Annotated in this window: 51 protein-coding genes and 1 other annotated feature; of the genes, 12 read left to right on the top strand and 39 right to left on the bottom strand. The window is 33.6% G+C overall.

The window, feature by feature from the left end:
• Positions 1-231 precede the first annotated feature (231 nt).
• The 4 genes from rplL to rplK form a co-directional block, all read right to left on the bottom strand.
• Positions 232-600: a 50S ribosomal protein L7/L12 gene (rplL, locus tag ACODH8_RS12335; protein ID WP_332525961.1), complete on the bottom strand. Its 369-nt coding sequence runs from the start codon at positions 598-600 to the stop codon at positions 232-234.
• 75 nt (positions 601-675) lie between these two features.
• The gene (gene rplJ, locus ACODH8_RS12330; protein WP_332467158.1) at positions 676-1179 is read right to left on the bottom strand and encodes a 50S ribosomal protein L10; all 504 of its coding nucleotides are present in this window, start codon (positions 1177-1179) and stop codon (positions 676-678) included.
• 35 nt (positions 1180-1214) lie between these two features.
• Positions 1215-1339: a sequence feature (ribosomal protein L10 leader region), on the bottom strand.
• Positions 1340-1390: 51 nt separating this feature from the next.
• The gene (rplA, locus tag ACODH8_RS12325; protein WP_332467157.1) at positions 1391-2080 is read right to left on the bottom strand and encodes a 50S ribosomal protein L1; all 690 of its coding nucleotides are present in this window, start codon (positions 2078-2080) and stop codon (positions 1391-1393) included.
• Positions 2081-2188: 108 nt separating this feature from the next.
• Entirely contained in the window at positions 2189-2611 is a 423-nt protein-coding gene (rplK, locus tag ACODH8_RS12320; RefSeq protein WP_332467156.1) for a 50S ribosomal protein L11, read from the bottom strand.
• 216 nt (positions 2612-2827) lie between these two features.
• Here rplK and ACODH8_RS12315 point away from each other — a divergent pair, with 216 nt between their 5' ends.
• Positions 2828-3403 carry a GNAT family N-acetyltransferase gene (locus ACODH8_RS12315; protein WP_332467155.1) on the top strand — a complete coding sequence of 192 codons (576 nt, stop codon included), beginning with the start codon at positions 2828-2830 and terminating at the stop codon, positions 3401-3403.
• Between the two features lie 174 nt (positions 3404-3577).
• Positions 3578-5530: a heavy metal translocating P-type ATPase gene (locus ACODH8_RS12310; RefSeq protein WP_332467154.1), complete on the top strand. Its 1953-nt coding sequence runs from the start codon at positions 3578-3580 to the stop codon at positions 5528-5530.
• 59 nt (positions 5531-5589) lie between these two features.
• On the opposite strand, the gene ACODH8_RS12305 is transcribed toward ACODH8_RS12310, so the two are convergent.
• From ACODH8_RS12305 to ACODH8_RS12255, 11 genes are all read right to left on the bottom strand, one after another.
• On the bottom strand, positions 5590-14769 hold the full coding sequence (locus tag ACODH8_RS12305) for a Cna B-type domain-containing protein (RefSeq protein ID WP_332467153.1): 9180 nt from the start codon (positions 14767-14769) through the stop codon (positions 5590-5592).
• 117 nt (positions 14770-14886) lie between these two features.
• Positions 14887-15939 carry a Gfo/Idh/MocA family oxidoreductase gene (locus ACODH8_RS12300; RefSeq protein WP_332467152.1) on the bottom strand — a complete coding sequence of 351 codons (1053 nt, stop codon included), beginning with the start codon at positions 15937-15939 and terminating at the stop codon, positions 14887-14889.
• Between the two features lie 17 nt (positions 15940-15956).
• Complete coding sequence (locus tag ACODH8_RS12295; RefSeq protein WP_332467151.1) at positions 15957-16925, bottom strand: sugar phosphate isomerase/epimerase; 969 nt, start codon at positions 16923-16925, stop codon at positions 15957-15959.
• 14 nt (positions 16926-16939) lie between these two features.
• Positions 16940-17680 carry a sugar phosphate isomerase/epimerase gene (locus tag ACODH8_RS12290; RefSeq protein ID WP_332467150.1) on the bottom strand — a complete coding sequence of 247 codons (741 nt, stop codon included), beginning with the start codon at positions 17678-17680 and terminating at the stop codon, positions 16940-16942.
• A 3-nt stretch (positions 17681-17683) separates the two neighbouring features.
• Complete coding sequence (locus ACODH8_RS12285) at positions 17684-18409, bottom strand: ThuA domain-containing protein (protein WP_332467149.1); 726 nt, start codon at positions 18407-18409, stop codon at positions 17684-17686.
• A 66-nt stretch (positions 18410-18475) separates the two neighbouring features.
• A complete protein-coding gene (locus ACODH8_RS12280; protein ID WP_332467148.1) occupies positions 18476-19555 on the bottom strand; it encodes a Gfo/Idh/MocA family oxidoreductase in 1080 nt (359 codons plus the stop codon).
• A gap of 80 nt (positions 19556-19635) precedes the next feature.
• Positions 19636-20511, bottom strand: coding sequence for an AraC family transcriptional regulator (locus ACODH8_RS12275; protein WP_332467147.1), 876 nt, complete (start codon positions 20509-20511; stop codon positions 19636-19638).
• Positions 20512-20571: 60 nt separating this feature from the next.
• Positions 20572-21012, bottom strand: coding sequence for a GyrI-like domain-containing protein (locus ACODH8_RS12270; RefSeq protein WP_332467146.1), 441 nt, complete (start codon positions 21010-21012; stop codon positions 20572-20574).
• 143 nt (positions 21013-21155) lie between these two features.
• Complete coding sequence (rny, locus tag ACODH8_RS12265; protein ID WP_332467113.1) at positions 21156-22709, bottom strand: ribonuclease Y; 1554 nt, start codon at positions 22707-22709, stop codon at positions 21156-21158.
• Between the two features lie 217 nt (positions 22710-22926).
• The gene (gene recA / locus ACODH8_RS12260; protein WP_332467114.1) at positions 22927-23976 is read right to left on the bottom strand and encodes a recombinase RecA; all 1050 of its coding nucleotides are present in this window, start codon (positions 23974-23976) and stop codon (positions 22927-22929) included.
• A gap of 90 nt (positions 23977-24066) precedes the next feature.
• On the bottom strand, positions 24067-25299 hold the full coding sequence (locus ACODH8_RS12255; RefSeq protein ID WP_332467115.1) for a competence/damage-inducible protein A: 1233 nt from the start codon (positions 25297-25299) through the stop codon (positions 24067-24069).
• A 171-nt stretch (positions 25300-25470) separates the two neighbouring features.
• On the opposite strand from ACODH8_RS12255, the gene sdaAB reads away from it, so the two are divergent.
• The 3 genes from sdaAB to ACODH8_RS12240 all read left to right on the top strand — a co-directional run bounded on the left by sdaAB (position 25471) and on the right by ACODH8_RS12240 (position 29329).
• Positions 25471-26130 carry an L-serine ammonia-lyase, iron-sulfur-dependent subunit beta gene (sdaAB, locus tag ACODH8_RS12250; protein WP_332467116.1) on the top strand — a complete coding sequence of 220 codons (660 nt, stop codon included), beginning with the start codon at positions 25471-25473 and terminating at the stop codon, positions 26128-26130.
• 12 nt (positions 26131-26142) lie between these two features.
• The gene (gene sdaAA / locus ACODH8_RS12245) at positions 26143-27012 is read left to right on the top strand and encodes an L-serine ammonia-lyase, iron-sulfur-dependent, subunit alpha (RefSeq protein WP_332467117.1); all 870 of its coding nucleotides are present in this window, start codon (positions 26143-26145) and stop codon (positions 27010-27012) included.
• A 223-nt stretch (positions 27013-27235) separates the two neighbouring features.
• A complete protein-coding gene (locus ACODH8_RS12240; RefSeq protein ID WP_332467118.1) occupies positions 27236-29329 on the top strand; it encodes a DUF5054 domain-containing protein in 2094 nt (697 codons plus the stop codon).
• A gap of 87 nt (positions 29330-29416) precedes the next feature.
• On the opposite strand, the gene ACODH8_RS12235 is transcribed toward ACODH8_RS12240, so the two are convergent.
• From ACODH8_RS12235 to rpmG, 6 genes are all read right to left on the bottom strand, one after another.
• Positions 29417-29629 carry a hypothetical protein gene (locus ACODH8_RS12235; protein WP_332467119.1) on the bottom strand — a complete coding sequence of 71 codons (213 nt, stop codon included), beginning with the start codon at positions 29627-29629 and terminating at the stop codon, positions 29417-29419.
• Positions 29630-29653: 24 nt separating this feature from the next.
• A complete protein-coding gene (nhaC, locus tag ACODH8_RS12230; protein ID WP_332467120.1) occupies positions 29654-31045 on the bottom strand; it encodes a Na+/H+ antiporter NhaC in 1392 nt (463 codons plus the stop codon).
• Positions 31046-31417: 372 nt separating this feature from the next.
• The gene (locus ACODH8_RS12225; RefSeq protein ID WP_332467121.1) at positions 31418-32263 is read right to left on the bottom strand and encodes an alpha/beta fold hydrolase; all 846 of its coding nucleotides are present in this window, start codon (positions 32261-32263) and stop codon (positions 31418-31420) included.
• Between the two features lie 67 nt (positions 32264-32330).
• A complete protein-coding gene (gene nusG / locus ACODH8_RS12220) occupies positions 32331-32873 on the bottom strand; it encodes a transcription termination/antitermination protein NusG (RefSeq protein ID WP_332467122.1) in 543 nt (180 codons plus the stop codon).
• Positions 32874-32986: 113 nt separating this feature from the next.
• Complete coding sequence (gene secE / locus ACODH8_RS12215; RefSeq protein ID WP_332467123.1) at positions 32987-33154, bottom strand: preprotein translocase subunit SecE; 168 nt, start codon at positions 33152-33154, stop codon at positions 32987-32989.
• Between the two features lie 153 nt (positions 33155-33307).
• Complete coding sequence (gene rpmG / locus ACODH8_RS12210; RefSeq protein ID WP_086341202.1) at positions 33308-33460, bottom strand: 50S ribosomal protein L33; 153 nt, start codon at positions 33458-33460, stop codon at positions 33308-33310.
• A 173-nt stretch (positions 33461-33633) separates the two neighbouring features.
• Here rpmG and cbpA point away from each other — a divergent pair, with 173 nt between their 5' ends.
• Complete coding sequence (gene cbpA / locus ACODH8_RS12205; RefSeq protein WP_332467124.1) at positions 33634-34272, top strand: cyclic di-AMP binding protein CbpA; 639 nt, start codon at positions 33634-33636, stop codon at positions 34270-34272.
• Positions 34273-34326: 54 nt separating this feature from the next.
• On the opposite strand, the gene ACODH8_RS12200 is transcribed toward cbpA, so the two are convergent.
• On the bottom strand, positions 34327-34845 hold the full coding sequence (locus ACODH8_RS12200; protein ID WP_332467125.1) for a QueT transporter family protein: 519 nt from the start codon (positions 34843-34845) through the stop codon (positions 34327-34329).
• A 166-nt stretch (positions 34846-35011) separates the two neighbouring features.
• On the opposite strand from ACODH8_RS12200, the gene ACODH8_RS12195 reads away from it, so the two are divergent.
• Positions 35012-35473, top strand: coding sequence for a GNAT family N-acetyltransferase (locus ACODH8_RS12195; RefSeq protein WP_332467126.1), 462 nt, complete (start codon positions 35012-35014; stop codon positions 35471-35473).
• 44 nt (positions 35474-35517) lie between these two features.
• On the opposite strand, the gene ACODH8_RS12190 is transcribed toward ACODH8_RS12195, so the two are convergent.
• Positions 35518-36072 (bottom strand): NAD(P)H-dependent oxidoreductase, encoded by a 555-nt coding sequence (locus tag ACODH8_RS12190; protein ID WP_332467143.1) that lies wholly within the window; start codon positions 36070-36072, stop codon positions 35518-35520.
• A 158-nt stretch (positions 36073-36230) separates the two neighbouring features.
• Here ACODH8_RS12190 and ACODH8_RS12185 point away from each other — a divergent pair, with 158 nt between their 5' ends.
• Positions 36231-37184 (top strand): diacylglycerol/lipid kinase family protein, encoded by a 954-nt coding sequence (locus ACODH8_RS12185; protein ID WP_332467127.1) that lies wholly within the window; start codon positions 36231-36233, stop codon positions 37182-37184.
• Positions 37185-37212: 28 nt separating this feature from the next.
• Here the strand turns inward: ACODH8_RS12185 and ACODH8_RS12180 are convergent, their stop codons facing one another.
• The 4 genes from ACODH8_RS12180 to ACODH8_RS12165 all read right to left on the bottom strand — a co-directional run bounded on the left by ACODH8_RS12180 (position 37213) and on the right by ACODH8_RS12165 (position 42024).
• Entirely contained in the window at positions 37213-39711 is a 2499-nt protein-coding gene (locus ACODH8_RS12180) for an ATP-dependent RecD-like DNA helicase (protein WP_332467128.1), read from the bottom strand.
• Between the two features lie 23 nt (positions 39712-39734).
• Complete coding sequence (locus ACODH8_RS12175; RefSeq protein WP_332467129.1) at positions 39735-40358, bottom strand: histidine phosphatase family protein; 624 nt, start codon at positions 40356-40358, stop codon at positions 39735-39737.
• A gap of 13 nt (positions 40359-40371) precedes the next feature.
• Complete coding sequence (trmL, locus tag ACODH8_RS12170; RefSeq protein ID WP_332467130.1) at positions 40372-40875, bottom strand: tRNA (uridine(34)/cytosine(34)/5-carboxymethylaminomethyluridine(34)-2'-O)-methyltransferase TrmL; 504 nt, start codon at positions 40873-40875, stop codon at positions 40372-40374.
• A gap of 219 nt (positions 40876-41094) precedes the next feature.
• On the bottom strand, positions 41095-42024 hold the full coding sequence (locus ACODH8_RS12165) for a methyltransferase domain-containing protein (protein WP_332467131.1): 930 nt from the start codon (positions 42022-42024) through the stop codon (positions 41095-41097).
• A gap of 62 nt (positions 42025-42086) precedes the next feature.
• On the opposite strand from ACODH8_RS12165, the gene ACODH8_RS12160 reads away from it, so the two are divergent.
• On the top strand, positions 42087-42728 hold the full coding sequence (locus tag ACODH8_RS12160; protein ID WP_332467144.1) for a copper homeostasis protein CutC: 642 nt from the start codon (positions 42087-42089) through the stop codon (positions 42726-42728).
• Between the two features lie 53 nt (positions 42729-42781).
• Here ACODH8_RS12160 and ACODH8_RS12155 read toward each other — a convergent pair whose 3' ends face one another.
• From ACODH8_RS12155 to ACODH8_RS12110, 10 genes are all read right to left on the bottom strand, one after another.
• Positions 42782-42898, bottom strand: coding sequence for a putative metal homeostasis protein (locus ACODH8_RS12155; protein WP_332467132.1), 117 nt, complete (start codon positions 42896-42898; stop codon positions 42782-42784).
• Between the two features lie 21 nt (positions 42899-42919).
• Complete coding sequence (rpsN, locus tag ACODH8_RS12150; RefSeq protein ID WP_332467133.1) at positions 42920-43189, bottom strand: 30S ribosomal protein S14; 270 nt, start codon at positions 43187-43189, stop codon at positions 42920-42922.
• Positions 43190-43224: 35 nt separating this feature from the next.
• Positions 43225-44760 carry a zinc ABC transporter substrate-binding protein AdcA gene (locus ACODH8_RS12145; protein WP_420517751.1) on the bottom strand — a complete coding sequence of 512 codons (1536 nt, stop codon included), beginning with the start codon at positions 44758-44760 and terminating at the stop codon, positions 43225-43227.
• A 155-nt stretch (positions 44761-44915) separates the two neighbouring features.
• Positions 44916-45686, bottom strand: a complete 771-nt coding sequence (locus tag ACODH8_RS12140; RefSeq protein ID WP_332467135.1) for an ABC transporter permease — start codon at positions 45684-45686, stop codon at positions 44916-44918.
• Positions 45679-46614 carry an ABC transporter ATP-binding protein gene (locus ACODH8_RS12135; RefSeq protein ID WP_332467136.1) on the bottom strand — a complete coding sequence of 312 codons (936 nt, stop codon included), beginning with the start codon at positions 46612-46614 and terminating at the stop codon, positions 45679-45681. Before ACODH8_RS12135 ends, ACODH8_RS12140 begins: the two co-directional genes overlap by 8 nt.
• A 1-nt stretch (position 46615) precedes the next feature.
• A complete protein-coding gene (locus ACODH8_RS12130; RefSeq protein WP_332467137.1) occupies positions 46616-46906 on the bottom strand; it encodes a metalloregulator ArsR/SmtB family transcription factor in 291 nt (96 codons plus the stop codon).
• 131 nt (positions 46907-47037) lie between these two features.
• Positions 47038-48405: a magnesium transporter gene (gene mgtE / locus ACODH8_RS12125; protein ID WP_332467138.1), complete on the bottom strand. Its 1368-nt coding sequence runs from the start codon at positions 48403-48405 to the stop codon at positions 47038-47040.
• A 13-nt stretch (positions 48406-48418) separates the two neighbouring features.
• Positions 48419-49306 (bottom strand): RluA family pseudouridine synthase, encoded by an 888-nt coding sequence (locus tag ACODH8_RS12120; RefSeq protein WP_332467139.1) that lies wholly within the window; start codon positions 49304-49306, stop codon positions 48419-48421.
• Between the two features lie 3 nt (positions 49307-49309).
• Positions 49310-50119 (bottom strand): NAD kinase, encoded by an 810-nt coding sequence (locus ACODH8_RS12115; protein WP_332467140.1) that lies wholly within the window; start codon positions 50117-50119, stop codon positions 49310-49312.
• Positions 50119-50787, bottom strand: coding sequence for a GTP pyrophosphokinase (locus ACODH8_RS12110; RefSeq protein WP_420505066.1), 669 nt, complete (start codon positions 50785-50787; stop codon positions 50119-50121). The genes ACODH8_RS12115 and ACODH8_RS12110 overlap by 1 nt, the downstream gene beginning before the upstream one ends.
• A 154-nt stretch (positions 50788-50941) precedes the next feature.
• Here ACODH8_RS12110 and ACODH8_RS12105 point away from each other — a divergent pair, with 154 nt between their 5' ends.
• Positions 50942-51538 carry a CYTH domain-containing protein gene (locus ACODH8_RS12105; RefSeq protein WP_332467141.1) on the top strand — a complete coding sequence of 199 codons (597 nt, stop codon included), beginning with the start codon at positions 50942-50944 and terminating at the stop codon, positions 51536-51538.
• A 92-nt stretch (positions 51539-51630) separates the two neighbouring features.
• A complete protein-coding gene (locus ACODH8_RS12100; RefSeq protein WP_332467142.1) occupies positions 51631-52242 on the top strand; it encodes a DsbA family protein in 612 nt (203 codons plus the stop codon).
• A gap of 52 nt (positions 52243-52294) precedes the next feature.
• Here the strand turns inward: ACODH8_RS12100 and pepF are convergent, their stop codons facing one another.
• A complete protein-coding gene (gene pepF / locus ACODH8_RS12095; RefSeq protein ID WP_332525886.1) occupies positions 52295-54106 on the bottom strand; it encodes an oligoendopeptidase F in 1812 nt (603 codons plus the stop codon).
• A 25-nt stretch (positions 54107-54131) separates the two neighbouring features.
• Positions 54132-55271: a competence protein CoiA gene (locus ACODH8_RS12090; RefSeq protein WP_332525887.1), complete on the bottom strand. Its 1140-nt coding sequence runs from the start codon at positions 55269-55271 to the stop codon at positions 54132-54134.
• Between the two features lie 106 nt (positions 55272-55377).
• On the opposite strand from ACODH8_RS12090, the gene queG reads away from it, so the two are divergent.
• On the top strand, positions 55378-56526 hold the full coding sequence (gene queG, locus ACODH8_RS12085; RefSeq protein ID WP_332525888.1) for a tRNA epoxyqueuosine(34) reductase QueG: 1149 nt from the start codon (positions 55378-55380) through the stop codon (positions 56524-56526).
• The last annotated feature ends 131 nt before the right edge of the window (positions 56527-56657 follow it).

The raw sequence follows: 56657 nt of genomic DNA, 5'->3' as shown, positions 1-56657 counted from the left end.
AAACTACGTATCACTATTTGTCTCAAAGGAAATGCTTTTAAAACACCAAAAAAGATCTAGAAAACTTTTGTTTTCTAGATCCTCATTCTTACTATTTACTCTCACCAACACTAGTTGACAAAGAGCCTATTATCACAAACTTAATCATCACAACATTAGCTTTAATAATCCTTTAAACACAAAAAAAGAGTGAGACAATTGTCTCACTCTTTAAGCTTTTTACTATAAAAATTATTTTACAGTTACTGAAGCTCCAACTTCTTCTAAAGCAGCTTTTAATGCTTCAGCGTCGTCTTTAGAAACGCCTTCTTTGATTGGTGCAGGAGCGCCATCAACTAAAGCTTTAGCTTCTTTAAGACCTAATCCAGTTGCTTCACGAACAGCTTTGATAACTTTAACTTTAGAGTCACCAGCTGAAGTTAATTCTACAGTGAATTCTGTTTGTTCTGCAGCAGCAGAAGCTTCACCAGCACCAGCAGCAGCTACAGGAGCAGCAGCAGATACACCAAATTCTTCTTCGATAGCTTTTACTAAGTCATTTAATTCTAAGATTGTTGAAACTTTTAAGTCAGCAATAATTTGCTCAATGTTTAATGCCATTATGTTTTCCTCCATTGTAATCTTTTATAAGATTAATTTTTAGTTTTTTTATTTTAGTTTAAGACTAAATTGCAATTAAGCAACTTCTTCTTCTTTAGCTTCTGATACAGCTTTAACTGCGTATGCAACGTTTCTGACAGGAGCTTGTAATACTGAAAGTAACATAGAAAGTAAACCTTCACGGCTTGGTAATTTAGCAAGAGCAACGATTTCTTCAACAGAAGATACGTTTCCTTCGATAATACCACCTTTAATTTCTAATTTATCAGCAGTTTTAGCAAAATCATTCATGATTTTAGCTGGAGCAACCACGTCTTCGTTACTAAATGCTACGGCAGTAGGTCCAACGAATACGTCTTCCATTCCTTCTAAACCAGCAGCTTCAGCAGCACGACGTAAGATACCATTTTTGATAACTTTCATCTCAATGTTTGCATCACGTAATTGTTTACGTAAATCTGTTACTTGTTCAACTGTTAAACCACGGTAATCAACTACGACTACTGATGCAGCTTCTTTTAATTTAGCAGTAACAACTTCAACTTCTTGAGCTTTTTTAGCGATTGATGCTTCACTCATTTGTTTCACCTCCGTAAATATTAGATGGTGGAATTTTTTACATAAAAAAACTCCATGCCACCGTTGACATAGAGGGACCATTGATTTCATTCAATATCGTCCTCGGTAGGAAATTAAGACTTACGTCACCTACTGTCTTCGGTACAGTTATTATTAACCTAGACAACTATAACACAGATAGTTGCCTAGGACAAGTTTTTTTATTAAAAAATTATAGAGATAAGTTATCCACTTTAACACCAGGACCAAATGTTGTAGTCACTGTTAAGTTTTTAATGTAAGCACCTTTAGTTGCAGCAGGTTTAGCTTTCATAATAACTTCGTGTAAAGCTTTGAAGTTTTCGATTAATTTATCGTCTTCAAAAGATACTTTTCCGATTGGCACATGAATGTTACCTTGTTTGTCAACGCGGTAAGTTACTTTACCAGCTTTAACTTCTTCAACAGCTTTAGTTACATCCATAGTAACTGTTCCTGTTTTAGGGTTAGGCATTAATCCTTTAGGTCCTAATACACGTCCTAATTGACCAACTTGTGCCATCATGTCTGGAGTAGCTACAACTACGTCAAAGCCAAACCATCCACCTTTAATTTTTTCAACCATGTCAGCATCACCAACAAAGTCAGCTCCAGCAGCTTCTGCTTCTTTAGCTTTTTCACCTTTAGCGAAAACTAAAACAGATTGTGTTTTACCAGTTCCGTTAGGTAATACCATAGCGCCACGGATTTGTTGATCCGCTTTTTTAGGGTCAACGTTTAAGTTGTAAGCAACCTCTACAGTTGCGTCAAATTTTGCAATATTAGTTTCTTTAGCTAAAGCAACTGCTTCTGCTGCAGAATAATGTTTCATTGTATCTACTTTTTTTAATGCATCTTGCATTTTTTTACTCTTTTTAGCCATTTTGTGTTTCCTCCTTGATTGTGGTTATAACGGTTGAACCTCCCACGGAATTTATATCTTTCAATATAAACCGACTGAGAAGCTACTTCTGATATCAATAGAATAAAATTATCCTACAGTGATACCCATGCTTCGTGCAGTACCTTCTACCATGCGCATTGCTGCTTCAACGTCAGCTGCGTTTAGGTCTTGCATTTTTAATTCAGCAATTTCTTTTACTTGTTCTGGAGTTACGTTAGCAACTTTTTTAGAATTTGGTTCACCAGAACCTTTATCGATTTTAGCAGCTTTTTTTAATAATACTGCAGCTGGTGGTGTTTTTGTAATGAATGTAAATGAACGGTCTTCATATACAGAGATTACTACAGGAATGATTAATCCTGCTTGATCAGCAGTACGAGCGTTGAATTCTTTTGTGAATCCCATAATATTAATACCCGCTTGTCCTAATGCTGGTCCTACTGGTGGTGCTGGAGTTGCTTTCCCTGCTGGGATTTGTAACTTAACTAATTTTTCTACTTTTTTTGCCACGAGACATACCTCCTTAAGTCCGTGATGTGGTTTAATGGGGATGAAAATTTCCCCTCCCACGATGACACCTATATACATCATCAAAATGCATACTTTGATATTATATCTCTTTTCAATTAAATTAGCAAGCATATTTTAATAATCCAAGTCCCCTTCTTGCATGACTTTCTCACCCATGTTAGAGTGATGACATATTAATGAAGGAAGTGTATATATATGATACGACTTGCTGAACCAACAGACGCAAGTGAAGCTATAGACTTAGTGATGATTGTCTTAAAAGATATGGAACTTGAAGTCTTTAATAAATTATCTGAAGAAAAAATAAAAGAACTCCTAATAACAGCTTTTAAAGAAAAGCCAACCTATCGTTACGGTTTTAAAAACGCTCTTGTCAAAGAAGTTGATAATAAAATAGCTGGAGTTGTTTTTGGTTATCCTGATCATTTTGAAGCGACTATTGATAACGACTTTATTGATTTATTACTAGAGAATAACTTATCTGAAGACTATCAGTTTTTCAATAAAGAGGAAGTTGAAACTTTTAAAAATGAATGGTACTTGGATACTCTTGTAACTTCTCCACAATTTAGAGGCAAAGGTATTGCAAGAGAACTGCTTGATGCTTTACCAACTATCGCAAAAGAAAAAAATTGTCCAACCATTGGATTAAATGTTGATAAAGTTAATAGCAACGCCCGCCGTATTTATTTGAATAACGGTTTCGAAAAAACTGGTGAATTAGATATTTCAAATCATAGATACGATCATCTCCAAAAGAGCGTTGGCTAATTTTACCTACTATTATAGAAGAAACACCAAAAGAAAATATATTTTCTTTTGGTGTTTCTTTTTTTATTATTTTAACCAGTTATCACTTGCTATTCCCAATCATCTGTTTTATACTATATATGAACAAACATTCATATGATGAATCAGGCATATATTAAAAAGGAGGCGTTTTTTATGGCGCAACATAAACATTCTCATCAAGAACATAATCATAATCACGAACCACATGACCACAACGGACACAATCACAATCACGATCATGATCATGGAAAACTACCAGTCGTTCTTTTCTTCATTGGTTTAGCAACTTTTGCTGCTAGTTTTATTGTTAGCGAAGGATTTTGGCAAAATGTTTTAGGGACACTAACAATTTTTCTATCTGGGTACCACATTATTGTTGAAGGTATCGAAGACACTGTTAACCAAACTAAGAGTAACAAAAAATTTACACCTAACGTTCATATTCTAATGACTTTAGCAGCTATCGGTGCAGCTATTATTGGTGATTTTAGAGAAGGTGCTTTGCTAATTGTTATTTTCGCAGGAGCTCACTTCTTAGAAGATTACGCTGAAGGTAAGAGTAAACGAGAAATCACTAACTTAATGAATATGAACCCAACTGAAGCTCGCTTAATCAAAGCAGATGGTTCAACTGAAATAGTGGATGTTTCAACTTTAAAAGTTGGTGATCAACTTCAAGTTCTAAACGGTGATCAAATCCCGACAGACGGACGTATTATTTCTGGTGTTACTTCTATTGATGAATCTTCTATTAACGGAGAAAGTATTCCAGCTGAAAAAACAGTTGGTGATGATGTTTACGGAAGTACGATTAACGGTAACAGTGCTATTACTATTGAGGTTACTAAAGAAAGTTCTGAAACAGTGTTTGCTAAAATTTTAGAACTTGTTAACCAATCTCAAAGTAATCTTTCTAAAAAAGCAACAAAAATTAAAAAATTAGAACCTAAATATGTTAATGCTGTTATTATCTTAGTAACACTTTACATTGTTACAATGCCTCTTGTATTTGGTGCAACTTGGTACGATAGTTTCTATAAAGGAATGGTGTTCTTAACAGTCGCTTCACCTTGTGCTTTAGCTGCTAGTGATGTTCCTGCAACTCTTTCAGGTATTTCAAATCTTGCTAAACGAGGTGTTTTATTCAAAGGTGGTTCTTTCCTTTCAAATTTAGAAGGCATTAAAGCTATCGCATTTGATAAAACAGGAACTTTAACTGAAGGTAAACCAGAAGTAACTGATGTGTTCTTTATTCAAGAAAACCAAGAACAAACTCAATACTACTCTAATATCATCGCTGCTATGGAAAAACAAGCAAATCATCCTTTAGCAGAAGCTATCTTAAGACATTTAACAGTTACTGAAGAAATTTCTTTAAACATTGATAATCAAATTGGTAAAGGGTTAGTTTCAACTTACAAGGGTAAAGATTACCGAATTGGAAAACCATCTCAATTCAGTAATGTCTCAAATAAACTGGAAGAGTTAAACCACTTATACGCCGAACAAGGTAAAACAGTTGTTTATTTCGCTGAAAATAATGCGGTTATTGGTTTAATCGCCATGATGGACTTGCCTAATGAAAATGCTAAACAAGTTATTAGTTACTTGCAAGGACAAGGTATTCACACAACAATGATTACAGGTGACGCTGAAAAAACAGGTCAGGCAGTTGCTAAAGAATTGGGAATGGATGAGGTTGTTGGTAACGTGTTACCTGAAAACAAATCAATGATTATTGAAGAACTTGAGAAAAAATATGGTTCAACAGCAATGGTTGGAGACGGCGTTAATGACGCTCCAGCACTAGTTAAAGCTGACATTGGTATTGCAATGGGTGAAGGAACTGACATCGCTATTGATGTGGCTGACGTTGTTTTAATGAAAAATGATTTAACCAAATTAAGCTACGCTCATAAAATTTCAAAACGATTAGATAAAGTTGTTATGCAAAACATTGTTTTCTCAATGTTAGTTGTTGCAATTCTAGTTGTCTTAAACAGTATTGGTAAGATGAATTTACCATTTGGTATTTTAATCCATGAAGGAAGTACTTTAGTTGTATTATTTAATGGCTTACGACTTCTAAAACCTTTAAAAGAATAAAATAAAAAGCCTTGAAATCAATTGATTTCAAGGCTTTTCTTATGCTCTAATGTTAAAACTTAATTTACTTTTTTTCTTCTGTGCGCATAAACATAGCTTGTTGCTACAATCGTTAATAACCCTAAACTTAACAACCAAGTTGACTCTTTTTCACCTGATTGCGGTAATTTGGTTGATGGGTTTTTAGGTGTTACTTTGCCATTACCTCCCACTTCTTTTCCAACATAGGTATTCGTGATAATAATATTCCCTATGTCTTCATTGTTTACCGTCTCCTTGTAATTAGGTACTTTGGTTACTTCTTTGACTTCATATACATTTCTTTTACCTTCTTCGCTTAAAGGTAAGTCTTGCCATGTATTATGCCAATCATTATCTCCTGACAGTTGAACTGTCTCACCAAATTTTTGACCATTTTTATACAATTGAACAGTAATTTGTTTAGGTCTTGTTCCCAATTTATTTTGTTTATCTTCCCAATGTTTTGTAGCTGTTACATTGGTTATTCCTGGTGTATAAGTGTTTAAAACATCAAATCCTGATACTTTTGTGCTATAACCTTCAACGGCATTTTCTGTTATTGTGTAGACAACTTGCTTACCATTTTCGTATTTAGGCATATCAGTAAATTCATATACCCATTCATTCGATTGATCCCCTATTACTTTTTTCGATTCTAAAACTTGACCGTTTCTTAATAGATTTAATGTAATACTATCTGGGCGTTTACCTGCTTTATTATTATCGTCTGCCCACGTTTTAACTCCTGAAATAGTTATTTTTTCTGGAACATAAGAGTTAGTGATGATAACATTACCTAAGTCCGTATCATCAATATCTACCTGATAACCTGGGATTTCAGTTATTTCTTTTACTTCATAGTGAATCGCTTTTCCGTTTTGATTTTTATCTAAATCAACCCATTGATGTTGCCAGTTATTTGTGTCATTTAACTGAATCTCTTCTCCTGCCGACTCACCATTAGCATATAACTGAATAGATACAGAGTCTGGACGTTTACCATCTTGATTGTCGTTATCGTTCCATGCTTTAGACACATGAATGCCCATCTTATCTGGTGTACGGCTATTCACAATATCCTTTTCCTTGTAAGTAGCGGTATAACCATCTACATTGTCTTCTGTAATAGAATAGTTAACTTCAACACCATTTTGATAACGTGGTAACTCATTAAATGAGTAGCTCCATTCACCATTCGAATCTGGTTTGACACTCTGAGACATTACTTTTTGGTTATTTTGTAATAAATTAACTACAATTGATGCCGGTCGTTTACCATCTTGGTCCTCTTTATCTGACCACGATTTAGTTCCTGCAATAGTTATATGTTCTGGCTCATGTTGATTGGTGATAATTACATGTTGTGGGTTAGAATCATCGATCGTTGTTACATATTCTGAGACTTCTGTTTCTTCAACTACGGTGTATTCAATTTTTTGACCATAAGATTTTTCATCTAAGTCGGTCCAATTGAATCGCCAGTCATTCCCACTATGTAACTCTACTGATTCCCCTTGTTTTTTACCATTTGCATACAATTGAACATTAATTGCATTTGGTCGTTTACCATCTTGATCGTTGTTATCGTCCCAAACTTTAGACACCATCATATTCGTTTTACCCGGTGTGTGGCTGTTAATAATCGTTGTGCCTTTTATTTCTGTGGTATAGTCTTCTACCTTGTCTTCTGAAATAGTATAAACATTTTCTTTTCCTTCACTGTATTTAGGAAGATTATTAAAGCTATATTTCCACTCACCTTCTTGATTCTCTGTTACGTCTGTTGATAAGTAAGGCTGATTATTTTTTTGTAGATTCACTTTAATAGCCGCCGGTCTGACACCGTCTTGATTATTGTTATCTTCCCATAATTTCTGTCCAGATACATTAATTGTTTCTGGTGTATGGGCATTCGTAATAATCACGTTACCTAAATCAAGGTCATTGACTGTTGAAATATATTCAGAGTTAACGCCTACTTCTTTCACTTCATAGTTTATTTCTTGACCGTTTTGGTTGATATCTAAATCAGTCCAACTATTTTGCCAATTGTTTCCTTGTCTTAGTTCAATAGCTTGACCTATTTCTTGACCATTTCCATATAACTGAGCCCTGACAAGATTATCTCGTTTGCCATCTTGATTGTTATTATCGTCCCATGATTTAGAAACATGAATATCTCGTTTTCCTGGCGTATGTTGATTTGTTATGTCGTAACCTGTGTAAATTGGTATGTAATGCTCCACATTATTTTCTCTAATAGAATATGTTACTTCTTGACCTTTACTGTATTTAGGAACATCTTTAAACTCGTATAACCATTTATTATCGCTATTTTGTTTTACCTTCATAGCAAGATACTCTTGGTTATCTTGTAATAAATTAACTACAATCGAATTTGGTCTAACACCATCTTGATTATTATGGTCATCCCATGTTTTTTCACCTGATATCGTTATCACTTCTGGTGTGTGAGTGTTAGTAATAATACTGTTTCCTGGATTGTTATTGTTAATAGTTGTTGTGTAATCAGAAACTTCAGTCACCTCTTCAACACTGTACTTAATTTCTTGACCTTTAACTTTTTCATCTAAATCTGTCCATCGATATTGCCAATTGTTACCTTCACTTAAAGTGATTAATTCACCCTGTTTTTTACCATCAGCATATAGCTGAACAGCAACTGAATCACTTCGTTTGCCGTCTTGATTATTATCATCATTCCAGTTTTTCGAAACAAAGAAACTTGTTTTACCTGGCGTATGATTATTTTCAATGTCATAACCTGTTACTTTTGGTGTATACCCAGTAACGTTATTTTCTGTTACTGAATAGCGAATGATTTCGCCATTTTTATACTTCGGTAAGTCTTTGAATTCGTATTGCCACAAACCTTCATTAGTTGGTTTTACTTTTTTAGAAACAAATTCTTGACCATCTTGTAGAACATTAACAACAATTGAATCTGGACGGATACCATCTTGATTCCCCTTGTCATTCCATGTTTTTTCACCACTCACTACTACTGTTTCTGGTGTGTGAATATTAGTTATAATCACGTTTCCAGGATTATTAGTATTCACAATAGTTGAATAACCTTCAATTTCTGTTATTTCTTTTACTTCATACTGAATTACTTTTCCAGCTGATTTTTCATCTAAATCAGTCCATCGATACTGCCAATTATTACTTGCATTCAAGTGAACTAGCTCACCTTGTTTTTCGCCATTTGCGTAAAGTTGAACATCAATTGTCGGCACTCGTTTACCATCTTGATTGTTTTCATCATCCCAAGACTTAGAAACAAATAAACTTGTTTTACCTGGTGTGTGTGTATTTTCAATGTCAAAGCCAGTTACTTTTGGCGTGTATCCTTCAATATTATTTTCTGTTACTGAATAGTTTATTTCTTTTCCATTTTGATATTTTGGTAAATCTTTAAATTCATATTGCCAATTACCCTCTTGATGTGGTTTTACTTTTTTAGAAACAAACTCTTGGCCATCTTGTAGAACATTAACAACAATACTCTCTGGTCTTAAACCATCTTGATTATTCTTGTCATCCCATGTTTTTTCTCCTGAGACAGTGGTCACTTCTGGTGTATGGGTATTCGTAATAATCACATTACCAGGATTTTTAGTATTGATTGTTGTGGTGTAACCAGGAATTTGCGTTATTTCTTTAACCTCATAATCAATTACTTTTCCAGCTGATTTTTCATCTAAATCAGTCCATTGGTATTGCCAATTATTCCCTTCATTTAACTCAATTTCTTTACCCTGTTTTTTATCATTTCCATACAATTGTACCCAAACTGATTTAGCCCGTTTACCATCTTGGTTATTAGCATCATCCCAATTTTTAGAAACAAATAAACTTGTTTTACCTGGCGTATGACTATTTTCGATATTATATCCTGACACATTAGGCGTATATTCAGCCACGTCGTTTTCTGTTATTGTATATTTTATTTCTTTTCCTTGATGGTATTTTGGTAAGTTCTTAAATTCATATAACCATTTCCCATCTTTGTTTGGTTTTACTTTCTTCGCTGCAAATTCTTGACCATTTTGTAATACATTAACAACAATTGACTCTGGGCGAACACCATCTTGGTTATCCTTATCATTCCATGTCTTTTCACCAAAAATAGTTACAGTTTCTGGTACATGAGTATTGGTAATCAAAGAATTACCTGGAAGATCATTATTAATATCTGTTTCATAACCAGATACTTGAGTCACTTCTTTTGCTTGATAAGTTATCTTTTCTCCTGATTCATTTAACTCTAAATCTGCCCATTGGTATTGCCAATTATTTCCTTCACTTAATTCAATTTCTTTCCCTTGCTTTTTATCATTAGCATACAGTTGAACCCATACTGATTTAGCTCGTTTGCCATCTTGATTGTTCTCATCATCCCATGATTTTGAAACGAAAAAGCTTGTTTTATCAGGTGTATGACTATTTTCAATATCATATCCTTTCACACTTGGTGTATAACCTTCAACACTATTTTCAGTAACCGTATAGGTTATTTCTCTTCCTTGATGATATTTTGGTAAGTCAGTAAACTCATAATGCCACTTGCCATCATTATCAGCTTTAACTTTTTTAGCCATAAATCCTTGGCCGTCTCGCAACACATTTACCACTATTGATTCTGGTCGAATACCATCTTGGTTGTTTTTATCATTCCACGTTTTAGTTCCAGATACTGTTACAGTTTCTGGCTCATGCTTATTCGTAATAATCACATTACCTGGATGATCTGTATTGATTGTTGTTGTATAACCTGATACTTGAGTGATTTCTTTAACTTCATATTTAACCACTTTTCCTAATTGTTTCTCATCTAAATCTACCCATTGATGTTGCCAATTATTGCTTTCATTTAACTCAACAGCTGCCCCTATTTTTTCACCATTTCCATATAACTGAGCTGATACAGAATTTTCTCGTTTACCATCTTGGTCATTAGCGTCATCCCACGCTTTAGAAACAAATAAACTTGTTTTATTTGGCGTATGAGTATTTTCAATATTATATCCTGTAACAGAAGGAGTATAACCTGGGACTTCATTTTCAGTCACAGAATACTTGATTTCTTTTCCTTTATCATACTTAGGTAAATCTTTAAACGTATATTCCCATTTATCTGCTGAATCAGGCATCACTTTTTTAGAGAGAAATTCCTGTCCGTTTTGTAGAACATTAATCACAACACTACCTGGTCTTAAACCGTCCTGATTGTTTTTATCATTCCATGTTTTCTCACCAGAAAGGCTAATGACTTCTGGAGTATGCTGATTAGTAAATTCAAAATTCCCTTTATTATCAGTTGTTTCAGAAACTAATTCGTACTCAGGAATTTTTGTTACTTCTTTTACTGAATAAGTTACTTCCTTGCCTTTTTCAGTTTTATCTAGATTATTCCATTCGTAGAACCATTTATTTCCTGAATGTAATTTAACAGGAGTTCCTTCTTTTTTGTCATTTCGATAAAGTTGAACTTCGACATTATTTGGCCTAATCCCATCTTGATCGTTTTGGTCATCCCAATTTTTCTTCGCTGTTACTTTTGTTTTTTCGATGATTTTTTCATTGGTAAATGTTAATTTGTCCATACCAGTCGATGTCAGACGAGTTACTGTCACTGGAATACCTTTAGCTAGCTCTTCTGAAATTTGATACCCTTCACTTGGTTGTATTTCTTTTAGGATATAGTCTCCCAATGGTAACTTGTTAAAAACGGCTTGGCCATCCTTATCTGTTTTTGCTGTTCCAAAAGATCGTTTACCCGTTTTATCAAAAATCTCAAAAATAGTTCCTACTAACGGTTTTGGCGTATCTTCTCCATATTCTTCTGACTGCTTAAGGACATATAATTTCCCTTGTTTTCCACTAGCAGTTCCACTTCCTGAAGACATTTTTACAGATATTTTTTTAGATTTTTCTTGAGAAAGTATCTCTTGGTTATTTCCTTTGATTTCAACTTTGTTCGTTACAAACTCACCTGTATTTTTTTCTAAAAATAACGTTGATTTATATTCTAACAAGTAAGCTCGATCAATTTTTTCCTCTTTAAATGAAATCTTTAATGCCTGTTCAAACGTTTCCTCGTTAGTATCTAAAGCCACTGAATAGTCATTAGTATCAACTGCTTTTCCTTTTTTCAAGTTTCCTCGTTCATCTGTATCTAACTCATATAGAATGATGGAATCCTTTATAATGGATTGATTAGATGAAGGCTTATCTGTGATGACCGGATTGTAAATAGTTGATTGACTTGGATTAATAGTCACCTTCCACTGTACAAAACCTTCCGTGTCTTGAAATCCACTCTTTTCTACAAAGGTATCTCCATTAGCTACTGAAACGTCACCTTCAATTTTAAAACTCTCTGGTCCAACTTCACTTGCTTGAATTAAAGCAGTGTTGTGATACTTGCTACTTTCATGAATAACCTGATCGACTAGTGAGGTATTAAAAATCATTAAATATTGATCATCTTTATTAACCTCTTTTAACTTAATGGTTAATTCATTTTGAGTTAGTAAATCCGTTGGAGAAAATAAACCTGAATTTTTAGTTGGTTCTATCACAGTTAGTAACTCTTCTAGTTCTTGTCCTACTATTCTTTTACCAGGTATTACTTCTCCTGAGTTAGAAATCGTGTATCGATACAATTTTAAACTTCCAGGAACATAGACTTGATTAGACGTTAGCGCATCGCGAATAACTACGTCGCCTAATTTTTGACTGTTATAATTAATACCTAATTGCCATTCAATCTCTTTTGTTTTAGCATTATAATTTCCATGCTTAAAACCATCTGACTGGTCCTCTGGCCTTGGCTCAAAACTACTACCACTCGAGTTGGTTACAACTCTTCCGTCTTGAGTCGTCCAAGTTGCTTTAGCTGTATTAGAAAAACGCTCTTCTCCTGCTTCATGAAGTTTAGGTGTATCAAACAACGTTTCATAACTTATTTCAAAGACATTTTTAGTCTTTGCATAATCACCGATAAATGAAATTTTATATTCTTTTGAGCCTACACTATAATCAAACAAATAATCTTTGCCTTGAACTAGTGTTTTTCCAGCTGTAAAATCCCTAATCTCAATTTGAGCTGGTTCTCCTAGAATAGTTAATCCAGTAGACATGTTATCTTCTAAAACAAAATGATTCATTTCATATTTATTCGTGTTAACTCTAATATGCCACTCAACTGTTTTATTCCGGTAATTAATATCAGAGTGCCATTTCGCTAACACTCTTTGATAGGCTTCTCCTTTAGAAGAAGATTCATTTTTATTACCATCTTCCACATAGTTTGTATAAACATGTTTTTCATCTGAGCCATGAATTTCTTCATTAATAACTGTTTGATAAGTAATGGTTGTAGCATAATCAATATCTTCTAAAAACTGGATATTAAACCCATTACCATTTGGAATTAATCGATAATGCTGCCCCTCAACAAGCTTTTCACCTTGTCCAACTTGATTACCATTGTCATCAAATGTTACTTTACGTATTTCAAAACTATTACGATCAAGAACCATGTTACCATCAAAAATATCTCTTAAATAAGCCTTATCCTTTTTGATAGTTGACTCTATGTGATTATATTCAATCTTCCATGACATTACTTGTGAGTCAGGATTGTAATGAGTCATTTGTTTATCTAGCATTTTTTTATATTGAGCATCGATTGTAGCACTTGCTACTAATTCTTCTGCCACTTCTTCGGAAGTCATTTTAGCTTGATTGTAATAATTAACCCAACCACCCGCTTCTCCAGGCTTAGAGCTGTCTTCAATTTTAGTTTTGTAACTTAAACGATATGCTTTATTTATTTTACCTTTAAAAGTTACCTTAGTACCATCACTATTCACGGTATAAGCTGAACTAGGCAATACAGCTCCTTCTTGAACGCGTCCATCAATCCCCATAAGAAGTTCTTTGATTTCTATAGATTCAAACAAAGTCTCTTTTGGAAATACTTCTGTCACTACCGCATTATGATGAATACCGTAATTTTGGTTAATGTCTACATCCCAATTAATATGAGTTGGATTGTTTTTACGGTTGAGATTCCCTTTTTTACTCATGGTATTTTTTACTTGATTTTGTAAAAACACTTTAATTTCAGGAGATTCATCTACAAAAGGAAAAGCAATGATATTTTCACCGTATTCCTTCATCTCTCCCTGTTTAAGACTACTTCCAACTTGAAGAGTTCCTTCAATACCATATTCAGATTCAAGTTGCTCATTAAATGTAATCCTACCTTTTCCAGATGTATCTATTTTATACGTTGCATACACAACACCAGCTTCTGAAGCTAATTCTCCTTCAATAGGTGTATAAATCCCTATTTCAGAAGGTAATACAAACTCATAATAATCTCCTGATTTCATTTGTTCACGTACATCTTCAGGTAGGTCATATTTCATGTTAACTTGGAGTTCTTCTCCTAGAGTAATAGGTGTTTTTTCTCCATCTAGTGTAATAAAATCAGAATTACTCAAGTCTTTCTTTTTTATCACAACATCTTTAAAGAAAGCCCTATTTCCTAGTATTTCACTAATATCTTGATTTTTTCTAACATCTTTTGATTTTTTCTTTTCTTCAACAAGTAGCTCTTCTTTTTCTTTTGATTCACTCTCTTTTGTAGCAGTCGTCTCATCTGTTGTTTCTGTTACGTCTTCTACTTCCTCACTAGATGTTTCTACTGTTTCTTCTGTTGCCACTTCTAGTTCAATCGTTTCAGATACAACTTGAGTATCATAGGAAGCTGAGATTACTTGATTCGCTGTACTCTTATCTACTAAACTTCCCTTTAAGTGAAGTTCAACTTCAGAAGGAACTTCACTATCAAAATGAACTTTTAAACTCGTTCCTTGCTGCTCAAAATAACCTATTACTCCACCAGAGTTATTTTTTATATCCTCATTATTTGAACTATTTAATACAAAACCGCCCAAATGAATCTGGTGCTCCCCTTTTTCTACTGAATCAGAAGATAAACGTAAGTTCACATCAATCTCTTCTGTGTTACTTATTTTCTCTTCTTCTACTGATAAATGCAGCAATGTTAATCCTACAGAGTTAACATCTTCTCTAATAACTTCAGCTAACGTGATTAATGGTGTTAGCATTTGCATGATTAGAATAACTAATGATAATATTAGCCACCTTTTCTTCATTTTTATATCCCCTTTTTTATAAAATATACCTATAGTTTAACATAAAGGGTTTCTTATTAGAATTTTTAAAACTAGTGAAAAAAGAAGCTAACTTTTGCGTTAGCTTCTACTCATATATTATTCAAATTCAATAACTTGTTGTTTTTCTGCTGCTTCAAAAATAGCTTCGATTAATTTTAATACACGGTAAACTTCTTCATTTTTAACGATTGGTTCAGCGTTATTTCGAACTACATCGTAAAAGTTAGCATAAAACGGAGCAACATCAGCTGCTACTTCTTTGATTGGCAAGGTTGTTGTTGCTTCTTCAGAAGGTGGGGCCATTGTTTTAGTTAAACCTGCTCCAGCTTTAATCGGTACTAAATTATGGTGATCAATGGTTCCAGTTTGCTTCACAATTTCACCTGATAAATCCCAATCACGAATGACTGATGCCCCTTCAAAACCTCTTACGTACCAACGAGGTAATTTGATAAAGTTAGTTGTTCCCACTTCAATAATAGCTTTTACGCCATTCTCGAAAGTTAAATAACTAATAAAGCCATCATCCACATCATCACCTAAAACAAAACTTAAGTCAGCCGCTACTTTTTTAACTGGGCTATCAACCATATAAAGCATCTGGTCTAATAAATGGACACCCCAATCTAAAAGCATTCCGCCACCATGTTGTTTCAAATGACGCCAATCGCCAGGAATACCGTTAGCGCCTTGAACACGTGATTCAATTTGGAACAACTCTCCAATTTGTCTGTTGTTATACAAATCACGGATAATTAAGAAATCATTATCCCAGCGACGATTTTGATGAACCATAAAGACTTTACCTTCAAGTTTAGCTAAAGCAAACACTTCTTCAAATTCTTTAGTATTCATCATCACTGGTTTCTCACAAACAACATGTTTACCAGCTTTTAAAGCTGCAATAGATAACTCTTTATGAGAGTCATTTGGTGTTGCAATTAAAACAGCTTCAACTGACTGATCTTCTAAAACATCTTCTAATGTAGCATAAACTTTAAAGCCTTCTTCTTCTGCTAAATCTAAACGTTTTTGATCAATGTCATAAACACCAACGACTTTGACACCGTCTTTTTCTTGAATTAAACCTTTAGCATGGTAACTTCCCATACCACCATAGCCGATTACGACAAAATTAATGGTTTTCATTAAAAATCCTCCTGTTATTACGCCCACCACATATCAGTTGGTTGGTCGTTAATCATAATTGATTTTAAATTAGTAACTGCTCTGTCAAAACCTTCGTCAATAGACATTAATGGGTCTTCATGCTCAATACTTAAAACATAGTCGTAACCATATAATCTTAGCGCACTAATAATATCAGACCATTCTTGAATACTATGTCCACAACCAACTGATCTAAATGTCCATGAACGTGTTTGAACATTACCATATGGCTGCATATCTGTTAAACCATACATGTTAATATTGTCTTGGTCTAAGAAAGTATCTTTTGCATGGAAGTGATGAATAGCATTTTCTTTACCTAAAATCTTAATCGCTCCCACTGGGTCAATTCCTTGCCACCATAAGTGAGACGGATCTAAGTTACAGCCAATGGCTTTTCCAGCTGCATCTCTTAATTTAAGCATTGTATAAGGAGTATGAGCAGAGAACCCACCATGTAACTCAATACCAATTTTCACACCAGCCGCTTCACTTGCTTGGTTAATATCTTTCCAATAAGGTATTAATTTTTTCTCCCATTGATAGTTGTAAATGTCTCCGTATTCAGTTGGCCAAGGTAAAACTGGCCAGTTAACAGTTGTATCTGTTTCGTTACCAGCAGGAATACCAGAAAAGCCATTAACAACTGGCACATTCATTACTGATGCTAATTGAATTGTTTTACGTAATAACTCATCTGCTTCAGTTGCTTCTTTTTTATTTGGTGAAACGGGATTGTTATGACAACTAAAAGCACTAATTTCTAAACCTTTATCATTTAGTTTAGCTAAATATTCTTTTCTCGCATCACTACTTACTAATAATTTATCAATATCACAGTGAGCGTTACCAGGAGATCCTCCTGTTCCAATTTCTACTGTTTGAAGTCCTCTTTTAGCTACTGCTTCAATCATTTCGTCAAAGCTTAAATTATTAAATAAAGGTGTAAATACGCCTAATTTCATTTTTTTCTTCCTCTCTATCTTAATTCTTTTAAGGTTTTAATATTAACTTCAGCACTTTCCATTGGTGTTAACGCTTGGAAAGCTTCTTGCTCAATAACAACCCATTCTAAGTCAGCAGATTTTGCCCACTCCATATAACTTGCAATTGGTAAAATTCCTTTACCAATCTCAGTACTTTCACGGTCATCTCCTGTTACTAACATATCTTTAATGTGTAACCATTTAATATTTTGTTGATGTTTCGTTAACCAAGGTAGCACTTCTACTCCTGCAAAAGTTAACCAATACGTATCAATTTCTAGTTGAATAGAAGGAATCATTTCAATCATTTTTTCTAAGATATTCACATTAGGAATATCCATAATTTCATGGGCATGATTGTGATAACCTAAAGTTAAACCTTCAGCTGCCACTTTATCAGCGATTTCTTTTAATTCAGTGATTTTTTCTTCCCACTCATCTTCTGTATCAGCTCCAATATAAGGAACAATAACAGACTGATTACCAATCTCTTTTTCATAAGCAATCGTTGCTTCAAAATTATCTCTTAAGGCTTCAAAGCCAATATGAGCTCCTGAAATTTTTAAGCCTAATTCATTTAAAGTTGATTTAAGCTCGTTACTTGTTTTATCATAGTAACCCGCAAATTCTACCCCTTCATAACCAAAGGCTTTTACTTGCTCTAAAACTGAATCAAAATTGTCTTTACAAGCGTCCTGAACGCTCCAAAGTTGTAAACTAATTAATGGTTTCATGGTTTATCCTTCCCAGTTCTCTAATTTTTCAAGTGGTTGATGATGTCCATATGTTGGATACGTGCTATCAGTTGGATTTGCCCACTTAACAGCATTTTTAATAACGCGTTGTACTTTTGGATGGTAGTAAGATGGATAAGTTTCATGACCTGGTTGGAAATAAAAAATCTTACCATTACCACGTTTATACGTACAACCACCTCTAAAGACTTCCCCACCTTGATACCAATTAATAAAAATCAGCTCGTCTGGTGCTGGGATATCAAAATGCTCACCGTACATCTCTTCTTTTTCAAGTTCGATGTACTCACCAATACCATCAGTAATTGGATGACTTGGGTTTACATTCCAAATACGGCACGTTTCATCTGCTTCACGCCATTTTAAATCGCAACTAGTTCCCATTAGCTTAATGAAAATTTTTGACATGTGACCTGAATGAAGAACAATTAGTCCCATTCCTTGTAAGACACGTTCGTGAACACGGTTAACAATTTCCTCAGATACTTCATGATGAGCCACATGCCCCCACCATAATAAAACATCTGTGTCATTTAAGACTTCTTCTGTTAAACCATGCTCTTCTTCATCTAAAGTAGCTGTTCTAACAGTAAATTCTTCTTGTAAAAAATTCTTTAATTGACCATGAATTCCTTCTGGATAAACTTCTCGAACTTTTTCATCGGTTTTTTCATGACGGTATTCATTCCATACAGTTACATTAATCATCAATTTCATCCTTTTTTATAGGCTAAAAAGTCTACTGAATAACATTAGCAGACTTTTAGCTTTATTTTATTTGTTTAAGAACACTGGTTCACCTGTTTTAGATGATTCATAGATTGCTTCTAAGATTTCTGTTACAACGAGTGCTTCTTCAGGTTTAACCACTGGATCAGTGTCATTTAAAATGGCATTAATCCAAGAAGTTGCTTCAACTACTGCTGGATCTGTTCCTGCGCCATCATAAAACGCAACGCCTCCTGTTTCAAGCTCTACTTGACGTTGGTATAATAGTCCACGATCTTCTCCATTGATTGTTAAACCATTTTTCATATCAGCTCCAGCTTTTGTTCCAGATAAACTTGTTTTAGCTTCATCAACATCTAAGCTATTAATAGCCCAGCTTGCTTCTAAAATAATTGATGCGCCATTTTCCATTGTAATGAAACCAAATGCTGAATCTTCAACAGTGAATTTTTCAGGATCCCATGGTCCCCAAGCATTCGCTGCATTTTTTGTTGAAGATAATTTATGGTATGCATTTCCTACAACATATTTTGGTTTGTAATTATTCATCATCCATAATGTTAAGTCTAGGGCATGAGTTCCGATATCAATTAATGGACCTCCACCTTGAGCTTCTTCATCTAAGAAAACGCCCCAAGTCGGTACAGCACGACGACGAATCGCATGAGCTTTCCCAACATAAATATCTCCTAATTCTCCAGCTTCACACATTTCATGTAAGTAATGAGAATCTGTTCTAAATCTATTTTGATAACCAACTGTTAATTTTTTACCTGTTTCTTTAGCTGCTTCAAGCATTGCTCTAGCTTCTTCACTTGTTTTAGCCATTGGTTTTTCACACATAACGTGTTTGTCTGAATGAAGTCCCGCAATTGAAATCTCTGCATGAGAGTTGTTTGGTGTACAAACATGAATCACATCAATTGATGAATCTTTTAATAACTCTTGATAATCTGTGTAGACTTTTGCCTCACTTGTTCCAAAATCAGCTTTTGCTTTTTCAGCACGTTCTTCGATAATGTCACAGAATGCTACCATTTCTACTTCTTTTACTTGTTTCAAAGCAGGCATATGTTTCCCATTTGCAATACCACCGCAACCGATAATTCCAATTTTTAAAGTCATAATAAAAGAAACCTCCATAAAGTTTTGTTTGTACCATCATTCTACAAAACTTTGATAGGGGTTTCTTCCTTCTTTTTGATTCAATTATTCCCGAATATTGTCTTTTGGAATTTTAAGGGTGACATACCCACTTGTTCCTTAAACACATGATGAAATGTTTTAACACTATTAAAGCCAGATTTTTCGGCAACATCTATCATCGGAATTTTTTCATGTGACAAAATATATTTAGCTTGGTTGATTCGATAGTCTGTTAAAAACTGCATAAACGTTTGTCCTGTATTTTTTTTAAAAAATCTTGAAAAATAATACGGACTAAAGCCAATGACACTAGCTATTTCATCTAAAGTAATGCCTTCATCGAAATGATTTTCAATATACATAAAGATTTCATTTAATCGCTCTAAGGTTTCATGACTATTAACCGCCTCACTAAAAGTTGCTTTTTGATAAATCGCTGGCTTCTTAGGAATATCTCGGTAATAAATCGTCATCAAACGTAATAAGTCACTAATAACAGCGTGTTGATAACCTGGTTTCTCATTTGTCATCTCTTCAAATGAATCTTCTAAACAAGCTACAACCTGTTGCTTAACTTCATAAGGCCAATAAACACTATGATTTTCAGCTTGTTCAAATAAACGTGCAATCTCTAAATGACTCTTTTCTTTAAAGAGCTTATCTCTAAATAAAGATAACTCAAATTGAAACACTTTTCGGTTACTACCTGGAGAGGCCACAAAATAATGAGCTTCCCCACTACCAAAAACAAAAATTTCACCTTCATGAACTTGGACAATTTGGTTGTTATACCCAATGTTCACGGATCCTTTAGTCACATAAATGATTTCAATTTCCTTATGCCAATGTGGAGGTACAATAATCTCTCCTGCATTTTCAAAAGTGATGAATGGGAAATGCTCTGCCCAATCAGGAATTTCTAAAAATAAACTCATGCTTATACCTCCTTTGGTTTTAGATAATACTTGCCGATAAACTAATAACAATCTATTTGACTATTTGATAGGGATACAAAATTCACATAAATCTTGTTTTATTAATGATTCCTCGTATCTTTCCATAATATCTCTTTTATCATCCATTATAAAATTTTCTGTTTTGAAAAGAGTACCCTCTGCTACTTCTTGCCAGAATAAACTAACAGCCTCAGCTGTATGAGGAATGACAAATATAGCATACTTACCACCTTTAGTAAGACGGCTTCCTAATTTTTTATTGTCAATTATCCCTTCACTTGTAAAACCAACATCATAAACTGATTTTTCTATCTCGTTATTCCATTTTGGAATACCAAAAACAGCTTTAACCTCTCCGTTAAGAGAATCTTCTCTTATTATTTCTTTTAATTCTGTCATTAATTGGTAATTTTCATTTCCAAAAGAGCCTGTTCTTCTTAAATAGTAAAATGTTTCTTGAGGGATATTTTCTATTATCATTTTTAATCATTCCTTTATGATTTTTTGTGATAATATTGATCAATGATTATCTCAAAATCATCATAAAGTCTATTAAAATGAAATTCAAGGTACTTTTTAAAATAAAAAAAGAAGTTAACTTTTTAGAGTTAACTTCTTATCTTTTATTTAGCGTAATCTACTGCTCTTACTTCCCGAACGACAGTCACTTTGATATGTCCTGGATACTCCAGTTCATTCTCAATGCGTTTTCTGACTTCTCTTACTAATAGAATTGCTTCATCATCAGTAACTTCGTCAGGTTTTACCATCACACGAATTTCTCTACCAGCTTGAATAGCAAAACTACTATCAACACCAGGGAAATCGTTAGCAATATTTTCTAAACGCTCTAGACGTTTAATGTAATTTTCTAATGACTCACTTCTTGCTCCAGGTCTTGCTGCTGATAAAGCATCAGCTGCAGCTACTAATACTGAAATAACTGATGTTGCTTCTACATCACCGTGGTGAGAAGCTACTGCATTAATAACAACTGGATGTTCTTTGTATTTACTTACTAACTCAGTTCCAATCTCAACGTGAGAACCATCTACTTCATGATCTAAAGCTTTACCAATATCATGTAATAAACCAGCTCTTCTTGCTAGAGTTGCATCTTCTCCAAGTTCCTCCGCCAATACTCCGGCTAATTTAGCCACTTCAATCGAATGATTTAATACATTTTGACCATAACTAGTTCTAAATCTCATTCGACCTAATGTTTTAATTAAATCAGGATGAAGTGAATGAACTCCCACTTCAAAGGCAGCATTTTCACCATACTCACGAATACGTTCATCCATCTCTTTACGAGATTTCTCAACCATTTCTTCAATTCTAGCTGGATGAATTCTTCCATCTTGAATTAATTTTTCTAGTGTCATTCGTGCAATTTCTCGTCTAATAGGATCAAATCCTGATAGAACTACTGCTTCAGGAGTGTCATCGATAATTAAATCAATTCCTGTTAACGTTTCTAACGTTCGAATGTTACGTCCTTCACGTCCAATAATTCGACCCTTCATATCGTCATTTGGTAATGTCACAACAGTTACCGTTAATTCCGATACTTGGTCAGCAGCACAGCGTTGAATCGCTAGAGATAACATATTTTTAGCTTTTCTCTCAGCTTCTTCTTTTGCTCGTTGCTCGCTATCTTTTACTAACATCGCTCTTTCGTGCGTTAGTTCTTCTTCAGTTTCAGCCATGATAATATTTGCGGCTTCATCTTTCGTTAAAGAGGCTACTTTCTCTAATTCCTCTTTTTGTCGTTCAATTAATTCTGATACTTCTTGTTCTCGCTCATCAATCAATTGTCTCTTAGAATCAATCTTTTCCTCTTTTTCCTCGAGTGAACGTTCACGTTTTTCAATAGCGTCATCTTTACGATCAAGATTATTTTCTTTTTGTAATAGTCTATTTTCTTGATTTTTTAATTCTGCTCTTTCTTCCTTCAGCTCACTTTCGATTTCTAATCGGTAATTTTGATTCTGTTCTTTAGCTTCCAACATATACTCTTTTTGAAGAGTTTCAGCTTCTTTTTTTGCTTGCTCTACAATACTTGCAGCAGTATTATTAGCTCCATCAATTGATTTCTCATGTTGACTTTTAGCAATAAAGTAGCCGACTGTTAAACCTACAATTAATCCGATGATAGTGAGGAGTATCAAACCCATAACAACACCTCCATACTATCTTTAATTTGTTTTTATGTGTAGATTAAAAGTAACATATTTCTAAATCATACTCTACAGGCATGAATGTATAAATAAAAACTATACAATCTTCATTTTAAGCTTTGTTAAATGGAGTGTCAACTTAAATAATAAGGACATTAAGTATAAAAAAACTGTTAAATGCATTATGTCACACATTTAACAGTTTTTCTTATTTTTAATCTTCTAAATCTAATGCTAATTCTTCATCTTCTTCAATTTCTTCTGGCGCTACAACGCCATCCATATTATAAGCAACTCGGACTTTTTCATAGATTTCTTGCATAATGTCGCCATTTTCTGCAAGGAATTTTTTCGCATTCTCACGGCCTTGACCGATTTTTTCATCGTTGTAAGAATACCAAGCACCACTTTTATTGACAATATCTTTGTCTGAGGCCATATCAAGAAGTTCTCCTTCTTGAGAGATACCTTCACCGTACATAATATCTACTTCTGCAATTCTAAATGGTGGAGCTACTTTATTTTTCACAACTTTAATTTTCGTTCTATTACCAACAATATCAGTACCTTGTTTTAATTGTTCCGCACGTCTTACTTCTAAACGAACTGTGGCATAAAACTTAAGGGCACGACCACCTGGTGTAACTTCTGGATTTCCAAACATAACCCCTACTTTTTCACGAATTTGATTAATGAAAATAGCAATTGTTTTCGTTTTATTGATAGTTCCAGATAGTTTTCTTAAAGCTTGAGACATCAAACGAGCTTGAAGACCAACATGTGAGTCCCCCATTTCGCCATCAATCTCGGCACGAGGAACTAAAGCCGCTACTGAATCGACTACCACTATATCAATCGCACCACTTGAAACTAAGGCTTCTGCGATATTTAATCCTTGCTCACCTGTATCTGGTTGTGATAATAATAATTCATCAATGTTAACGCCTAAAGCCTGAGCATATTTAGGATCTAAAGCATGCTCTGCATCGATAAATGCTGCTGTTCCACCTTGTTTTTGAACAGAGGCAATAGCATGTAAGGCAACCGTTGTCTTACCAGAACTTTCTGGTCCATAAACTTCAATAATACGGCCACGTGGGTAGCCACCTACTCCTAAAGCTGAATCTAAAGCCAAAGAACCACTTGAGACAGTAGAAATTTGGGTATCTACTTTTTCACCTAATTTCATCACTGACCCTTTACCAAAATCTTTTTCTATTTTTTTTAACGCTGCATCTAGTGCGGCTTTACGATTATCTGACATCTATGTGCCTCCTTCAATTTATCTCTTACATTTATAATACTTTTTTTTGAATCAAAAATCAAGATAAAAGCGAACAAATATTCGCGTTCTTTAAATTAATTGTTTTCTTAGTAAATTTAATCCATGTTTTACAGCACCATCTTTAATATAATCACGCTCACGCTTAATCAGTAATTTCTTGCTAATAACTTCCTTCTCACTAGCAAAAGCAATAAAGATTGTTCCCATTGGATAGCCATCTAAACCTTCTTTTCCAGCTGCGCCTATAATAGATAAACCGTAAGTTGTATTGGTTGTTTGTTGAATAGCTTTGGCTAATTCTATAGCTTGTTTTTCACTTATTTGATTTAATACACTCACATCAAGATTAGCAGATTCAATTAATTTTAATTTACTTTTAGCAGAATAAGTGACGATCCCACCTTCAAAGACTTCCGAACTTCCAGGAACATCTGTCAATCTTCCTTGGCACAATCCACCAGAAACACCTTCAACAACCGATAAAGTTTGTTTTTTCTCTTTTAGTAAATCAATAACAACTTCTTCTATCGTTAAATTTTCACCATAACCATAGAAATAGTTGCCGACCTTTTCAAAAACCAGAGCTTCCATCTCTTTTATTAATTCGTCTCCTTCTAACGCATTGTCACATTTTGCTGTTATACGTAACATCACTTCATTAGATTTAGCATAAGTTGCTAAAGTCGGATTCGTTTGATTAATAATTAATTCTTCTAGTACTTCTGCTAATTTGGATTCACCAATCCCCATAAATCTCAAATAACTAGAGTATAAATGGTGGTCATTAGGTAATAATTCTTTTAACAATGTCGTTGCTTCCCTAGTCACCGCCTCCATTTCTCTTGGTGGACCTGGTAATAATAAATAAGAAGTTGTTTCTCCTTGATAAAGAACACCACAAGCTAAGCCTGCTGGATTTTGAATCGTAGTTCCTCCGCTAATCGCTAAAGCTTGTCGCTTATTATTTTCAGTTACCTCAATAAAAGGAACTGAAAAAAATTCTTCTAAACGAGCTGCTGCTTCTGAATCATAAAAAAGCTCTTTACCTAAAAATTTCGCTGTGGTTTGTTTCGTTAAATCATCTTCTGTGGGTCCTAATCCGCCACATAAAACAACTAATTCTGAGCGTTTACTAGCTTCGTCTAAAACTGCAAGTAACCTTGATTCATTGTCTCCTACAACTTGCTGATGATACATATCAAAGCCTAATTGTGTCAAATAATCTGCTAAATAAGAAGCATTGGTATTAACTATTTGCCCCAATAAAATCTCTGTTCCAACTGCAATAATCTCTGCTCTCATTTTTTTACCCTCTCATTCAATATACGTTAATTATACTGGCTTTATTTTAGCACAACTCTTCTTTTGGTATCTTCTAAAAAGTTTTTACTCATTTCTCATTCTTCTGTAGTGCCAAATATCTGCTTCTCATGGTAAACTATGTCTATCTTATTTGTATGAAGGAGACTAATAATGGGCGTATATAAAAGTGTTTTTGATATTATCGGTCCAGTTATGATTGGACCAAGTAGCTCACATACTGCCGGAGCTGCCAGAATCGGAAAAGTAGTCCGTCAGATTTTTGGAGAACAACCTGAAAAAGTTGATTTGTATTTATATGAATCATTTGCTAAAACTTATCGTGGTCACGGAACAGACATCGCTCTTGTTGGTGGTTTATTAGATATGAATCCTGATGACGAACGTCTTTCTGATTCGTTAAAAATCGCTTATGAAGCTGGAATGGATGTTGCTTTTATTCCTAAACCAGAAAAAGCAGATCACCCTAACTCAGTTAAAATTGTTGTCAAAAAAGGTGAGCGCACCATGACTTGTACAGGTATTTCTATTGGTGGTGGCGCTATTCAAATATCTGAAATCAATGGTTTTAAAATTAATTTAGACATGTCGACTCCAACTTACATTACTGTCCATCAAGATAAGCCTGGGATTGTTGCTAAAGTGACTAGTATTTTATCTGAACATAAAATTAATATTAGTACAATGACTGTCACAAGAGAATCAAAAGGCGAAAAAGCTATTATGATTATTGAAGTAGATGAACGAATCGAAGGTTTAACTTGCCATCTTAAAGACATTGATGGTGTAGACGAAGTTAGCTTTTTCGGTTAAGGAGGAAAATAAATGTTTGAAACAATCGAAGAACTAGTTGAACTTGGTAATCAACATGGTTCCATTCATGAAGCGATGATACTAACTGAAATTGAACAAACTCAATATTCTCGTGAGATTATTTGGGAACATATGGGCAAAAACTTAGATGTTATGATGGCTTCTATTAAAAAAGGTGTAGGTGGGGTTACTTCTGTTACTGGTTTAACTGGAGGCGACGCACCTAAATTAAAAGAATACATTGAATCTGGTCGTTATTTAACTGGTAAAACGGCTTTAACAGCGGCTCAAAATGCAATTGCTGTAAATGAAGTAAATGCTGAAATGGGCTTAATTTGTGCAACTCCTACTGCTGGTAGTGCTGGTGTGGCTGCTGGTGTGCTTTCTGCCATTACAGATGAATACAAATTAACTCGTGAAGAGCAAATCAACTTTTTATTTACTGCTGGTGCTTTTGGTTTAGTCATTGCTAATAACGCCTCAATTAGTGGTGCAGCTGGTGGCTGCCAAGCTGAAATCGGTTCAGCTAGTGCTATGGCTAGTGCTGCTTTAGTTGAATATTGTGGTGGTACACCTGAACAATCAGCTCAAGCTGTTGCGATTACGATTAAAAATATGATGGGCTTAATTTGTGACCCTGTTGCCGGTTTAGTAGAAGTACCTTGTGTGAAACGAAACGCTCTTGGTGCTACCCAAGCCTTTGTATCAGCTGACATGTCTTTAGCTGGAATCACTAGTGTCATTCCACCTGATGAAGTCGTTGAAGCCATGCACATTGTCGGTATGCAAATGCCTAGTATTTTCAAAGAAACTGGCGAAGGCGGTTTAGCTGCGACTAAAACAGGTCGAGCGATTACCAATCGTATTTTCCCTAAAGAATAAAAAAGAGTGATGTTTCTTAGTTTTTAAGAACATCACTTTTTTATGTTTTTATAGAAATAAAGACGAGATAATGCATGATAACTATCATATAATACATTGGTTTACTATACAGAAAAACTATAATGAATTCATATAAGTTAATAACAACTTAACTCATATAAAATGAAAACGCTTTACGAAATTAACTAAATGAACTTTTATCATTGGAGAGGATGTATACAAAATGAAGAAAAAACTTCACGTTATCTACAAAACACATTTAGACATTGGCTTTACAGATTTGGCAGAAAATGTCACTCATACCTATTTATATGATTTTATTCCAAAAGCTATTGAATTAGGTAATAAAATACCTAAAAAATTCACATGGACAACAGGATCATGGTTAATTGATTTTTATTTAAAACACCCAGATATATCTGATAGCAATAAGGATGACATGCGTAAAGCTATTAAAGAAGGTACTATTCGTTGGCATGGTTTACCTTTCACAACACATACCGAGTTACTTGATGATGATTTAATGGAATATGCTTTATCTATTTCTAAAGAACTAGATACAGAATTTAATAAAACAACAATTGCTTCAAAACTAACTGATATTCCTGGACACACCATTAGTATGGTTCCCTACTTAGAAAAAGCTGGTATCAAATACCTTCATATAGGTGTTAATGCTAGTTCAGCTATCCCAAAAATCCCTAAGATTTTTATTTGGAAAGCTTTTGATGGTTCTGAACTCATTGTCCATTATGCTTCTGATTATGGTGAAGTTTTTGAAAAAGAAGAGTGGAACGACGCTCTTTACTTTGCCCATAGTCATGATAATGCTGGTCCTCCTCAAACCGTAGAAGAAATTGAGGAATTATTTAAAGACCTTGAACAGAAATATCCTGATTATGACATAATCCCATCTACTTTAGATGCTTTTGCTGAAGCTATCTTGCCTTATCAAAAAGAGCTTCCTATAATAGAAGAAGAAATTGCAGACACTTGGATACATGGTTTAACCTCAGATCCTAAAAAAACAGCAACTTACAGAGCTCTTCTTAGACTGAGAAAAGAATGGATAAAAGATGGAAAAATAACAAAAGACTCTCTGTTATACAAAGAATTTTCAGCTCAACTCCTTATGGTTGCAGAACATACTTGGGGAGTAAATGGAAACGTCTATTTACCTGATTATAGTCATTTCTTACTAAATGAATTTGAAGAAGCTAGAAAAAAAGATTTAATTACCTTCCAACATGATCGTAAGTACATGGATTACGGTGACTTAATGTCTTATATCAGTACGGATATCGAGTTGAAAGAAATGAGTGACCGCCGACGCTATAGTATTTATGAAGCTTCGTGGTTAGAACAACGGAACTATTTAGAAAAAGCTATTAATCTACTACCAGTTGATTTACAAAAAGAAGCCTATCAAGTACTAAAAGAAACGACGAATAATATAGTAGACATAAATCAAAATATCGATATCATTCCTGGAGTTCCTTACACTTTTGATAATGTCACCCTCAGTTTCAGTACAACTGGAGGATTGAATCAACTTATTATCGATGGCTATCATCTTATTGAAGATGGAAAAGAATTTGGCGGCTTATCTTACGAGCGTTTTGACTTCTCTGACTATATGAGTTATTACAAGAATTATTGCCGACTAACAAATTGGACTTCCTCATGGGCATTAGGAGATCATGGTCGTAGAGGAATCGCTGCTTACCAAGAGATTAGACACGAGATTATAAAACCTTTTATTACAAACTCGAGTATGACTGTGTCAGATAAAAACATTAAAATTGTTTTAAATGTTACTTACAAAGATACTGAGATAAGTAACTGGGGACTCCCTAAGACAAATCAATTAATATATACGATTGATTTAGAGACAAAACAAATTGATTTAACTTACTCTTGGAAAGAAAAAAAAGCCAATCCTATGCCTGAATCTTATTGGTTAGAAACGAGTATTTCAGTTGCAAATCCAACTAGATGGGTTATGGAAAAAATATCTCATCCTGTTTCGCCTCAAAACGTGGTAGCAAATGGCAATAGAAACTTACATTGTCTTTCTGACGAAGGTTTAACTTATACAGGATATGAAGGTGAATTTAACATTACATCCTATGACTCGCCTATTTTTTCTCTTGGTAGACGAGGTTTACTAAAATTTGATAATCAGATTCCTGATTTAAACGATGGAATCTTTGTTAACTTGTTTAATAACGTATGGGGCACCAATTTCACCGCGTGGTTTGAAGAAGATATGACTTATCAAACTAGCTTTAAATGGCATACTAACGAACCATATTAATTAACCTAGTCTCTCAAAAAAATTTATACTAACTAAAAAAACAGAGTACTCACCCAAAAAAATTTTGGAGTAGCACTCTGTTTTGCTTTATTGATTTTTACGTTCATTTTCTCTTGAAATTTCTTTTTGTTGTTCCGCAATAAAAACTTTAGTATCTACAGCTCCTGAAGATTTATTAATTCCACCAAAGCCTGTATTTACCATTTTTCCCCATCCTTTTAATGGGTCTTTTCCTTTGGCACGAAGTTTATCATTTTTTTGTCTGATTTTTTCAGATTTCAACAACTTATCTTTTGTCATAAATAACCACTCCTTTTGTACCTATTATACCATTGATTTCTCTTTTTCTTCATCTAAGTGTAAGACACCAATCCCTGTCACAGCACTGATGATAGAAAAGACTGGCGATAATAAACTAAAGAAAACAAATGGTAAGTAAGTCATTGTAGGAACACCAAATGTACTAGCAACAAATCCTCCAGCTACTCCCCAAGGAATTAGGTAATTGATAACAGTCCCACCATCTTCTAACGTCCGACTTAGAACAACTGGATCCAAGTTTTTATCCTTAAAGGCTTGTTTAAAGGCATTCCCTGGTAAGATTACTGATAAGAACTGCTCCCCAACGAAGATATTGACACCAATACTTGAAAATAGCGTAATAACTATTAATTGCCATGTACTATTTAATTTTCTAACTAAAGCTTCGATAACTGTTGTGATTAATCCCATTTCCATTAAGATACCACCTAATGATAAGGTTAAAATAATCAACGCAACTGTTGGCATCATACTTTCAATACCACCACGAGATAATAATAAATCAATTTCTTGATTACCTGTTTCTGAAACAAATCCTTTTTCGACAACTGAAGCAATTGTCGCAATTGATGTGGAAGGACTTTGAATAAGAACCATAATAATAGCAACAATAACATTAAGTAAAATTGTGATAATAGCTGGTATTTTTTTCCACGCACAGATTAACATTAAAGCGATTGGCACAATTGCCCAAGCTGAAATTGAAAAGTTACTTTCTAAAACATTAACAACTGTATCAATTTCACTTAAATCAACATTTGAACTATTCATTCCCATAATCGCAAATAATACTAATGACACAATAAATGCTGGAACTGTTGACCACATTAAATGTTTGATGTGTTTAAAAAGGTCTGCGCCTACTATGGCTGATGCTAAGTTGGTTGATTCTGAAAGTGGAGACATTTTATCTCCAAACACAGAACCTGAAACAATTGCCCCTACCACTAAAGCTGGGTTCAAACCAATTGTTGTTCCAATACCAAAAAAAGCAATTCCAATCGTCGACATAACTGTAAACGCACTACCTACAGCACTTCCGACAATCGCACACACTAAGAAAACTGACGGAACAAACCATTTCACACTAATGATATTAAATCCAACCACCATTAACGTTGGGATAATTCCTGCTTGAATCCAAACTGAAATCAAAGCCCCTACTAATAAAAAGATAAATATCGGAATAATACCTGGTTTTAATCCTGATATGATACCTGTATTAATAATGTCTAATGGCATTTTTTTGATGGCAACGTATAAAATACTCACACTAATCGCAAATAGTATGGTGATACTAGGTGATAATTTTAACCCAATCACACCCACTGAAATACTTAAAATAATTATCCCTAATACAATACTTGATTCTAATAATCCTATTTTTTTATTCATTTTCTTTCTCTCCTCTAGTTGGTTAATCTTTAACTACTAGATTTGCGATAACGAATAATTCCCCCACAACTTTGTCTCATCTTTCTTCCTCCTAGAAAATAATAAATAAAAAAAGTCGCCCTCATAGATATATCACTATATCTATAAGGGCGACTTAACTCGCGGTACCACCTTAGTTTTAAAAAGTATTTTAATTACTTTTATCTTTAAATTTATTATTTAATTGTTTCTCTTTTAGTGTAATTCGGTAAATAAGTTGGGTCGATTCACAGCAACCATCGACTTTCTGAGGCTCATTTCTTATTCCCTACTTCGTTAAAAAAGTAATACTTGTTCCATATCTTAACGACTAATATTTAATAAGTCAAGCATTTAATTTTCCCAAATGAAATGTTGTGTCTCTTTAATCACTTCTTGATTCTTCTTCAAATAGCTATGTTTCCCCTTTTTACCAGTAATTTTTTTATAGTTTACCGACACATTATTTTTTTCTAATAAAGATAAAATTCCTAATGAACTATGCAAAGGAACTGTCCCATCACTTGAATTTTCTTCACTCAATTCTCCCCCAATTAATAAAAATGAGGTTTCTTTTGGAACATTAGCAATTAATTGCGTGTAATTGGCTAATTGCTCACTTAGTACCTTTGGACCATCTTGAATAATGCTTTCTTCACTTTGATCTGTTATTTCTAAAAACTCATTAAAAGGCGAGCCAATCGCAACTAATTTTTTGACTACTGGCAGATTTTCTTCACCTGAAAAAGTTTCGATGTAAAGGAAACTGCTGATTCCGCCCATTGAAAAACCAACTAGATTAACTTCCTCAACACCGTGATTTTCTTTTAAATAAGATAAGGCTACTTTTATCCATTCAGCTTGATGCCACTGATCACTTTTACTATTTTCAAAAACTAAATTAATCATTGGATTGTTATTTTTAAACGCTCCTTCAATCTCTGTCTCTACTGTTAGTTCTCCTTCATTTGATACTTTTATTGTCATTTCTTCTTCCGCTATATCTTGTTTTTCTATCTCATTAATCATAGTTCCCATAGTTCTTACATTCCCACTGTATCCATGTAAAAAAACGGTTGGAATGTTCATCTTAATTTTTTCTTTTGTTATTTTATTTGTAGTTTTTGTTGAGGCACTCGTACATCCTGTTAACAACATAGCTATTAAAAAGACAACTATCATATTCACTCGTTTTTTCATCGATTTCTCCCCTTTTTGGATACAAAAAGAGATTGACCATTTCAGCCAATCTCTTATTTATTTAATATTATAACTTATCAATTTGATTAAAGTCTAATTCAGTACTTGTTTCACGACCGAACATATCAATATTAACTTTTAATTTTTGTTTTTCATTATCAACTTCTGTGATTTCACCAGTTAAACCAGAGAAAGCTCCTTCAACGATTGTAACTGTTTCGCCAACTTCTACGTCGAAATCAACTTCACGTTTACTAATACCTAAATCACCTAAAATGTGATTAATTTCTTCGTCTAATAAAGGTGCTGGTTTACTACCTGCTCCGTGTGATCCAACAAATCCAGTTACTCCTGGTGTATTACGGACAACATACCATGAATCATCTGTCATCATCATCTCAACTAAAACATATCCTGGGAAAGTTTTCTTAGCTGAAACTTTTTCTTTACCATTTTTGATTTCACGTTCTTCTTGTTCAGGAACAACTACTCTAAAAATAAAGTCTTCCATTCCCATACTTTGTGCACGTGATTCAATGTTTGTTTTAACTTTATTTTCATATCCTGAATATGTATGTAAGACATACCAATATTTTTCAAATGATTCCATTTAGGTTTCCCGCCTTTTCTTGATAAAATAAAAAAACCTCAGGACAAATCCGAAGTTCTTTTCTTTGTATATAGTATAGCACCCACAAGCCTTGATTACTAGTAATTTCCTAATTAAATGAAGGCTTTCATAATTGCATCAATCGCAAAATCCGCTACCCAAAAGAAGGCTGCAAATAATAATGTTGATTGAATAACTGTAATTACGTCTTTTCTTAATTTTGGTTTTGCTGGCCAAGTAACGATTTTCATTTCTTCAGCTACGCCTTTTAAAAATTTCATTACGATTCTCCTTGTCATTACTTTATTTAGTCGTTTAGTTCATTCTTAAATATACATTCTCTATTATATCTTTTAAAGTTAATTGATTCAAGTTTTTTTGTCATTTCAAGTCAAATTGACATAAAAAAACAACTCCCATTAGAAGTTGTTTTTTTATTTTGTTTCACTATGCAATGTATGTTTTTTACAATACTTACAAAATTTCTTTACTTCTAATCTTTCACGTCTGTTAGCATCGTTAACAGCTTTTGAATAATTTCTAGAGCCACATACTGAGCACGCTAATGCTGATTTTCTAATAGCCACTTGTGAATACCTCCTGTGGATGTCATCATCAAATTAATTTATCATCTATTAGTATCTGTGTCAAACAAAAAAATAGTGAAAAGTTATTCTTAAAATAAAAAACTTGTTTTGTTTCTTTATTTGGTTATGTTATTATGACAGTATAATAAGAAAAATGAAGGGAGCGTTTTTTTATGCTTATTGAATCAGTCTGTATTCCAAAAAGACAGTTAACAACTGTTAACGAATCTTGTACTTTAGAAGATGCTATTGCTATCTTAGAGAAATCAGGATTTAGATGTATTCCTGTATTAGATGAAACGGGACGAATTTTTAGAGGGAACATTTATAAAATGCATATCTATCGCCACAAAGCAAACGGTGGAGATATGAGTTTACCTGTAACTCATTTAATTAAAAACTCAACAAAATTTATTCATTTAACGTCATCATTCTTTAAAATTTTCTTTACGATTAAGGAGCTTCCTTATATCGCTGTTTTAGATAGTGATAATATGTTTTATGGTATTTTAACTCACAGTAGTTTATTAACTATTCTTTCCCAATCTTGGAACGTTAGAGAAGGACGCTTCGCATTAACAGTTGCCTCAACAGGGAAACAAGGTGATTTAGCCAATATGACTAAAATTATTTCTAAACACTCTGATATTGCTAGTTGTATTACATTAGATGTTGGTAAAGATGAGTATATTAGACGTACTATCATTACCCTACCTTCAGATACAACACAAGAAACATGTGATATCATTGTTAAAGCTTTAGAGAAAAAAGATTTCTTTGTAGCTGAAATTGAAGATTTAAGTAAAAACTAATAAATAATAAAAAAGAGGATTTCCTAATTTTAGGAAGTCCTCTTTTATTGATTTTTATAATTGATCAAATTTAACAAATTTATTAACGTAATAAATCATTGGGGCTGAAATGCTCATAATGACTAATTCACTTAAAAATAATGAGCCGTACGTTCCCCAAAAGAAAACTGAACCAATTGGCTGTTTACTTAATAAGCAAATCATTATCGCAATTAAAATCATGCTCAATGAGAAAACTAGTGTATTAAGTGCCATGCGCCATTTAACGTCTTTAATCCATCTTTCTGAAGCTGCGGTAATTAATAGTGCTAGTAAAGTCTGACCTCCACCAAATAGCACATCTAATAGACCTCCTGTTGAGAAAAATAAATTAAACATAACGACTCCACCAAAAACTCCCCACAACAGTTTTTTATTAAAAACAACTAAATGATTTAAACTTTCAGAAACTCTAAATTGAATAGGTCCTTGAGCGACTGGCGCAACAATAACTGTTAATCCAATATATAAAGCTGCTAGTAAGCCATTAAAAACAATTGTTTGAGTATTTGTTTGAGCTACTCTTTTTTCCATTTTCTTATCTCCTTCCTAGTTTTTTTATCGCAGGATGGTATCAATGAACTGCGGTTGCTTGAAAAGCAACGTTATTAGCTTACTCCCTTCCGAGTCAGATGTCAAAAGAATTGATAATTTTTTTATTTCTCTTTATACTAAAATCACTACTAAACGAGGTGATTAAATGACACTTATATTCAATCCTGTAACGCAGCTAACTTCTGAACATTTTGACCTGTTATTAGAAGCTGATCCTTCAAAGGAATTAGTTGAAAATTATTTTAATCGAAGTATGACCTTTGAAGTTTTAAAAGATTTTGATTTAGTTGGCATTATCGTTTTAATTGAAACACGTCCTGACTCTATTGAAATTGTTAATATCTCAGTTCATGAAAACCATCAAAATAAAGGATACGGACAAGAAACATTACGTTTTGCGATCCAATATGCCAAAGAAAATGGATTTATTGTCTTAGATATCGGTACTGGCTCAACCAGTTTTTCACAACTTTATCTCTATCAAAAAATGGGATTTCGTATTGTCGGAATTGATAAAGATTTTTTTGTTCATCATTACAATGAAGAAATCATCGAAAACGGATTAGTCTTAAAGGACATGGTTCGTTTACAATTACTTTTAAACTAACTAAAACGAGGTTAACCTAAAAAGGCTAACCTCGTTTTTATTTATTATTTTGTTAATTGATTAAACCAAGCAACATACGAATCCACAATTAATTGTAAGAATTTAACTGTATCTTCTTTAATTGTTCCGTCTTCATTAATTAAGTTCATCACTGAACCAATATAAGCTTCTGGTTGAGCCATAGCATGAACATTTAAGAATGTTAATACTTGTCTTAAATGGTGATTAGCTCCAAACCCACTAACAGCTCCTGGTGACACACTTACAATAGCACCTGGTTTATTATTCCAAGCATTAGCTCCGTACGGTCTAGAAGCAATATCTAAAGCATTTTTTAAAACTGGTGGAACAGATCGATTGTACTCAGGTGTAACAAATACAACACCATCTAAAGCTTTTACCTCTTCACGAAAAGCAGACCATGAAGCGGGTGTTTCATTATTATCATCTAAATCTTGATTATACATCTCTAAACTTCCTATTTCAGGAAAAACAATCTCGAAATCACTTGGAAATAACTCTGCTAATTTATCAGCAACTACTTTACTAAATGACTCTTTTCTTAAACTTCCCATAATAAAACCAATGCGTTTTGTCAAATCAATCATATCCTTTCTTTTCATACACTACTTACTTAAACATAGCACATTAATCAACATTATTCAATTAATTACCCTTTAAAGAACTAATAATTCCTATAAGACTTTTCTGTCATTTTTTGATATATTACTAGTATTGGTTTAAAAGGAGATAAAAAATGAAAAACCTAACCTTACATATAATTGTTAACCCTCAAGCTGGCTCTGGTAATGCTAAAAAAACTTTAGGGATTGCACAACAATTTTTAGATACACATCACATAAAGTATAAAATCTATGTAACAGATTATCCTGGGCATGAAAATAAAATTACACAAAAGCTCATGCATTCCGTTTTAGTTCCCTGGGTAGAAGGTACACCTCTATCTGCTCTCCTACTTGTCATCGGTGGAGATGGAACTCTGCATGAAGTAACAAATACCTTACATGAACAAATAGATATTCCGATAGCTTATTTACCTGCGGGTTCTGGAAATGATTTTGCTCGTGGTTTATCTTTAACAAGAAAAACTGAATTAGACTTGAAACGGCTGCTAGCAGTCAAAGAACCTACAGAAATCCAATTAATTGCCACAACATTTGAAAACCAAGGGACACCTCAACTAGTACTAAATAATATTGGAATTGGATTAGATGCTCATATTGTTTCAACTGCCAATCAATCAAAAACTAAAGAATGGTTAAATAAAATTCATTTAGGATCTTTAGCTTATTTATTTTCTGTTTTTAGTGTTTTAAGCAAACAAAAAGCTTTCCCTGTATCCTTTGAAACGCCTGAGGGGAATAAATATTTTGAAAATGCTTATCTCTGTTCTATTACAAATCATCCTTATTTCGGTGGGGGAATTGCTATTGATCCTACTGCAAGTATTCAAAAAAATGAAATGAGCGTGGTTTTACTAGAAAAAGTTAATCTATTCCTTATTTTTTATTTAGTTGGACGTTTACTTTCAAAAAAACACCTTTCATCTAAATATATTCACCATTTTACTACTCAAGAATTAACTGTCACTTCCCAGTCTTCTGAGTATTGTCAGACAGACGGTGAGATAGTTGATAAGTCTGCTCAGAAAATTAAATGTCGTATGACTTCACGCCTATTTTGGGTATAAAAAAAGATGACTGTTTAGTCATCTTTTTTTATAAGAAATCATATGGCGTTGTTTTCCCCATACCTATCATTGGGTCAATACTCATATTAATAACAAGCTGCGGTGACAACTCATAATTGGTAAGTTCTTCCTGTACCTCGTCATCAAATAAAGTAATAACTTCTTCTTTTTTCTCTATCTCACTTGGCTGAGTTGTTAGCTCTTCTTTCACTAACTCTGTTTTTTCTTCTTCGTAGAGAACCATACTTTCTTCTTGGCGTTTTAAAGTAAATTCATCTTCTACTAAACGAATTTTCAAGGTCGTTTGACGAGGAATCATTTCACTTTCAATAGCCAATCGAAAAGCTTCTTTCTCACCCATCAAAATTAATAAATCCCGACTTCTTGTAACAGCTGTATAAATTAATTTTCGCTGGAGCATACGTCCATATTGTTTAACAAGAGGAAGAATAACCATTTGAAATTCACTACCTTGAGACTTATGAATCGAACAGGCATAAGCCAAAGTAAACTTATTCCATTCTTGTCTTTTATAAGTCACTTCTGTTTCATCAAATAATAACGTCATCTCATCAATTTTATCATCTGTGTCTTTTGCAAAAGTAATACCAACAATTTCTCCCATGTCCCCGTTGAAAACATTAAACTCTGGGCTATTAACTAAATGAAGGACTTTATCCCCAATACGATACACTTTATCGAGCCATTTAACTTCTTTTCTAGTGCCATCATCATTACCATTTAAAATGCCCTGCATCATTTGATTCAATTGATCTATCCCAGCTTTACCACGGTACATTGGGGCTAAGACTTGGACATTTTGAGAAGAAAAACCTTTGTCTTTAGCTCTTAAAACAACCTGTTCGACAACTGATTCAATTTGGTTCACTGAACAGGCAATAAATGAGCGATCCTTTTGATTAACTGTTAAATCATCAGGTAACTTACCGTTTTTAATGCTATGAGCTAAAGAAATAATAGTTGAACCATCTTCTTGACGATAAATATCAGTTAACTCTCTCTTAGGAATTTCTTCAACACCTAACAAATCAGTTAACACTTGACCTGGACCTACTGAAGGCAGCTGATCTTTATCTCCAACAAATATAACTTGCATATTATTAGGTATTGATTTTAATAAGGTATTGGCTAACCACGTATCAACCATGGACATCTCATCCACAATTAACAAACCACCTTCTAATTCTTTAGCTTCTTCTAAGACTTCCTTTTCTCTACCAGTTAATCCTAACAGCCTATGAATCGTACTAGCTGGTAATCCTGTCATCTCATTCATTCGCTTAGCTGCTCTTCCAGTTGGAGCGGCTAAAAGAATTGGAAAGACGTCTTGTGTATAGTCTTCTAAGTTTAAAGATAAACCGTTAAGTTCGGCAAAAAGAGTTACTATTCCATTAACAACCGTTGTTTTCCCTGTCCCTGGCCCACCTGTTAAAATAAAGAATGGAGACGTAACAGCTTCTTTAATCGCTTGCGTTTGTGATTCGCCATAAGAAATATTGAATAGCTTTTCAATTTCCTTTATCCCTTGATTAATTTCTTTTTCAGGATATTTAATTTCTTTTTTACGTTTTAATAAACGCTTAATCGAAGTTGTAATCCCTACCTCAGAAAAATAAAGAGATTTTTCATATAACTTCGTCCCTTCTTGAATAATAACCCCTTCTTCAGAAAGACGAATAACTTCATCCGCCACTGCTGAAGGCGGAATTTCAACTGGACGACTGGATTCAAGAGTCGTTAAAGAAACCTCTAAAAGCTGTCTTGCTTCCATATAAGTATTCCCTGTGTTCAAACAACTTTGAAAAAGTTCATGAACAAGAGCTGCTCTAATTCTTTGAGATGAGTCTGCACTAATACCAATTTTTTCTGCTAAAGCATCTGCCTTTTTAAAACCAACACCTTCAATATCTTCAACTAATCGGTATGGGTTTTCGTTAATAATACTTAAGGTTTCTTCTTTATAAAACTGATAAATACTAAAAGCAAGTTGATTACCAAATCCGTATTGATTTAGTCCAACAATAATTTGCTCCATCCCGTAGTTTTCTTTAATGGTTTCAACAAGAGTAGCTATTTTTTTATCGTTTAACCCTTTAATTCCTAGTAAGCAATCTGGATTTTCAATTATTTTATCAATAGCATCTGAACCTAATTCAGTCACAATATTTTCTGCTATTTTTTTACCTATCCCTGGAAATTTATCACTTGATAAATATTGAATCATTCCCGTTTGAGAAGTTGGTTTATCTTGTTGATAACTATCAACTTTTAACTGCTCTCCGTATCTTGGATGATTAACAATATCGCCAAAAAAGCGGTAAATCTCATCTTCTTGAATTTGCCCAAAGGTCCCAGTAACAACTATTTCCTGAGCCATGTACGGCGTGTTAGTATCTTTAACATTAACAAGTAATACTTTATAAAAATTAGTGGCATTTTCGTAAAAGGTAGTCACTACTTGGCCAACTATATAGTTTTTTTCATTTTCTGCTACTTCATCAAACATCAGCGACTTCTCCTTCTACTCTCTTATTTATCTAAAAAACTCACATCATCCCACAATTCTAAAGTAAACACGCCATCTGTATAATCAATAACACTTAAACTATTATTAGCTAGTCCACCATCTTTTCTAATATCCTTTAACGGTGTACCTACTAACGTTTGAATAATTCCACCTAAGGTCATTCCATGGCTAACAAATAATAGAGGCCCTTCTGTTGCTTCTGCTATTTTTTCTCGAACAAAAGGAAGACTTCTTTCAAGCATCTCTTCAAAGGTTTCTCCATTAAAGGGACTAGGATCATACTCACTAGGTGAATCTCTCATAGCTCTCATTTGAGTTGGGTATAACTGTTTCCCTAAGTCGATTTTTTGACCTTCTAAATCACCCAATCCTAATTCTCTTAAGTCGTCACTAAAAACAATTTCTGGTTTTACTTTTAATTCATTTCTAATTCCTTCAGCTGTTTTACGTGTACGAGAAAGAGGGCTACTATAGATTTTTTCAAAAGAAATATCTTTCAAATGCATTCCTAACTGCTCAATCTCAATATAACTTTCTTTCAGTAAAGGAGAATCTCCTTCCATTCCTTGAAAACGTCTATCTTGGTTCCACTCAGTCTTTCCATGCCTTGTAAAATATAACTTCATCTAAAAATCCTCCTTAGGATAACTTATCGTTGTCATAAATATGTGTTTTTTCTAAATTGGGAAAGTCTTGCTGTCTTAAAGCCTCATAAATAATCATAGCTGCTGTATTAGATAAATTCAATGAACGAACATGCTCATCATTCATGGGAATACGAATACACCCTTCCTCATGACTTCTCATAAATTCTTCTGGTAAGCCAGTTGTTTCTTTACCGAAAATAAAATAATGATCTTCCCCGTCATTATAATCAACATCACTATATGTTTTTCTAGCAAATTTACTTACTAAATGAAGATTTTCTCCTTTAATAGATTCTAAAAAACTATCTAAGTTAGGATGATAGGTAATATTAACATCATGCCAGTAATCTAAACCAGCTCTTTTTAAATGCTTATCGTCTACTGAAAAGCCTAAAGGTTCAATCAAATGTAATGGTGTGTTAGTTGCTGCACACGTTCTAGCAATGTTCCCTGTGTTCGCAGGTATTTGTGGTTCAAAAAGGACAATATGGTTCATATTAGTTAACTTCTTTCTCTATAATTTATCATTTAAGGTGTATTTTTCACATAAAAAAAAACGTATCGCCTCGGTGTCAGTTCACTGCGAGTCGTTACGTTGATGGGAGTCATCCCTCAACAACTTTTATCAGAACAGGAATCTGATAAAAACCTTTGAAAATGACTTTACAACAGTATAGCACCCTTTCAGGTATTATACAACTATCAAATATGAAAATTACTGTTTTTTTCCAACCAATATTTTCACATCAATAGTCAACTCTTTAAACGGATTTTCTTTTGCATATTTTTTGGCTGTATCGCTTGCGCCCCATAATATCGGCGACATTTTTAAGGTATCTTCGTAATCTTTGTGAAAAATAGGAACTTGATAAGTTACTCTCTCTTCTTGAATCAGAGATACATCTTTTTTGAATTTTTCATAAACATTTTCATTAGAGTACTCTTGTTTTTCAGGATTATCATGATAAAAAAGTTCTCTCATTTCTTTTAAATAATGACTCTCAGGAATCACTTTAATCATGATGGCTCCAGGTTTTAAAACACGTAGCATTTCTTCATAGTGACTAGGTGAAAAAATATTAAGTAAACAATCAATACTTTCATCTTGAAAAGGCATTGCTGTAACATCTCCAATAAAAAAGAAGCCTTGTTCTGAGAAATCACTAGCTAACTGTACCCCGTCTTTTGATAAATCAAATCCTGAAAATATTTTTTGAGATGTTGTTTGCTCTTTTAATCTTTGAACAAAACTTCCTTCACCACACCCCATATCAACAACAACTGTTTCTTTGGGTAACTCATTAAGTAATAATACTATTTTTTCTTCTAATTGTTTATAAATCCCTTGTTGAATCATTTTCCTGCGACTTAGTAGCATCTCTTTATCATAATCACTTGATAAATGATGATTAGGAAAATGAATAGTTCCTTTTTTAGATAGGTCGTATTGATGCCTATTTTGACAGATAATTGAATTACCACTTACTTCTATAAATTGGCTTTGGCATTTAGGACATTGAAATAAATGTAATTGCTCTTGTAAAAATTCTCGGCTATAATCGATTTTCTTTTTTAACATCTCTTTAATTGCGCCTTTCGTTAAATAAATTAGTATCCCCATTCTAACACAAAAAACTCTTTTCATGCTTGTTCTCTATGTTATACTATGGTCAAATGATGAATTATAAAATGGAGGATTTTCCCGTGATTATTAAAGAATTTTGTGCAGAAAACTTTACTAACATTCCAAATGCTATTGCTTCTGGAGCTAGCAGAATTGAATTGTGTGATAACTTAACTGTTGGTGGTACCACAGTTAGTAAAGGTGTCATGAGTGAGACTATTGCTTACTGTAATGAAAAGAACGTCAGTGTTTTCCCTATTATTCGCCCTAGAGGTGGTAACTTCATCTATACGGACACTGAACTTAAAATTATGGAAGCTGATATTTACGAAGCTAAACAATTAGGTGCTGATGGCATTGTATTAGGCTGTTTAAATGAAAGTAATTGGATTGATGAGGAAGCTATGGAAATTCTTCTAGGTGCTGCTGAGGGGATGCAAGTAACTTTCCATATGGCTTTTGACCAAATGAGCCGTGATGATCAATTTGAAGCAATTGACTGGCTTGCTGCTCATTCTGTTAACCGTATTTTAACTCATGGTGGCGTTAGTGGAACGCCTATCGAACAAAATCTAGAGTACTTAAATGACTTAATTTCGTACGCTAACAACCGTATCACTATCTTACCTGGTGGTGGTATTACCCACGAAAACAGAGATGCTGTTTTATCATTCTTACAAGTAAAAGAAATTCACGGTACTCGCATTGTTGACTTTTTTAATTAAAAATAAAACGAGGTAAGCTTATAGCCTACCTCGTTTTTTTGTTTAATAAATGTTTAACTTGCTTTTTGCTTTTTCTTCTCGGCTTTGATTACTTTCAAAGCTCTTTTTCTCGTTTTAATATTAGGACTTCTTAATCTTCTGTACGCACTAGATAGATCATTTTTCTCCATTTATATCACTCCCTATGCTTTTTACCAACTAGCTTTCTTGACCCCTGGAATAAGTCCTTGATGTGCTAATTCTCTAAAATGAATACGTGACATACCGAATTTTCTCATGTAAGCCCTTGGTCGACCATCAATCCCATCTCTTAATTTCATTCGATTAGGGTTAGACTCTTTTGGTAATTTTCTTAAGCCTTCATAATCATGAACTTCTTTTAATCGATTTCTTTCGTCTGCATATTTTAGAACTAGTTGTTTTTGTTTTTCATATTTGGCAATCTTTGACTTTTTAGCCATCAGTATTTCCTTCTTTCTTCTTAATAAGCTCCTTGTTAATGAGCCAACATTTCTTGAGCAATCTCTTGACCTGTTAATTCTTCACTATAATAAGTTGGCCAATTATCTAATTGCTCATACAAACTTTCTTGACTGTCGTTTCCAAAATACAAGTGAAAATGTTCTGCTTTTGTATCTGAAATATTATGGTCACTAAATTGAATATATTTAAAAGCGCCACTTTCAGGATTTTTAGCTTCAAAACAATAGCGAACGCCGCGATTGCCTTTCTCATAAGTTAATACTTTATAACCACGAGATTCATAAGCTGATGAAAAGGATTTGCCACTTGAATCTGTATAAGTAATATAGTTATCAACGATACTTATTTTTTCGATATCTGTTTTATATCCCGCTGTATAATAAGTTTTGTATTCTTTCGCCGATTGATCTTTATTCATTTTAGCTTTGTAATCAAACACTTGATCCATAGTGCCATCTAACACAAAAAGATACACAGATTGCCAGTTGCCTGACCAATTTGACAAGGCTCTTTCTCCAATCTCATTATCTTCAAAATAACCACTATGAACTGTTTTTTCTTTTTTTACTGGAGCTGCATCCATTTTACTATTTGAATTCGTTGTCTTTATCAATGCCTCTAAGTTGTCTTTCATCACACTTACATAGTCTTTACCTTCTTTTATCTCTTTATTGGATAAACTTTCTAAAGGATTTAAAACAAGTAGTTCAACATTTGCTTCCTTAGCCAATGTTTTGGCGATAGCATCATTAGCATTTGATTCAAAATAAATGTATTGAATGTCATTAGTCTTAACGTATTTTTTAAGCTCTGCTAACCGAGCTGGAGAGGGTTCTTCATCAGGTGATAAGCCAGCAATCGGCACTTGATTCAAACCATATTCAGTAGCTAAGTAACCAAAAGCTGCATGTTGTGTGACAAAATTAGGTTGTTTCACTGATTTAAAATTTTCTTTGTATTGTTGATCCAATTCTTTTAACTCTTTTAAGTAATTTTCCGTATTTTGAGATAATTCTTTTTCCTTATCTGGATAAGTCGCAATGAGTTGTTGACTTATCTCTTCAACTTCCTTAATAGCCAAGCTTGGTGCTAACCAAACATGAGGATCTAATTCATGATGGTGATGATCATGTTCCTCCTCATGAGTATCCTTATCATGATGATGTTCTTCTTCTCCACCAGGCAGGAGCATCATGTTTTCAGTCGCTTTAATAACCTTCACATTACCTTCTTTCAAGGTAGTTTCAATAGATGGTACCCAAGTTTCCATATTTTCGTTGTTATAAACAAAAACATCAGCGTCTTGAATTTTCTTTAAATCTTTTGCTGATGGTTCATAATCATGTACTTCAACACCAGCAGATACTAATAACTCAACCTCTCCTAAATCGCCTACAATATGTTTAGTAAAGTCATACATAGGGTAAAAACTAGTCATAACAGAAAGTTTGTCCGAACTTTCTTGAGATTGACTTTGTTTATTGGTGCAAGCTCCTAAAAGACTAAATAACAACAGAGCTGAAGTTCCTAATAACAATTTTTTCCTCATAAAATCTCCTCCGATTTCTTTAAATCGTAACGATTACGTTTTACAAGATTGAATATTAGCAAAGTTTTTTGGCTCTGTCAAATACTTTTTAGAATAATAATTAAATTTGGGTATAAAAAAAGAAGCATCTAACAGATACTTCTTTTTAAGAATAATTAACTTCTTAAACCTCTACCTTTATTAATTAAATACCAACAAACAGAATAAAGGACAATAATAAAACCAATAATAATAACAAATGACACTACAATTGATACATCCTCTACTCCTAAGAAACCATATCTAAATCCTGAAATCATATAGACGATTGGATTGACTTTTGATACAGCTTGCCAAAATGGTGGCAACATTGAAATGGCATAAAACACACCACCTAAATAGGTTAAAGGTTGCAATACAAAGGTTGGGACAATAGATACATCATCATAAGATTGGGCAAAAATCCCATTAATTAATCCTGCTAAAGAAAATAATATTGCTGTGAGTAATAAAGTTAAAATAACAATTGGCCATGACACAACTTGTAATGGAACAAAAAATAAGGAAACGATTGTCACAAGACTTCCCACCAAAAAGCTACGACCAAGCCCTCCAATGACAAATCCCCAAATAATAATATGAGTCGGCACAGGAGCGACTAATAACTCTTCAATGTTCTTTTGAAATTTTTGAGAAAAGAAAGATGAAGAAACATTAGCATAAGAACTTGTAATCGCAGACATCATAATAAGACCAGGTACGATAAATTCCATATAAGAGAATCCACCCATATCCCCAATTCTTCCACCAATCATTTTCCCAAAAATAACAAAGTATAATGACGTTGTAATAACTGGTGGGACTAAAGTTTGTACCCAAATTCTTAGATAGCGGTTGGTTTCTTTGACTGCTAAACTTTTTAATGCTGTTAAATAGAGTTTATTCATGATTCTTGTTCTCCTCATGCTTTTCTTCTGTAATCGTTAAAAAGAGTTCTTCTAAACGATTGGCTTTATTTCTCATAGATAATACCTTAACGCCCTGAGCTGATAATTGTTCGAAAATATTATTTAAACCTTGTTCTTTAAGGACTTCAACTTCTAAAGTTGCCTCATCTATTACTGTATATGGGTATTCTTTTAAAGAAATAGTTTGCTTTCCTGCTTCAATATCAAATACAAAAGTTTCTGATTGAAGTTTTGATAATAAACTCTTCATACTCGTATTTTCAATTAATTCTCCAGATTGAATGATACCGATATTTCGACAAAGCATCTCAGCTTCCTCTAAATAGTGAGTCGTTAAAATAATCGTTGTACCAGATTCATTTAACTCTCTTAAAAAAGCCCACATATCACGGCGAAGTTCAATATCAACACCTGCTGTTGGTTCATCTAAAATGAGTAACTTAGGCTCATGCATCAGTGCTCTTGCAATCATTAATCGGCGTTTCATACCACCTGATAACATTCTTGCTCGCTCATTTCTTTTTTCCCATAAGTTAGATTGTTTTAAATACTTTTCACTTCTTTTTAAGGCTTCTTTTCTAGATACTCCGTAATACCCCGCTTGATTCACAACAATTTGTTGGACAGTTTCAAATGGATTAAAGTTAAATTCTTGTGGTACCAATCCAATTTGTTGTTTCGCTTTTACTAACTCAGTATCTAAATCGTAACCAAATACTTTTACTTCCCCTGATGTTTTATTAACAAGTGATGTAATAATTCCTATCGTTGTTGATTTCCCAGCTCCGTTAGGTCCTAATAAAGCATAAAAATCACCAGATTCTACCTCTAGATTAATTCCTTTTAACGCTTCAACACCTGTTGCATATTTTTTTCTTAAATCCTTTATTTCAAGTGCGTATGTCATACTAACTCTCCCTATTATTTAATGGCTGAAACAATTGAGTCATTTCATCTAAAAAGATTGTAACTTCATCATTTTTCAACTCATAATGATGCCATTGCCCTTTTTTTTCAACAACAACTAGCTCAGCTTTGGCTAGTATTTTCATGTGATGAGATAAGGTTGGTTGGGTAAAACTAAAGTGTTCTAACAACTCACAGGCACATAAGCTACCTTCTCTTAATAATTCAATGATTTTTAGACGATTAGGATCAGCTACAGCCTTCAACCTTAGTATTAATTTGTCCTTTTCCATTTTTCATCTCCTTAGTACATAGATAAATTTCTATATACAGATTATGCTACTTATAAAAACTTGTCAAGAAAAGATAAATGTCATAAAAAAAAGAACAACTAAATAGTCGTCCTTTTCAAATCTCACTGACATTACGTTCCAATAAAGAATCCCATAAATAAGCGAGCAATATTAAAATAAATAAGTACACTTGTCAAATCACTTAACGTTGTGATAAACGGACCACTGGCAACAGCTGGGTCAAAGCCTATTTTTTCCATCAAAATCGGAATAAAGCTTCCGGCTAAATTAGCAACTGTAATCGCACATAACATAGCTATCCCTATAACAAAACCTAATATAAAATTATCTTTCCAAAAACCAACGACAATAAAAATAACAAATCCTGTTACACAGCCAGTTATTAAACCTGTTAACACTTCATTGATTATTAATTTAAAAAAGCTCATATCTTTTTCATCGGAAATAGCTAGTTTTCTAACAGCTACGGCTAAAGATTGTGTCCCAGCATTTCCTGCTGTCCCTGTAATAAGAGAGATAAAAACAGCTAAAATACTAGCTTCATTAATCAACACTTCATAATGACTGATTAAAGTGGCTGTCGACATTCCTAAAAAGAGCAGGGTAATAAGCCATGGTAACCTTTTGATTGAAGCTTTTAAAGGTGTTTCAGCTACTGCCTCAACGTCGACTCCGGCAAGTCCTGAATAATCACTGGCTGCTTCGTCATCGATAACATCAATAATATCATCAACTGTAATAATCCCTAACAATTCTTTTCTAGAATTAACAACAGGAACTGCTAAGAAATCATAGTCTCTTATTGTTTTAGCAACATCTTCTTGATCCTCTGTTACATCTATTGAAATAACACGCTCTTCCATCATCTCTGATATTAAAGTATCGGCATCATTAACAATTAAATCTCTTAAAGAAATAACACCAACTAAATGATTTCTACTATCCACCACATAAACATAATAGATAACTTCTGCTTGAGGTGCTTTTTGTCTTAATAAATTTAAAGCCGAACGAATCGTTTGATTAGCCACAATTGAGATATAATCAGTGGTCATAATCGCACCAGCTGTTTTATCTTCGTATCCTAAAAGTCCTTTAATTCGATTAACATTTTCAGAAGTCATTAAGCTTAAATACTTCAAAGCCTCTTCTTTATCTAACTCATTTAAAATATCCGCTGCATTATCGGCATACATTTCACTTAACATATCAGCTACATAACGTGGAGCCATTTCAGCCAGATAATCTTTCATATCTTCATGATCTTCTTCAATCACATCGAACATATCTGCTGTTTCTTTTGGTGATAAATAAGTATATAAACGAAGTCGCTCTTTTTCATCTAAGGTAAAATAAAACTGTCCTTGCTCGTAAAGATGCCACTCTAAAAAAATCTCTCTAAAGGTTGCCAGCTTATCTTCATGAAGAACTTTCCTAAGTTGATTAAACTGCTCTTCCATTTCGATGTTTTCGTTCATGAAAATCCCCCTTTTATTTAGCCATGACCTCTTTCATATCTTCAGGTATATCTTGCCTAAAAACTAAAGGCTCATGAGTAAAGGGGTGCATTAATTCTAATTCGGAACAATGAAGTGCTTGTCGGTCAATCCCTTGCTCCATATCGCCTCCGTAAAGACTATCCCCTAATAATGGACAACCTACACCAGAAAAATGAACACGGATTTGATGTGTTCTTCCAGTATGTAGTTGAATTCTAACTTGAGCCACATCTTTAGATTTTTTGACTACCCAGTAATCAGTCTTAGCCTCTTGACCATCTTCTGTTACTTGTCTCTTGATTAGTGAAGACATATCTCTACCAATCTTCAAATTTATCTGCCCCTTTTCAGATAAACTCTCAACATCCCCACTAACTAATGCTGTATAAAACTTTTTTAATTGACCATTTTGTAATTGCTTATCTAACATAGCATGAGCAAATCCGTGCTTAGCAAATAACATTAACCCTGTTGTATCTCGATCTAATCTTGTTACTACATGAACCACACGATCAACGTATTGCTGCTCATTATAATAATGTTTCACTCGGTGCGCCATTGTTCCAACTGGATGGTACTGAGCTGGAATTGACGCAACATCTTTTGGTTTATTCACAATCAATAAATGCTCATCTTCAAACACGATATCTAATGGCGCATCATAGGGTTTTAAGGTTTCATGTTCGCCCTCATCTGGAATAATAATTTTCACCTTATCACCTGGTTGTACTAAGAAAAGAGCATTTTGAACCTCTTCATTGACAAGTAAAGTTCCACCGTGAAATTTTATTTTTGCTAATAGCTTTTTTGAAACCCCTTTTCCCTTTAAAAAGGTTTTTAATTTTACTGATTCATCTTCAACTTGCCAAAAAAATTCCATTCTTTAATCCATTCCCCTTAGTTCACCAATAAACGCATCATTAACTCGACGCCAAAAGTGTGTATGTCGATATGACGCAAATTTAATCCGTTGTTTTGCTAATTTTATCTTAACTGAAACCAAATCTTCTTCTGTCATCACTAAATGATCTATATAGAGTTGATAGCTTTCTCCGCGGTCGAGTAATAATGTAATCCACTCATCACTAGCAATAATCATAGGTGAACCTAATGAGCGGTAAACACGATTATTAATAGAGGCCACTTCATTTAACTGCATAGCATTTACTCTTGGATGAATAACTGCCCCACCTAAACTTTTACTATACGCTGTCGAACCTGTTGGCGTTGAGACTGATAAGCCATCTCCTCTAAACTTTTCAAATAATTCCTCTTTGATATAAACTTCTGAAACCATGGTTCGATTTAAATTTTTAATGGTTGCTTCATTTAGAGCTAAAAAACGTTTCTTTTTTTCAGGATTTTGATAGGTTAATTCTACTTCTAATAATGGATACGACACGCTTTCAGAAGTTTCCTCTTTTAAACTTTTGACTAGATAATCTAACTCGTAATCTCGCCAATCTGTATAAAAACCTAAGTGTCCCGTATGAACACCAATGAACCTAACATTTTCTAGTTCTTCAGAGTAAGAATGAAAGGCATTTAAAAGCGTTCCGTCTCCTCCTACTGTAATTACTACTTCAGGCTTTTCTAAACTCAACTCAAAAGAAGCCGCAACTAATTTTTCTCGCAGTTCAGTTGCAACTTTTTTGGATTTTGGTGCTTGATTAGCAATAACAGCAATTTTCATTAGGTCTCGTCTCCTTCATCTAAGGGTTTATTACCTTGAATTTTTTTAGGTCGTCGATAAGAAAACAAATGTTGAGCTTCTTGAATTTCATCTCTTATCTTAGACATTTCTTCATCTAATAAAAAGGCAGCTTCAGCTGTTTTTTCTAAACGTGTGTTAATTTCTTCAGGAAATTCTCCTTGGTATTTATAATTTAGTGAGTGTTCTATGGTTGCCCAAAAATTCATCGCTAAAGTTCTAATTTGAATTTCAACTAATATTTTTTTCTCACCTGAAATCAGTTGAACTGGATATTCAATAACTACATGATAAGAGCGGTAGCCACTTGATTTTTTATTTTCAATATAATCTCTTTCATGGATTACTTTAAAATCGTTTCTTTTTCTAAGAAGTTCTACCACTTCGTAAATGTCTTCTACAAACTGACACATAATTCTAATGCCTGCAATATCTTGTAGGTCTGTATCAATTCTTGAATACTCAATATGTCTCATCTTGGCTTTTAGCATGATGCTGTCTTGTGTTTTTACACGTCCAGTTACAAATTCAATTGGCGTATGTAAATTATTTTCTTTGTATTGTTGTCTGATACTTTTTAGTTTAACCTTCAGTTCAGACACAGCCTGTTCATATGGTGCCAAAAACAATTTCCATTCGTTTTCTATCATTTCACTTCCACACCCTTATCCTTAAACATACATCGACTATTTTATCATAAAATCATCTAAAACGTTAGTCACTCGTAAGCTTAAGTTACTACCTATAAGGCTTAAAATTGAGTTTCCTTCAAAAAGGTTGTACACTGTGAGTTGAGGTGAGACTATGGCTCAAGAAACAGAAATCGAATTTAAAAATTTATTAACCCAAGAAGAATACCAACAACTACTTAATACGTTCAACTTAACCCACAAAGACATCAAAGAGCAAACTAATCATTACTTTGATACACCAAACGGCTTATTAAAACAAAAAAAACGAGGTCTACGAATTCGAGTACTATCATCTAAAATCGAATTCACCTTAAAAACACCTGGCAAAGACGACTATACCTATTTAGAAATAACTGATTATTTAGAGACATATAATAAGAATTTAAGTTTAACAGAGCAGTCATTTCATCCAACTAGTGATGTATTAACTTTTTTAGAAAAAGAAAACTTTCCTATTAATGAATTAAATCAAATCGGTTCTTTAACTACTTATCGCTCAGAAATCAAATTAAATACTGATGTATTATTAGTCTTAGACGAAAGTCATTATGGTGGTATAAAAGATTTCGAGTTAGAGATGGAAGTCACTGATACTCAATCAGGACACGAGTTTTTTACTCATTTCCTTAAAGAACATCAGATTCCACTTAGACCAGCTAAGAAAAAGATTGCTCGAATGTTTGAGCAATCATTAAAATCACAGGCGTAATTTCTTTCACAAGCTTATTCCTTTCGCTTTTATATTTTCTTTGATAGATTATAGCTAGTTAGTAAATATTTAAAAAGTTAGGAGGCGTTAGAATGATTGAAATATACCTTTTTATTAATCCAATAGATGAGTCTAGTCTTTTTATTGAAAAAAAGTTTCTTAATTTAATTAATCAAGAAAAAGTCAAAGTGGATTTTAGAATGATTCCTCTGTTAAATCCTAGAGTTCTTCAAAATTTTATGATTGCAAAAGAACTACCTGTCCATGATTTAGCATTAAGAAACCATTTATTTCAAGCTACATATTCAGCGGCTCTCGATTATAAAACGGTACAACTTCAAGGTAAACGTTTAGGACATGAGTTTTTAATTGAGCTACAAAAGCAAGTCGGCTCAAACAAAAAACAATATTCAGCTCATTTAGTTGAATCCATTTTAGAAGCCCTACACGTTGACATGGAGTTATTTCAGTCTGATCGCCGTTCAGAACTAGTCGTTGATTTTTTTAAACTAGATCAACAAGTCGCTCATGAGATGGGCATTGAAGATTATTCAAACGCTGTTATTTTTAATTATAATTGCGACCGTGATTTTGGTGTTTTAATTGACGCTAATACGCCTGTCGATTTAATTATTGATTTATTTAAAACAGATTGCATTGAAAATACACTGACACAACATTCTGATCGACTGCACTTATACTAAAATCGAATAATAAAAAAAGACTAATCTTTAAAAGGTTAGTCTTTTTTGCTATTTAAAATGTTTCCACTAAAGCTTCTAATTCATTTAGACGTTCTTCAAATACTTTCATTGCGTCTTCAATGTAAGCCGCTTGTGTCATATCAACACCAGCTTTTTTCATCACTTCAATTGGGTAATCGCTACTACCTGCTTTTAAGAATCCTAAATAGTTTTCTAAAGCATTTTCCTCACCCTTAAGAATTTTATCTGCTAAAGCTGCAGCTGCAGAGAATCCTGTTGAGTATTGGAATACATAGTAGTTATAGTAGAAGTGAGGGATACGACTCCACTCGTAAGCAATTTCCGGGTCTTTTTCTACTGAAGGACCATAATATTTAGCATTTAATCCAGCATAGTAGTCACTTAAGAATTCACTTGTTAAAGGAGTTCCTTTGGCATCTTCTGTATGAATGAAATGCTCAAATTCAGCAAATTGTGTTTGTCTAAAGATTGTTCCTTTGAAACCATCTAAATAATGGTTTAATACAAAAGCACGTACTTTAGGATCTGTTTCTGTTTTTAATAAATACTCAGTTAATAAGTTTTCATTTGTCGTTGAAGCAATTTCTGCTAAGAAAATTGAATAGTCCCCATAAACGTAAGGTTGATTTTTACGTGTGTAGTAACTATGAACACTATGTCCCATCTCGTGAACTAATGTGTATAAATGATTTAAGCTATCATGCCAGTTTAATAAAATATAAGGTTTTGTATCATAGCTTCCTGAAGAGTAAGCGCCACTACGTTTACCTTTATTTTCAACAACATCAATCCAGCGATCCGCATAAGCTTCTTTAACGATTTCAATATACTCTTCCCCTAATGGCGCTAACCCTTTAAGAGAAATTTCTTTTGCTTCTTCGTAAGAATGTTTAATTGGTGCATCACCTAAAACTGGTGTATACATATCATACATATGTAATGTATCTACATTAAGTAATTTTTTACGTAATGCTACGTAACGATGTAATAATGGTAAGTTTTTATCAACAACATCTAGTAATGTATCATAAACAGATTCAGGAATATGATTGGCACTTAAAGCTGCATCACGAGCTGAAGAAAAGTTTCTTACTTTAGCATTGAAGTTATGTTTTTTAACGTTGGCTGTTAAAGTACTTGCAAAAGTATTTCTAAATTGCTCATAAACACTATACATTCCTTTAAATGCTGCTTCTCTAACTTCACGATTCGTACTTTCCATTAATTGCCCATATAAACCATGTGATAATTCAACATCATTTCCTGCTTCATCTTTAACAATTGGGAATTTTAAATCCGCATTGTTTAAAACTGAGAAAGTATCACTTGAAGAAGATAGAACCTCACTTGCATTAGCTAATAATTCTTCTTCTTTAGCAGATAAAACATGTTTTCTTTCATCTGTCATTTGTTTAACAAAATAACGATACACTTCTAATTCTTTATTTTCAGCAAAATAGCCATCAATTTCTTCATCTGTTAGAGTTAGTACTTCTGGTTGGAACCAAGCTAAAGCTGCTCCAGATTGAGCTGCTAAACTACTTGCTCTTGCGTATAAGCCTTGATATGTTGTATTACTTGTATCTTGGTCATTTTTTAAATGTGAATACACATAAATTTTTTCAACTTCGCGGTACACACTTAATAAATACTCGATTGCTTTTAAAAAGCTTTCTGATCCATTTTTTAGTGTTCCTTGGAATGTTGGTGCTTCTTCTAATTTTTTACTTAGTGCTTCAAAAGCCACATCAAAAGCTGCATCACTTTCAAAAATTGGGGTTAAATCCCATGTTTCTTCTACTTTTAAATCTGAACGATTTGGTAATTGTTTTGTTTCACTCATTATTTCGTAACTCCCCTCTCATAATTTACTTACTTATCATAACATATTTTAAGGGTAACCACAGAAATTCCTTCTTGTTTTTTAAGGAATTGTTCAGCTTTTCTTTATAAGAATAACACTCATTTTCCACTTCTATTATATGTTCTCCTTTTAAAAAGCATAAATAAATGGACAAACAATAGCGTAATAATGTCTCTCTTTCGACTAAAGTAAAGGACTCAAATTCATATTCTTTCTTAACATAGGACAGTATCTCTTCTAATGTACCTGCCTTGAATAATAAAAAATACTGATAGACTAAGAAACGAAAAAGATACTCTTCTTCCATCATTAATGGCGATAAAAAACTAGGATAAAAATAAAGTTGATTGAGTTGCCCTAAGTTCTCCCCTTGACTATAAAAAAAGGACTGTAACTCCATCACTCCAGGTTGTTTTTTAACTAATTGTTGATTCCATTTTTCTTGTTGCTTATCGTAATTGGCTTGAGTATCAGTTTCAATCATTTCTTTTTTCTTCATTGTTTTTGGACAAGATAAAATATCTACAATAGAATGTTTATTTAACGAAAAAGATTCTCTTTTAAATTGCCATTTTAAAGGAGTTTTTGACAAAAAATAAGTTAGTTCAATACATTCATTTTTGCCACTTAACCCCCATAGATAAAAACCTATTTCTGGAGAGAAAGAAATAAATTGTTTTTGTAATTCTGAAAGCGAACCAGAAAAAGATAAGTTATTCCCTAAAAGCCAAATCACTTGATAGCCATTTTGAAGATAAGAGCTGGTTCGTTCTTTTAAGCGTTTGATGCTAAGCGTGCTACATTGAAACTCCACTGCAATATTCCCCTCAACCAAAATATCTGGCCTTTGTTGAATGGATGGTAAATATGCTTCTAGTTCATAAGTTAATCCAAATTTGTCACAATTTTTCGCTAATACTTCTTTACCTAATAAATGCTCTTCTGATTCATTCTCTGAAAAAGAATCACAGCTTTGACACTGCTTATGAGAAAAATGAGGGCGCATAACTAATCCATTTTTGATAATCACTTCACTCCCACACCCTGGGCAATACCAACTTATTTTTCGCTGATTTTCAATTTCTAATCGACTCAACTTAGTTAAATCAATTTTTCCTCCTATTTCATTTTCTGCTACTAACACTATCTCCCCTCCTTCTTTACTTAAAATATTCGTTAGAAGTTAAAAGTTACTTGAAAATTATGGCCATGTCCTTGATACTTATAACTAGATAAGGAGGGATTTTTTCATGTACGATACCTTAAAACAAGAAATTATTAGTGTCAGTAAAGAAATCGGCATTGATAAAATCGGTTTTACATCCGCTGAACCTTTTGACCATTTAAAAGAAAGTTTATTAGAACAAAAAGAAAACAAACATACTACTGGATTTGAACATCAAAACATTGATGAGAGACTTTATCCTGAACTCATTTTTGACCAACCAAAGTCAATTATTTCAATTGCTTTAGCCTATCCATCACGAATGAACACGAGGCCTGAAAAAATTCGTGGTGAAAAACGAGGAAAATTCGCTCGGGCTTCTTGGGGCACTGACTATCACAATATCTTAAAAGACCGTATGGAAAAATTAATCGAAAAAATTAAAGAGTTAGGAGATAATAATCCTGAACTAACCTTTAAACCCATGGTAGATACTGGAGAATTGATTGATGTTGTTGTTGCTCAACGAGCTGGTCTTGGTTTTATTGGTAAAAATGGGTTACTCATTACAGAAGAATTTGGTTCCTATGTTTACTTAGGAGAAATTATTACCAATATTCCTTTTGAAGCAGATACACCGATTGAAAACCAGTGCGGCTCTTGTACCAAGTGTATTGATCAATGCCCAACCTCAGCTTTACTTGGTGACGGCCGAATGAATGGCCAACTTTGTTTATCCTATCAGACTCAAACTAAAGGTATGATGCCTGAAGAGTTTCGTCCGAAAATAAGAACCATTATTTACGGCTGCGATATTTGTCAGGAAGTTTGTCCATTTAACAAAGGCAAAAACTCTCACTTTCATGAAGAGATGGAGCCTGATCCAGAAGTTGTCCAACCTCTTTTAAAACCTTTATTAACCATCTCCAATAAAGAATTTAAAGAAAAGTTTGGTTATTTAGCTGGTTCTTGGCGCGGCAAAAAGCCTATTCAACGAAACGCTATCATTGCTCTTGCTAATGCTCGAGATAAAACAGCTGTTCCAAACATTTTACGTTGCTTAGATGAAGATCCTAGACCTGTTATTCGAGGTACTGCTGCATGGGCCTTGGGAATCTTAGGTAAAGGTAACGATGAAGTTTTACTTTTCTTAGAAGAACATCTTGAAAAAGAAACAGATGAAGAAGCCTTATTAGAACTTAACAAGGCTATTACAGCATTAAAAAAAGATTGAGACTATGTAGTGAACCCTAAAAGTTAGACTTTTTTGGAGTAGAGAAATCTACTCCTTTTTTATTGTCTTAAACTGCCATCTTAAGACGGAAATCAACAGGACACAGTCCACCTAATTTCATTTTTATCCGC

It is taken from the genome of Vagococcus fluvialis (assembly GCF_048815235.1).
In the GTDB taxonomy this organism is placed as follows: domain Bacteria; phylum Bacillota; class Bacilli; order Lactobacillales; family Vagococcaceae; genus Vagococcus.
This window is presented reverse-complemented; position numbering and strand designations above follow the sequence as displayed.

What these genes read in the sequence shown, in the direction of transcription:
- rplL (WP_332525961.1), bottom strand. Translation starts at nt 600, where the DNA reads ATGGCATTAAACATTGAGCAAATTATTGCTGACTTAAAAGTTTCAACA.
- rplJ (WP_332467158.1), bottom strand. Translation starts at nt 1,179, where the DNA reads ATGAGTGAAGCATCAATCGCTAAAAAAGCTCAAGAAGTTGAAGTTGTT.
- rplA (WP_332467157.1), bottom strand. Translation starts at nt 2,080, where the DNA reads ATGGCTAAAAAGAGTAAAAAAATGCAAGATGCATTAAAAAAAGTAGAT.
- ACODH8_RS12315 (WP_332467155.1), top strand. Translation starts at nt 2,828, where the DNA reads ATGATACGACTTGCTGAACCAACAGACGCAAGTGAAGCTATAGACTTA.
- ACODH8_RS12310 (WP_332467154.1), top strand. Translation starts at nt 3,578, where the DNA reads ATGGCGCAACATAAACATTCTCATCAAGAACATAATCATAATCACGAA.
- ACODH8_RS12305 (WP_332467153.1), bottom strand. Translation starts at nt 14,769, where the DNA reads ATGAAGAAAAGGTGGCTAATATTATCATTAGTTATTCTAATCATGCAA.
- ACODH8_RS12300 (WP_332467152.1), bottom strand. Translation starts at nt 15,939, where the DNA reads ATGAAAACCATTAATTTTGTCGTAATCGGCTATGGTGGTATGGGAAGT.
- ACODH8_RS12295 (WP_332467151.1), bottom strand. Translation starts at nt 16,925, where the DNA reads ATGAAATTAGGCGTATTTACACCTTTATTTAATAATTTAAGCTTTGAC.
- ACODH8_RS12290 (WP_332467150.1), bottom strand. Translation starts at nt 17,680, where the DNA reads ATGAAACCATTAATTAGTTTACAACTTTGGAGCGTTCAGGACGCTTGT.
- ACODH8_RS12285 (WP_332467149.1), bottom strand. Translation starts at nt 18,409, where the DNA reads ATGATTAATGTAACTGTATGGAATGAATACCGTCATGAAAAAACCGAT.
- ACODH8_RS12280 (WP_332467148.1), bottom strand. Translation starts at nt 19,555, where the DNA reads ATGACTTTAAAAATTGGAATTATCGGTTGCGGTGGTATTGCAAATGGG.
- ACODH8_RS12275 (WP_332467147.1), bottom strand. Translation starts at nt 20,511, where the DNA reads ATGAGTTTATTTTTAGAAATTCCTGATTGGGCAGAGCATTTCCCATTC.
- ACODH8_RS12270 (WP_332467146.1), bottom strand. Translation starts at nt 21,012, where the DNA reads ATGATAATAGAAAATATCCCTCAAGAAACATTTTACTATTTAAGAAGA.
- rny (WP_332467113.1), bottom strand. Translation starts at nt 22,709, where the DNA reads ATGGGTTTGATACTCCTCACTATCATCGGATTAATTGTAGGTTTAACA.
- recA (WP_332467114.1), bottom strand. Translation starts at nt 23,976, where the DNA reads ATGTCAGATAATCGTAAAGCCGCACTAGATGCAGCGTTAAAAAAAATA.
- ACODH8_RS12255 (WP_332467115.1), bottom strand. Translation starts at nt 25,299, where the DNA reads ATGAGAGCAGAGATTATTGCAGTTGGAACAGAGATTTTATTGGGGCAA.
- sdaAB (WP_332467116.1), top strand. Translation starts at nt 25,471, where the DNA reads ATGGGCGTATATAAAAGTGTTTTTGATATTATCGGTCCAGTTATGATT.
- sdaAA (WP_332467117.1), top strand. Translation starts at nt 26,143, where the DNA reads ATGTTTGAAACAATCGAAGAACTAGTTGAACTTGGTAATCAACATGGT.
- ACODH8_RS12240 (WP_332467118.1), top strand. Translation starts at nt 27,236, where the DNA reads ATGAAGAAAAAACTTCACGTTATCTACAAAACACATTTAGACATTGGC.
- ACODH8_RS12235 (WP_332467119.1), bottom strand. Translation starts at nt 29,629, where the DNA reads ATGACAAAAGATAAGTTGTTGAAATCTGAAAAAATCAGACAAAAAAAT.
- nhaC (WP_332467120.1), bottom strand. Translation starts at nt 31,045, where the DNA reads ATGAATAAAAAAATAGGATTATTAGAATCAAGTATTGTATTAGGGATA.
- ACODH8_RS12225 (WP_332467121.1), bottom strand. Translation starts at nt 32,263, where the DNA reads ATGAAAAAACGAGTGAATATGATAGTTGTCTTTTTAATAGCTATGTTG.
- nusG (WP_332467122.1), bottom strand. Translation starts at nt 32,873, where the DNA reads ATGGAATCATTTGAAAAATATTGGTATGTCTTACATACATATTCAGGA.
- secE (WP_332467123.1), bottom strand. Translation starts at nt 33,154, where the DNA reads ATGAAATTTTTAAAAGGCGTAGCTGAAGAAATGAAAATCGTTACTTGG.
- cbpA (WP_332467124.1), top strand. Translation starts at nt 33,634, where the DNA reads ATGCTTATTGAATCAGTCTGTATTCCAAAAAGACAGTTAACAACTGTT.
- ACODH8_RS12200 (WP_332467125.1), bottom strand. Translation starts at nt 34,845, where the DNA reads ATGGAAAAAAGAGTAGCTCAAACAAATACTCAAACAATTGTTTTTAAT.
- ACODH8_RS12195 (WP_332467126.1), top strand. Translation starts at nt 35,012, where the DNA reads ATGACACTTATATTCAATCCTGTAACGCAGCTAACTTCTGAACATTTT.
- ACODH8_RS12185 (WP_332467127.1), top strand. Translation starts at nt 36,231, where the DNA reads ATGAAAAACCTAACCTTACATATAATTGTTAACCCTCAAGCTGGCTCT.
- ACODH8_RS12180 (WP_332467128.1), bottom strand. Translation starts at nt 39,711, where the DNA reads ATGTTTGATGAAGTAGCAGAAAATGAAAAAAACTATATAGTTGGCCAA.
- ACODH8_RS12175 (WP_332467129.1), bottom strand. Translation starts at nt 40,358, where the DNA reads ATGAAGTTATATTTTACAAGGCATGGAAAGACTGAGTGGAACCAAGAT.
- trmL (WP_332467130.1), bottom strand. Translation starts at nt 40,875, where the DNA reads ATGAACCATATTGTCCTTTTTGAACCACAAATACCTGCGAACACAGGG.
- ACODH8_RS12165 (WP_332467131.1), bottom strand. Translation starts at nt 42,024, where the DNA reads ATGAAAAGAGTTTTTTGTGTTAGAATGGGGATACTAATTTATTTAACG.
- ACODH8_RS12155 (WP_332467132.1), bottom strand. Translation starts at nt 42,898, where the DNA reads ATGGAGAAAAATGATCTATCTAGTGCGTACAGAAGATTAAGAAGTCCT.
- rpsN (WP_332467133.1), bottom strand. Translation starts at nt 43,189, where the DNA reads ATGGCTAAAAAGTCAAAGATTGCCAAATATGAAAAACAAAAACAACTA.
- ACODH8_RS12145 (WP_420517751.1), bottom strand. Translation starts at nt 44,760, where the DNA reads ATGAGGAAAAAATTGTTATTAGGAACTTCAGCTCTGTTGTTATTTAGT.
- ACODH8_RS12140 (WP_332467135.1), bottom strand. Translation starts at nt 45,686, where the DNA reads ATGAATAAACTCTATTTAACAGCATTAAAAAGTTTAGCAGTCAAAGAA.
- ACODH8_RS12135 (WP_332467136.1), bottom strand. Translation starts at nt 46,614, where the DNA reads ATGACATACGCACTTGAAATAAAGGATTTAAGAAAAAAATATGCAACA.
- ACODH8_RS12130 (WP_332467137.1), bottom strand. Translation starts at nt 46,906, where the DNA reads ATGGAAAAGGACAAATTAATACTAAGGTTGAAGGCTGTAGCTGATCCT.
- mgtE (WP_332467138.1), bottom strand. Translation starts at nt 48,405, where the DNA reads ATGAACGAAAACATCGAAATGGAAGAGCAGTTTAATCAACTTAGGAAA.
- ACODH8_RS12120 (WP_332467139.1), bottom strand. Translation starts at nt 49,306, where the DNA reads ATGGAATTTTTTTGGCAAGTTGAAGATGAATCAGTAAAATTAAAAACC.
- ACODH8_RS12115 (WP_332467140.1), bottom strand. Translation starts at nt 50,119, where the DNA reads ATGAAAATTGCTGTTATTGCTAATCAAGCACCAAAATCCAAAAAAGTT.
- ACODH8_RS12110 (WP_420505066.1), bottom strand. Translation starts at nt 50,787, where the DNA reads ATGATAGAAAACGAATGGAAATTGTTTTTGGCACCATATGAACAGGCT.
- ACODH8_RS12105 (WP_332467141.1), top strand. Translation starts at nt 50,942, where the DNA reads ATGGCTCAAGAAACAGAAATCGAATTTAAAAATTTATTAACCCAAGAA.
- ACODH8_RS12100 (WP_332467142.1), top strand. Translation starts at nt 51,631, where the DNA reads ATGATTGAAATATACCTTTTTATTAATCCAATAGATGAGTCTAGTCTT.
- pepF (WP_332525886.1), bottom strand. Translation starts at nt 54,106, where the DNA reads ATGAGTGAAACAAAACAATTACCAAATCGTTCAGATTTAAAAGTAGAA.
- queG (WP_332525888.1), top strand. Translation starts at nt 55,378, where the DNA reads ATGTACGATACCTTAAAACAAGAAATTATTAGTGTCAGTAAAGAAATC.